Source organism: Marinibaculum pumilum, assembly GCF_042646425.1.
Taxonomy (GTDB): domain Bacteria; phylum Pseudomonadota; class Alphaproteobacteria; order Ferrovibrionales; family Ferrovibrionaceae; genus Marinibaculum; species Marinibaculum pumilum.
This window is the reverse complement of the sequence record NZ_JBHRTR010000054.1, coordinates 269,609-326,784: the sequence shown is the minus strand read 5'-3', so window position 1 is coordinate 326,784 and position 57,176 is coordinate 269,609. Positions and strand designations below refer to the sequence as shown.

The following is a 57,176-nucleotide window of genomic DNA, read 5'->3' as shown; positions in this document are numbered from 1 at the left end:
CCATAGGTCGGCTTCAGGCCGGTCACCCCGCAGGCGGCGGCCGGCATGCGGATCGAGCCGCCGGTATCGCTGCCGGTGGCGATCGGCACCAGGCCGGCGGCGACTGCCGCGCCGGAGCCGCCGCTGGAGCCGCCGGTGATCCGGTCGGTGTCCCAGGGATTGCGGGACGGGCCGAACATCGAATGCTCGTTGGTCGGGCCATAGGCGAACTCGTGGGTGTTCAGCTTGCCCAGGCTGATCATGCCGGCCGCGGCAAGCTGGCCGACCACGGTCGAGTCCTGCTCCGGGATGTTGTCGGCCAGCACCTGCGAGCCGCCGGTGGTGCGCACCCCGGCCGTGGCATATAGGTCCTTGTGGCCGATCGGGATGCCGTGCAGCGGCCCCTTGTAGCCGCCGGCCGCGATCTCCGCCTCCGCGGCGCGGGCGGCCGTCAGCGCGGCATCGGCGGTTTCGGTGACGAAGGCGTTGAGGCGATCGTTCACGGCCTTGATTCGGCCCTGGAAGGCCTGCACCACCTCGACCGGCGAGGCCTTCTTCCCCTCGATCAGCGTTGCCAGCTCTGTGACGTCCAGGCGGGTCAGGTCGGTCATCGCTGCCCCTCCCCGCGGCCGGAACTGCGCGGCGGCGTCTCGATCGGCTGAAAGACCACGGCCGGCTCGATCTCCTTCAGCGGCAGGCGCCGCAGCGCGGCGATCTGCTCCAGCAGCGGCTCCAGTGCCGCCGCATAGCCTTCGGCCCGCGCCTCTTCCAGCGGATGGCCGGCATATTGCCGTGCCACCGCGGCGATCGTGGCGGCGGTGACCGCCTCGCGTTTGCCCATCTTTCGCACCCCCTTGCCGTCTGCCGTCTGCCGTCTGCCATCCGCCGGAGCCGGCCGGTGGCCGGCCCCGGGCATGCCTGTATCAGCCGCGCACCTGCTCCTGGCCGGCCCAGCTCTGGTCCTGGGGCACGTTGAAGTTGATCACGAAGTCGATCTTCTTGAACAGCCAGGTACCGTCGCGGCGGACATATTCCTCGTCATAGTCGCCCAGGATCCAGCGCGCGACCTTCTGCCCGTCCTCCATCATCGTGCAGGGCATCAGGATCCGCCACCTGCCGGTGGCGGTGTCGCCGTCGACGTCGATGATGAAGTTCAGCGCCAGGTGCGCGGCGAAGACGATCTGGCCGGAGACGCCGCCGAAAAAGGTCTCGATCGCCTTGCGCCCGTCGTGATGGCCGAACAGGGCGTTGGTCCAGACCGCATCGTCGACGAACAGCGGGCCCAGCTTCGCCGGCGGATAGCCCAGGTCGCAATGCTCCATGTAGATGTGCTTCAGCTTCTTGATCGCCTCGATCGATTCCAGTCGGTCGATGCGGGCGGCGAGGTCGTCACTGCTCATCTCTGCGCTCCTTTGCGGCGGCCACTTCGAGGCTCGATGATCCGGCCTACGCCCGGCCTGCGGGCGGCGCAAGACACCGGCCCGGCAATGCAGGTTTTCGTGCGCTCCAGGACAAGATTGCGGAAGGTGGGTGGCTGAGGCGGTGTTGATTGCGCCGCCGCGAACCGCCGCGCTAGGGTCCGCCAGGGCAATCAGGACCAGCAGCGATCCGCCATGCGACAGACAGTTTCACCTTCCCGGGCGGCCATGGCGGCCCGGCTCCGATGATCGCCGCCAGGCCTCTGGTACCGGCACTTTGCGCGCTGGGGGAGGGGATCCAGTGGGACGACAGGGCCGGGCGCCTGCTCTGGACCGATGTCCAGGGCCGGCGGCTGCATTCCTGCGACGCCGATGGCGGCGACCACCGGGTCCTGCCGCTGCCCGCCCGTATGGCATCCTTCGCGCTGGATCCGGAAGGGCTGCTTCTCGGCGCCTTCGACACCGGCCTGTTCGCCTTCGATCCCGACAGCGGCCGCCGCGTCCCGATGCACGAGTTCGAGCCGGACCTGCCGACCACCCGGCTGAACGACGGCCGCTGCGACAGGTCGGGCCGCTTCCTGGCCGGCGGCGTGGACGAGAAGGGGCTGAAGCCTCTCTCTTCCCTGATCTCCTTTGACGGGGGCGGGCCGCCGCAAACCCTGTTGGAGGGGATCGGCTGCAGCAATTCCATTGCCTTCTCCCCCGACGGGCGGCTGATGTACTTCACCGATACCGCCGGGCAGGAGATCTTCGTCTTCGACTACGACCCGGATACCGGTGCGATCGCCGACCGCCGTGTCTTTGCCACCCTCGGTCCCGACGACGGCCGTCCCGACGGCTCCTGCGTCGACAGCGAGGGGCGGTTGTGGAATGCCGCCTTCGGGGTCGGCCGGGTGCAGTGCTGGAACCCGGACGGCAGCCGCGGGCCGGCGGTGCACCTGCCTGCGCCGAACGTGACCTGCGCCTGCTTCGGCGGCCCGGAGCTGGGCACCCTCTACATCACCACGGCCAGCGTGCTGATGGGCGATGCTGCGCGGGCCGCCGCGCCACTGTCCGGCGCCACCTTCGCCTTCGACGCGCAGGCCGCCTTCGGCGCCACCGGCCTGCCGGAGGACCGCTTCGCGCCGAATCTGCGGCCGCTGCTCGAGGGCTGACCGCGGCAGCCGGCCGCTGCCTGTGACGCCGGCTGCCTATGACGCCCGCTGTCGGTCCGCCAGCATCCGGTCCAGAAGGTCGACGACCTCGGCGGAGGCCTTCTCGACCTCGGCGGCATGGCGCATCGACATTCCCCGTTTCGACCCAGTGGCGGCCAGCCGCCAAACGGCTTCGGCCGGATTGCCGGCGGAAGATAGTGGATCGTGCCGCCCTGCGGCAGATGTGTCGCCGCCGTCCTGGACGGGTTTCCGCCGCGGATTGACGGCTTCCCGCCGCCGGCGTTATCGCGGCGCAACGAAAGGGAGCGAAGGCCATGGCAAAGGGGAAAGCCGAAGGTCGGACGGGCGCGGCAGGGAAGGCGGCGAAAGCCGCCGATGCGGCCGCGCCGCCGCGCCTGCTGTCGGGCGGCAATCCGCAGATTCCCAAGGGTGAGGGCGATGCGCCGGTGCAGGCCTATCTGGCGGCACTGCCCGGCTGGAAGCGCGAGACCGGGCACCGCCTGGACGCGCTCATCGCAGAGACGCTGCCCGAGGTGCGCAAGGCGGTGAAGTGGAATTCGCCGCTCTATGGGATCGAGGGCCGCGGCTGGTTCCTCGGCCTGCACAGTTTCACGAAATATCTCAAGCTCGCCTTCTTCCGCGGCGCCGCGCTGAAGCCGCCGCCGCCGGTCGCCTCCAAGGATCCCGACACCCGCTATTTTCACATCCACGAGGGCGAGCGGCTGGACGAGGCCGCCCTGGCGGACTGGATCCGGCAGGCGGCGGCCTTGCCCGGCTGGGATCCCGGCGCGCGGAGCGGCGGCACCGCGCAGCGGAAGGCAAAGCCGGATGCCGGCGCAGCCGCCGCGGAAGAGGTGCCGCCGGCGTCAGCGCAGATCGACGGGACGATCGCCGCGCTGGGCGACTGGCGGGGCGCGATGCTGGCGCGGCTGCGCGCCGTGATCCGGCGGGCGGACCCGGAAGTGGAGGAAGAAGTGAAATGGCGCGGCGTGCCGGTCTGGTCGCATGCCGGCATCCTCTGCACCGGAGAGACCTACAAGGACAAGGTGAAGATGACCTTCGCCCGCGGCGCCGCGCTCGACGACCCGGCCGGCCTGTTCAACGCCAGCCTGCAGGGCAATGCGCGGCGGGCGATCGACATCCGCGAGGGGGAGGCCGTCGACGAGGCCGCCCTTGCGGACCTGATCCGCGCCGCCGTGCAGCTGAACCTGTCCCGCGCCGGCCGCCGAAAGCGGTAGCCGCCACCGTCAGGCGGTGGCTGCCGGCTTCCGCGCCACCAGGAAGGGGCGCATGTCCCGGCCCTTCGACCCGTGCCGCTCGCGCGCGACGATCTCGAAGCCCGCCGCCGCGATTTCCCGTTCCAGCTGCCCGCCGTCGAGGAAGGCGACCGACGGCGCCTTGCCCGCCAGCTGCATCGCCGGGATCAGGGCGCGGAAGGCCAGGCGGGCGGGCCAGCCGGCATCGCCGAGGCAGACCGTCTTGGAGATGAAATGCCCGCCTGGTTTCAGTATCCGGTGCAGGTTGCGCAGCACGGCGGCGCGGTCGGTGACCAGGTGCAGCACGTTGAAGCCCGCGACCGCGTCGAAGGCGGCATCGGGCCCATCCATCGCCGCCGGGTCTGCGGCCTGGAAGGTCGCGTTCGCGCAGCCCTCCGCCGCCGCCCGCTCCCGTGCGATGGCGATCATCTCCGCCGAGATGTCTGTGGCGACCAGCTCCGCCACATGCGGCGCCAGCCGCAGCGCGGTGGTGCCGGTGCCGCAGCCGAACTCGAACAGCCGGTCGGTCGCGCGGAGGTAGTGGCGGCATCGCGCCAGGCTGCGCTCATAGCCCTCGGGGTCGGCGATCTTCGACCGCGCATATTTCCGCGCGGTGCGATCCCAGAACCGCGCGTCGCGCGACACTGCCGCGCCGGGTCGCAAGTCTCGAGCTTCGGTGGGCAAGGCGGGCTCCCCTTTCCGGACAGACGGCCGGAGATGCGGCGTTTCTGCCCTCACGGTCAATGGCGGGAATCCGCATCGGCCGCCTCTTGCTATCATTCATTCAAGTAACAATATAAGTTACATGAAGCGCGACAGCCGATTGTCCGATGTCCTGCATGTCCTGCTGCACATGGCGGAGGCCGGGGGGCCGGTGACGTCCGAAGTCCTGGCGAAGGCGATGGGCAGCCATCCCGTGGTCGTGCGCCGCACCCTGGCCGGGCTGCGGCGGCAGGGGCATGTGCGCTCTGAAAAGGGTCATGGCGGCGGTTGGTCGCTGGCCTGCGACCTGGCACAGGTGACCCTGCGCGACATCCATGAGGCCCTCGGCGCGCCCGACCTCGTCGCCCTCGGTCACCGGACGGAGGCACCGGGCTGCCTGGTGGAGCAGGCGGTGAACGCCGCCCTGGACCGTGCCGCGCGGGAAGCCGAGGCGCTGCTCCTCGCCCGCCTGGGGGAGGTGACCCTGGCGGCTCTGAGCGCGGATTTCCATCGCCGGCTCGCCGCATGCGGCGGCCCGGGGGAAAGCGAACGAACGACCTATGACATGGAGGTGGTGCATGGCGATTGATGCCGGTGACCTGCAGGCCCATTTCGCCGATCCGGCGGCGGTCGCGCGCTATGCCGAGGGCCCGCCGCGCTTCGTGCCCGGCTTTGCCGACCTGCACCGCATGGCCGCGATCCTGCTGGCGGAGGTCGTGCCGGACGATGCGCGCCTGCTGGTGCTGGGCGCGGGCGGCGGACTGGAGCTGAAGGCCTTTGCCGCGGCGCAGCCCGGCTGGCGCTTCGACGGCGTCGACCCGGCGCCGGAGATGCTGGCGCTGGCCGGCCGGACCATGGGGCCGCTGGCGGACCGCGCGCGGCTGCATTGCGGCACCATCGACGATGCCCCCGACGGCCCGTTCGATGCGGCGACCTGCCTGCTGGTGCTGCATTTCCTGGACGCGGCGGAGCGCCGCCGGACGGCGGAGGCGGTCCGCCGCCGCCTGAAGCCGGGCGCGCCCTTCATTGCCGCCCATTCCAGCTTCCCGCAGGCGGAACCGGCCCGCGCCCGCTGGCTCGACCGCTATGCCGCCTTCGCGATCGCCAGCGGCGCCGATCCGGGCCTGGCATGGAACGCCCGCGCGGCCGTCGACCGCAGCCTGGCCCTGCTCCCGCCGGAGGCGGACGAGGCGATCCTGCGCGAAGCGGGCTTCCGCGATGTCACCCCGTTCTATGCCGCCTTCACCTGGCGCGGCTGGGTTGGCTATGCGTGAGGCGGGTCGGTTGGTTCAGGTCCCGGCGCGCTCGCGCAGGAAGCGGCGATAGGGCAGGTCCCACCAGCTGGTCGCGGTGCGGCTGCCGTCATGCGGGACATGGCGGAGGGGTGCGGCGGGCTCCGGCCGGTCGCCGACCACGGTGACCCGCTGGATCACCCGCTCGCCGGTGAAGTCGTCCAGCACATGGTGCTGGGTGCAGCGATTGTCCCACATCGCGATGGTGCCCGCCTGCCAGCGGTAGCGGATGGTGAAGCGGGGCTGGGTGGCGTGGCGGGTCAGGTGCGCCAGCAGGACATCGCTCTCCGCACGGCTCAACTCGACGATGCGGCGGGTGAAATGCTCGTTCACGAACAGCGATTTCCGCCCGGTCACCGGATGCCGGCGGATCACCGGGTGCACGGCCATCTTCTCCGCCCGGTCATGCGGCGCGGCGTTGTGGATCGCGGACAGCCCCTCGCACAGCTCCTTCATCGGCTGCGACAGCGCGTCATAGGCGCGGTACATGCTGGCCCACATCGTGTCGCCGCCAACGGCGGGACATGTCCGCATGTGCAGGATCGAATAGATCGACGGCTCGTCCTGGAAGGTCAGGTCGCTGTGCCATTCGTCGGCGATGCCGCCGGCGCCGTCGGTCGCGCGCAGCTCGAAGAATTCCGGCCGCTCCGGATCGGTCGCCAGGTTCGGATGCCCTTCCAGCCGACCGAACAGCCGCCCGAAGGCGATATGCTCGTCCGGGCTCAGATGCTGCTCGGGAAAGAACAGCACCTGGTGCCGCATTAAGAGGTCGGTGACGGTCGCGGCCTCATCCACCCCCGCCCCGGCCAGCCGCAGGCCCCGCACCTCCGCCCCCAGGGAGCCCGAGAGCGGCCTGACATCCAGCCCGGCCTCCGCCGCCTCCGCGATGGCCATAGTCGGTTCCTCCTCCCGCCGGTTTCTTGTCCGGCATCTTCGGACGGTCGGACCCGGCGGGCAAGGCGGCCCGCTTGGCGCAACGCATCCGAAGACGGTCGACAGCTGGAGAAGCGCGTGGCCGGCGCTGGGCCGGCGATGAGGGAGCGGATGCGAACCTCTGCTGCCCTCCTTCGCCAAGGCTATGGAGGGCACGCCTTCGCCCGAGATGCGGTTCCGGGTGGCCTGCCACCCGAAGCCCGCCAAAGGGACTTTGGGGGGCGAAGGGTGGCGGAGGGAGGGGGATTCGAACCCCCGAGGGGCTTCCACCCCAACACGCTTTCCAGGCGTGCGCCTTAAACCGCTCGGCCATCCCTCCGGAGAGCGCCGGGCCTGCGGGCCGGTCGTCGCACGCCCCTGGGGGCGCGGCTGCGGGGCCGCAGGCTGCGCTGCATGAGGCGCGCATCATAAGAATCCGGCGCCTCAATGCAATGGTCGTGAATGCGGTCCTGTCAGCGACACGCGGCCGCGGCTGGAACCCACCCGGCAGGCATTCCCGCAGGGGTGAATTGCCTTTGTCGGTTGCAATGAGCGACATTGGCCTTTCACTCCCTGCCCGGCCGGCTGCCCGGGCGCGACATGCGAGGCGCCCTTGTCCTTCATCCTGCGCACCATCGGCTGGATCCTGCTGTTGCTGGCGGTCGCCGCGCTCGGCGCCGACCTGCTGAACTGGCTGCAGACCGGCGACCTGCAGTTCCAGGAATTCGGCCGCCGCTGGTACCAGCTGCATTCCGAAAGCCTCAACGCCTCGCAGGCCGGCGTGCAGCGCCATCTCTGGCCCGGCCTGTGGGATGCGATCCGCTGGCTGCTGCTTCAGCCGGCCGTGCTGGTGTTCGGCATTCCCGGCCTGGTGCTGGTTTTGCTGTTCCGCCGGCGCCGGACGCGGGTGCTGTGACATGACGGGCTTCACCGAATCGACCGCCGGCTACCGCGCCGTCGGCCGGCTGTACAACGCGCTGATGACCGGACTGGTGCTGACCCTGGTCAGCCAGCGCGGGACCGAGGCGGCGGAGGCCTATGTCTTCGGCCATTTCCGCCGCCAGCATCTGGAGAAGTTCCTGCCCGGCCTGGCCAAGCTGGGGCTGGACCGGCTGCCGCATGCGGTGGCCTGCGCGCAGTACCACTTTTTCTCCAACGCCCTGGGCGGGGTGAAGACGGAATACATGCCGGAGAGCGACGCCAAGGCCTGGGTGCGCTATCCGCCGCCGCGCTGGATCTGGCAGGGCACCGCGATCTGCGGCATCCCGCGCACGGTGAACGAGGCGATGCTGCACGGCTGGCACGGCCATAACGGGGTCAGCCTGGGCAATCCGCGCCTCGGCTTCGTCTGCACCGGCCAGACGGTCGCCGGCGATCCCGGCCTGGAAGGCTATTACTTCGAATACGACCGCGACCTGGCGCCGGAAGAGCGGGTGCGCTTCGCCGAGAACGAGCGGGCGCCGCCGCACGATCCCGCCGCAGAGCCGGTGCTGGAGAGTGCCGCCTGGCCGGCGGAGCGGCTGGCCAAGATCGAGCGCGCCTATGCGGTGGAATATCTGCGCGCCATGCTGCCGGTTATGCAGGACCAGTGGGGGGCGGCGGAAGCGGCCGCCCTGATCGGCCGCACAGCGCGCCTGATCGGCCTGCAGTTCCACGAGGCGGTGATGGCCGACCTGGGCATCGCCGGGCGCACGGCAGAGGATTTCGCGCTCATGCTGCAGCGCCTTTCGCAGGCGCAGGGCGATGCGGCGGAGATCGGCCGCGACGGTGGCGCGGTCACCGTGGTGCAGAAGGGCTGGCGCCTGGTGGAGGGCCTGCCGGTGGCGCCGGAGATGGCGCTGGATGCCTGGAACCCGCTGTGGGAGGGGGCGCTGGCCGCGCATGACCGCTTCCTGCGGCTGGAGACGGTGCTGGACGGCGGCGGCATCGTCTGGCGGATCGGTGGTGGCTGAGGGAGCGATACCGGTCGCGCAATACGGCCCGGCCGTCGAGCCGGGGACCGTGACGGGAAGGAGACGCTGCGCGGGACGGTTCTGCCGGGCTGCGGCGACGCATCGTCGCGGCCCTCGGGTCGAGCCCTACGGCATTCACACATCTCGTCAGGGAGCCAAATCAGCCCTGCGGTCCTCCCTTTTTGCCGTCATCCTCGGCCCCCGAGCCGAGGATCGTGGCAAGGCGGCGAAGCTGCGCGGCCTCCCTGTCCCGTCAGGCCCCTCGGGTCAAGCCCGAGGGCGACGGCAGCAGGGAGGCGTGTCGAAGAGAAGAGATATGTGAATCCCGTAGGGTCGGGCCCGAGGGCGACGGCAAAGATTGTGCGGCGGCGGGATCCAGTGCCGCGGAGTCTGAGGCCTACGACTCGTCGCCGATGCGCAGGGCGGCGATGAAGGCCTCCTGCGGGATCTCCACATTGCCGACCTGGCGCATCCGCTTCTTGCCCGCCTTCTGCTTCTCCAGCAGCTTGCGCTTGCGGGTGATGTCGCCGCCATAGCATTTCGACGTGACGTCCTTGCGCATCGCCGACAGGGTCTCGCGCGCGACGATCTTGCCGCCGATCGCCGCCTGGATGGCGATGCGGAACATCTGCCGCGGGATCAGCTCCTTCAGCCGCTCGCAGAGCTGCCGGCCGCGCCCCTCCGCGCGGCTGCGATGCACGATCAGGGCGAGCGCGTCGACCGGCTCGTCGTTCACCAGGATCGTCAGCTTGACCAGATCTTCCTCGACATAGCCGTCCATCTGGTAGTCGAAGCTGGCATAGCCGCGGCTGACCGATTTCAACCGGTCGTAGAAGTCGAACACCACCTCGTTCAGCGGCAGGCGGTAGACCGCCATCGCGCGCGACCCGGCATAGGTCAGGTCGAGCTGTTCGCCGCGGCGTTCCTGGCAGAGCTGCAGGATCGAGCCCAGATGCTCGTCGGGCACCAGGATCGTCGCCTTGATCCAGGGCTCCTCGATGCTCTCGATCTTCATCACCTCCGGCATGTCGACCGGGTTGTGCAGCTCCCGCTGCGTGCCGTCGCGCATGTTCAGGTGATAGACCACGCTGGGGGCGGTCGTGATCAGGTCGAGGTTGAACTCCCGCTCCAGCCGTTCCTGCACGATCTCCAGGTGCAGCAGGCCCAGGAAGCCGCAGCGGAAGCCCAGGCCCAGGGCGGCCGAACTCTCCGCCTCGAAATGGAAGGAGGCGTCGTTCAGGCGCAGCTTGCCCAGGCTGTCGCGCAGGTCGTCGTAGTCGGCCGCGTCGGTCGGGTAGAGGCCGCACCAGACCACCGGGATCGACGGCTTGAAGCCCGACAGCGGCTCCGGTGTCGGGTTGCGCTCCTCGGTGATGGTGTCGCCGACATTGGTATCGGCGATGTCCTTGATCGCGGCGGTGAAGAAGCCGATCTCGCCAGGACCCAGCTCGTCCACCACCGCCTTCGCCGGGGTGGAGATGCCGACCCGGTCCACCAGGTGCACCGTCTTGTTGGCCATGAAGCGGATCTTCATGCCCTTGCGGATGCGCCCGTCGATCACCCGCATCAAGACCACCACGCCCAGATAGGCGTCGTACCAGCTGTCCACCAGCAGCGCCTTCAGCGGCGCGTCGGCATCGCCCTTCGGCGGCGGCAGGCGGTGGACCAGCGCTTCCAGCACGTCCTCGATCCCCATGCCGGTCTTGGCGGAGACCTCCAGCGCGTCGGTGGCGTCCAGGCCGATCACATCCTCGATCTGTTCCTTCACCCGCTCCGGCTCGGCCGCCGGCAGGTCGATCTTGTTCAGGACCGGCACGATCTCATGGTCGTTGTCGATCGCCTGGTAGACGTTCGCCAGGGTCTGCGCCTCCACCCCCTGGCTGGCGTCGACCACCAGCAGCGAGCCCTCGCAGGCGGCCAGGGACCGGTTCACCTCGTAGGCGAAGTCCACATGGCCGGGCGTGTCGATCATGTTCAGGATGTAGGTGCGGCCGTCGCGCGCCTTGTAGCTGAGGCGGACGGTCTGCGCCTTGATGGTGATGCCGCGCTCGCGCTCCAGGTCCATGGAGTCCAGCACCTGCGCGGTCATCAGCCGCTTGTCGAGGGCGCCGCAGCTCTCGATCAGCCGGTCCGCCAGGGTGGACTTGCCATGGTCGATATGCGCGATGATCGCGAAGTTGCGGATATGGCTGAGGTCGGTCATCGCCGGATCGGTTCCAGAATCTCTCTAAAGGTTGGGCGCGCCGTCATTCGGGCAGCAGCAGGTCCTCGATAGCGAATGGCGCATCCTCCGCCGTCGGCACCTTGAAGGTGCCGGAGGCGCGCAGCACCGGTTCGCCGTCGGCCCGCACCAGGCATTCGGCGAAGGCGATCCGCCGGCCGGTCTGCAGCACCTCGGCGGATGCCTCCACCCACTGGCCGGCGCGGCCCGGCGCCAGGAACTCCGCCGTCAGCGAGACGGTCGGCAGGAACTTGCGCCGCACATCGTCGCTGGAGGTGGAGCAGGCGAAGCCGATCGCCATGTCCGCCAGGCTCATCAGCCAGCCGCCATGGCACATCCCCGCCAGGTTGTCGTGGTCCTGGGTCAGCCGGCTCGCCATGGTGAAGCGCCCCGGCCCGTCCAGCCGGCCGTAGATCGGCCCGTTGGCGGTGGCGAAGGCGCAGAAGTCCCGCAACCGGCGGAAACCGGGCGGTACCGGCAGGACGGGATCCTGCCGGGAGGGTGTTTCGGCGGACAGGCTGGACATGGCGCGGGTACATATCACCGCGCCTGCCGAGCGGCAATGTGGCAGCGATTGCCGTCCGGCGGCACCGCTCCTATCATCCGCGCCATGCTGCACCAGGTGCCCGAAGACCGCGCCGCGCCGCCCGTCGCCGACGAGCAGCGCCGCCGCTGGCATGCCTACTACACCGAGAAGCGCATCACGCACCAATGGTTCCAGGTGCATCTGCTGCGCGACCTGCCGGTGACCGACATCCTGGAGGTCGGGCCCTATTGGGGCCTGGTCACCGCGATGCTGGCCAATGCCGGCTACCGGGTGACCACCCTGGACGTCTCTCCCATGCCGCCGCCGCTGGGCGCGGTGGGCCATGTGCAGGCCGATATCCGCGCCCTGAAGCCGGAGCAGTGCGCCGGCCACGACGCGATCATCGCCTGCGAGGTGCTGGAGCATATCCACTGGCCGCAGGTCGACGGCGTGCTGGCCGCCATGGCCGCCTCCGGCACCCCCTGGCTGATCCTGTCGGTTCCTTTCGAGGGCACGCAGTTCGGCATGAACCTGTACTGGAACCGGCATGTCTTCCGCCGCCGCTCCTTCCTGCGCAAGCTGCGCTTCCTGAAGCGCTTCCGGATCCGCGACCACGAGGATTTCGACGCCCACAAGTGGGAGGTCGGCTATCGCGAGACGCCGCTGTCGGCGCTGCGGGAGAAGGTCGAGGCGGCGGGCTGGCGGATCGAGCGGCAGGATTTCACCGCCGACTGCCGGTCCGTCTTCCTCGTATGCCGGAACGCGCGCCCGGCCGCTTCGGCTGCGGGACCCTAGGCTGCTGCGGCCGGGCCCGCTGCGATGGCGGCGGCGGGTCGCCGGGCAGCACGTCCTCGGCGCGGATCTCCTTCCACTCCCCGGGCGCCAGGTCGCCGAGTGCCAGGGCGCCGATCTCCACCCGCACCAGCCGCAGGGTCGGCACGCCGACCGCGGCGGTCATCCGACGGACCTGCCGGTTGCGCCCCTCATGCAGGGTCAGCAGCAGCCAGGAGGTCGGCACCGTCTTGCGGTAGCGGATCGGCGGCTCGCGCGGCGGCAGGTCCGGGGTCTCGTCCAGCAGCTTCACACCCAGGGGCCGGCTGGGCCCGTCCTTCAGCACCGGGCCGTTCGCCAGGGCGGTCAGGGTGGCGGCGTCGGGCACGCCCTCAACCTGCGCCAGGTAGCGGCGCGGATGGGCGAAGGCGGGCGACAGCAGGCGTTCGATGAACGGCCCGTCGTCGGTCAGCAGCAGCAGCCCCTCGCTGTCCTTGTCCAGCCGGCCGGCGGCATAGACCCCGTCCGGCAGGCCGAAATCCGCCAGGGTGCGCTGCTGGGCTGTGCCGGTGAACTGGCTCAGCACCCCGTACGGCTTGTGAAAGGCGATATAGCGTGGCACGAGGGCGAGTGTGCCATGCCATGCCGACGGAGTCGCGGGCCACACCGCCGCAGGGCGGGGGCGCGGCCCGCGGCCCTTCCCCGGACCCCCGCCCGATGACACAGACCGACCGGCATGACGACCTGACGCCGGTACCGCGACGCCAGGGGCTCAGCTACTATCAGGCCACGGCCCGCGCGGCGCCCGGGGCGCCGTCGCTGCGCGGCGCGGCGCGGGCCGATATCTGCATCGTCGGCGGCGGCCTGACCGGGATCTCCACCGCCCTGCATCTGGCCGAGCGCGGCACCGACTGCGTCGTGCTGGAAGGCAGCGCGCTGGGCGAGGGCGCTTCGGGCCGCAACGGCGGCCAGGTCGGCACCGGGCTGAACTGGTCGCAGGAAAGGCTGGAGGCGAAGCTGGGGGCCGGTTGGGCCGCCGCCCTCTGGCGGCTGACCGAGGACGCCAAGGCGATGATCCGCGACCGGGTGGCACGCCACGGCATCGCCTGCGACCTGCGCCACGGGGTCGCCCACCTGGCGCATCGCCGGCGCCTGGTCGACGAGTACCGCCGCACCGCCGGCCAGCTGCAGGACCGCTACGGCTATGCCGACATCCGCTTCGTCGATGCGGCCGAAGCCGCGGCGATCAGCGGCAGCGCGGCCTATTTCGGCGGCACCCTGGACATGGGGGCGATGCACCTGCATCCGCTGAACCTGCTGCTGGGCCTGGCCGAGGCTGCCGTGGCGGCCGGTGCGCGCCTGCACGCGCAGACCCCGGCCGTGGCGGTGGAGCGGGTCGCCGGCGGCGGCTTCGCGGTGACGGTGCCGGACGGTCAGGTGCGTGCGGACCGCCTGGTGGTCGCCTGCAACGGCTATCGCGGCCGCTTCCTGCCGGAGATCGGCGGCCGCATCCTGCCGATCGACAATTTCATCCTGACCACGGCGCCGCTGCCGCCGGACCTGGTGCCGCCGGTCCTGCCGGCGGGGCATGCCGTCGCCGACAGCCGCTATGCGGTGAATTATTTCCGCCGCACGGCCGACAACCGGCTGCTGTTCGGTGGCGGGGAGAATGCCGGCGGGCCGCAGCCGCAGGACCTGAAGCGATTCGTGGGCCAGCGCATGTGGCCGGTCTTCCCGCAGCTGCGGGACCTGGCCATCGACCATGCCTGGGCCGGTACCCTGGCGATAACCGCCTCGCGGCTGCCGGAATTCGGCAGGACGGCGGACGGCATATACTATGCCCACGGCTATTCCGGCCATGGCCTGGCCCTGTCGCTGCTTGCCGGCCGGCTGCTGGCGGAGGCCGCCGGCGGTGACGGCGCGGCCGGCGGCGGCGCAGGGGATTGGACCGACTGGGACCGGCTGGCGCGGCTGGAGCATCTGCCCTTCCCGGGCGGGGAGCGGTTCCGCCGGCCGCTGCTGGCGCTGGCGCTGGCCTGGTTCCGCCTGCTCGACCGGCTCTGAGCCGTCGGTCGGTACGATCGGGAGTGTGGCGCGTGCGCCTGTCGACGAAGCTGTTCCTGGCCTTCCTGCCCGCGGTGATCGCGGTGATGGCCGGCCTGTTCCTGGTCGCCATCGACGCCTTCGAGGACGGGCTGCTGCGCGGTCACCACGCCCACCTGGAACGGGTGCTGACCGCCCTGCAGCAGGTGGAGGCCCCGGCGACCCTGCCGCCTGCCGCGACGAAGCGCGATCCGGCGCAGGCCGAACCGGCGACCGGCGCACAGGAAAAGGGCGGCGGCCAGGCGGCGGACGGCGGCGGGACGGGCTGGCTGAGCCGCGGCATCGGCGACCATCTGGACCCCGACCCGGGCACCCGCGAGGGCGCGCTCGCGCTCGCCTGGCAGCAGATCGTGCTGCGCGAGGAGCGTCATCTGACGGTGCTGCGCAGCGACGGCACCCTGATCATGAGCACGATGCGCGGCGGTCGCGACTACGAGGCGCTGTGGCGCGACCTGCTGGACGGGCGGAACCCGGCCTCGCCGCCGCTGGCCGGGGTCGCCCCCCTGCCGGGCCGGTCGGTTCCCTACGTGGCCGGCGGCTATCCGGCCTATGGCTGGATGCTGGTGGTGAGCGCGCCCCGCGATACCGTCGCGCTGGCGCTGAAGCGGCTGGAATGGTGGATCCTGGGGATCGGCGCGGCCCTGTCCATGCTGCTGCTGGGCCTGGCCTGGCTGCTGGCCCGCCGGCTGATCCTGCGCCCGGTCGCGGTGCTGGAGCGGGCCGCCGGCGACATCGCGGCGCAGCGCCAGGTGCAGCGGATCCCGGTGCGCGGCCGCGACGAGCTGGCCGCCCTGGCGCGGGCGCTGGAGGAGATGGCCGCCGACCTGGCCGCCGCCTTCGGTGCGGTGCGGCGTGAGCGCGACATGAACGCGGTTCTGATGAGCAGCGCGCCCGCCGCGGTGGCGGTGCTGGACGCCGACCGCCGGATCCTGCAGTGCAACGGCCGCTTCGCGCAGGCCTTCGGCGCCGCCGCGGTGTCGCGGCCGATCGCCGAGATGGTCGCGGCGCCGGCGGAGCGGCAGGAGGCGGAAGCCCATTTCGCCGATACCCGCCCGCCGGTGCGGGAGTTCCAGCTGCCGGGCGGTGCCGACAGCGCCGTCTTCGCCTGGACCATCGCCCCCCTGCCGCCGGGCAGCGAGCCATCCGCACCGGGCATGGCGGCGCCGGCCTTCATCGCCACCGGCCTGGACGTCACCGCGCGCCACCGGGCGGAGGCGGCGCGGCGCGCCCTGCAGGCGGAGCTGGAGCATCGCGAGCGGCTGGAGACCCTGGGCACCTTTGCCGGCGGCATCGCCCATGACCTCAACAACATCCTGACCCCGGTCGTCGGCTATGTCCGCATGGCGGAGGAACGGCTGCAGGCGGCTGCGCCGGCGGAGGGGGCGGCGGAAGACGATGCGGCCCTGGCCGACTATCTGGAGCGGATCCGCCGCGCCGCCGACCGCGCCCGCTACGTGATCCGGCAGATCCTGACCTTCGGCCGCAAGGTCGGCCCGGAGGCGGAGCTGATGGACCTGGCGGAGGCGGTGGGCGACAGCCTGGACCTGGAGCTGCCGGAGAGCGAGACCGGCATCGCCCTGGTACGCGACCTGCCGGACGATGCGGCGGCCCGGCCGATGGTCAATGCCGACCCGGTGCAGCTGCACCAGGTGCTGTCGAACCTGATCAGCAATGCCCGCCACGCCATGCCGGAAGGCGGCGAGATCAGGGTCTCCGTCGGCGTCGAGCAGGAGATTGCGGGAAAGGACGGGCCCTGGGCGCTGCTGCAGGTCAGCGACAGCGGTACCGGCATGCCGGCGGAGGTGGCGGCGCGGATCTTCGAACCCTTCTACACGACGAAGCGGACCGGCCGCGGCACCGGGCTCGGCCTGTCGGTGGTGCACGGTATCGTCGGCGCCCATGGCGGCCGCATCGACGTGACCAGCCGGCCGGGCGCGGGCACGACATTCGCCATCCGCCTGCCGCTGGCGGGGACGGTCGCGGCACCGGGCGCCGCGGCGCCGGTCCCGACAGCGCGGCCCGCTGACGAGGACGGGCATGAGGTCGCGCTGCCGCCGGGGCTGCGGGTGCTGGTGGTGGACGACGAGACGGAGCCGCGGGAGCTGGCGCTGGCGGTGCTGGTGCAGGCCGGCTGCCGGGCGCGTGGCGCCACCGGCGGGGCGGAAGCGCTGGCGCTGCTGCAGGGCGAGCCGGCGGCGGCGCAGACGCAGCTGCTGCTGACCGACCTGACGATGCCGGGCATGGGCGGGCGCGAGCTGGCGGCGGAGGTCGGCCGCCGCCGGCCGGGCCTGCCGGTGGTGGCGATGACGGGCGGGCCGCAGGAGCCGGAGGCCGCCGACCGTTTCGCTGCCTGGCTGGCCAAGCCCTTCGCGCCGGAGGATCTGCGGGCGGCGCTGGGCCGCGCCCTGGCCGGCAAACGAATGCAAGGTTGACGGGGATTGCCAGAGCAAGATTGCCAGGGGCAACCGGATCGGGGACAACAGGTCGGTGGTTGCCGGCAACGGGATGGGGACAGGGTGAGCGGAAAAGCGACGATCCTGGTGGTCGAGGACGATGCTGAGGTGTCCGCGATCGTTCGCGACATGCTCAGCGACGAGGGCTATGCGGTGGAGTGCATGGACCGGGCCGCACCGCTGATGCCGCGGCTGGAGCAGGGCGGGGTCGACCTGCTGATCCTGGACCTGATGCTGCCCGACGCGGACGGGCTGGACATCACCATGGCGCTGCGCGACCGCAAGGGCATGGGCCTGGTGATCCTCAGCGGCAAGTCGGAGACCGACGAACGCATCATCGGCCTGGAACTCGGCGCCGACGATTATGTGCCGAAGCCGTTCGAGCCGCGCGAGCTGCTGGCCAGGGTGCGCAGCGTGATGCGGCGCCTGGGCCGCGCCGCGCAGGGCGATACCGAGGCCGCGCTGCTGTTCGACGGCCTGCGGCTGGATCCCACCGCGCGATCCGTGGCGGGCCGCGACGGCGCGCCGATCGCGCTGTCGAACAGCGAGTACAGCCTGCTGCTGGCCTTCGTCCGCAATCCCAACCAGGTGCTCAGCCGCGAGAAGCTGCTGGAACTGACCCACCAGGCCTATATGCCGGCCTTCGACCGCAGCATCGACGTGCGGGTCGGCCGGCTGCGCAAGAAGATCGAGCGCGATGCCCACGAGCCCGGCCTGATCCAGACCGTCCGCCATATCGGCTATATCTTCGCCACCCGTGTGGAGGAAGAGGGCGAGATCTGAGCGGTGCTGCCGCGGGCTTCCCGCAGGTAGCGTCGCGGCGGCGCGCCGAAGCGGGCTGCGAAGGCGGCGACGAAATTGCTGGCATGGTCGTAGCCGACGCGATAGGCCACCACCTTGAGCGGCAGGCGGGTCGTTTCCAGCACGATGCGCGCCCGGTCGAGGCGCTCGTTCCGCAGGAGTTCGAACGGCGTCGCGCCGAACAGCAGGCGGAAGCCGGCGGTCAGCCGCCGCTCCGGCATGCCGGCAAAGACCGCCAGCGCGCCGAGGGTGGGCGGGTCGCGCATGTCTTCCAGCAGGCGGGTGCGGGCTGCGAACAGCGTGTCACGGTCGCGGGCCGAAAGCCGCTGGGAGGCGGGCGGCAATCTGTGCCGCGCCGCCGCCGCGGCCTGCACGGCCAGGAGCTGCAGCACCGCCCCTTCCAGCATCAGGCGCCGCAGCGGGCCGTTCAGCTCCCGGCTGAACAGGCCGGCCACCAGCCGGCGCATCGTGCGGTCGCTGGCGGTGGTCAGGATGCGGCTGCGCTCCGGATCCGGTTCAAGCAGGGGGCGCATGGCGGCCGGCATGGTGCCCTCCAGCAGCCGTTCCACCCGTTCCAGCGACAGCCCGTAGCCGGCTGACCGGAACCGGGTCCCGGCGGCCAGGCGGTAGGCCGCGCGCCGCCCCGAGGGCCGGAACAGCAGGGCATTGTCAGCCGATGTCCGCGTGCCGCTGCCGTCCAGGAAGTCGATTTCGGCACAGCCCGACAGGGTCAGCTGGCTGCCGATCCACCGGTCCGTGCGGTCGTCCTGCGCTTCCACGGCAATATCGCGGCGTGCCTGCACGTCGGTGAGGAACAGGCGCAGCCCGGGCCCGATCTCCAGCCGCTCGATCCGGCACCGCCATTGCGCATCGTCCGTCTCGATGCGCTCACCCACAGGGATCGGGCGCGCATCTGCGGCCTCGCGCAGCAGCCACTCGACATCCGGCATCGCCTGCTCCCGCCCCAGCCGGCTGCGGCCTCGCACCGGCAATCCGGGCGGGTTGCGCGGGACGGGGATCTCCGATGCAGCCGGACCGCATAATCATGCGTAGACACGCATAACTCAACATCGTTGCGGAGTTTTGCAACCCATACAAGACTTCGGCGGCGGCCCGTTCCACAGGCCGCCGGACGATGCGGGGAGAAGCGCGATGACGGATGACGGAACGGATTATGCGGCGGCAGCGACCGCCACCTTTCAGCAATTGAAGCCGCTGTTCCAGGCGTCAACCAATTTCTGGCAGCTGGGCCACACCTTCGACACCGTCATCGACTATCTGGCCAACGTGTCGGCCGACGACGCGCCGGTCTTCGGCGGCATCGCCCGGGAACGCTACCGGATCACCTCCGATCCGATGATGAAGTCGGCATGCCTTTACGACGATTATGGCTGGTGGGGCCTGGCGTCACTCCGGGCATCCGGCTTCGCCCCCTTCCGGCCGGAAGACAGGGAGCAGTTCGAGCGCGCCGCCCATGACTGCTGGAACATCATCGACATCTGGGGCGCCGCGGTCTGGGAGAAGGCGGACCGGAAGGTCTGGGCGCAACTGGAGCCGCGGCATCCCGGGGGCGTCTGGAACTGCAGCTTCGCCGCGTCGGAGGTAGACGGCGACTGCGCGACGCCCTGCAACCCGCTGGCCCGGACGGATGCCATTCGCGGCTTCCAGAACACGGTCACCAATACGCTCGCCCTGGACCTGTCCACCCGCATGTGGCTGTCCGCACGGAGCGACGAAAGCAAAGCGAGGTACCGCGCGAGCGCGGACCGCCAGTTCGGTTTCCTCAAGGCATGGTTCGCCGACGAGGGATCGCCGCAGACAAAGGTGGAGCCGCTGCTGTTCTACTATGCCGCCCCGCCGGACGGCGGCGCGCCCGACCGTTGTGTCGTGCGGGAGAGGGTCAGCGCCTATGCCGACGGGTCGACCGAGGACGTCCTGGGCTTCCAGAGCAAGCTGGCCTGGGCCGGCGACCAGGGGCTGCTGCTGGGCGGGCTGGTCAGCATGATGAAGGCGCGCGGTCCGCAGCATCACGACTATCCGCTGATGCTGACGGTCGCCCGGCAGCTGCTCACCGGGATCCAGGATTATCTTGTCGCTGGTGGCCTGCTGCAGGCCTGGGCCGGCGGAGATGCGCCGGCCGGAGACAAGGCCGACTACCTGACCGGGATCGCCTCCTGCATGCGCTACCTGCTCTACGCCTGGCAGCAGGGCGAGGCGCTGCGACCGGCCATGGACAATGACGACTTCAAGGCGTTCGTCAGGCGCAATGCCGATGCAGCGGCGGAGCGCAGCCGGATCGACCGGGGCGACATGACCGATCGTACCAACGATCTGGCCACCCTCGTCCTGGCCAAGGTCGTCGGCGTCTAGGGAGAGGCCTGGGGGGCAACGGCTCGCAAGGCTTCCTTGCGTGGCGCGGCCGGGGTCAGGACGGAAGCGGGCGCCCTGTCCGGGCCGGCGCGGCGCAGCCGCAGCGCGACCCCGTCCCGACGGCCCTGGGCATCGACCACCGCAATGTCCAGGAAGCCGGGCCCGTCGGGGCTGAGCATGGCCTGCCGCGACAGCGTCGGCGACGGAAGCGGCCGGCCGTCCACCAGCCAGCGCAGCGGCCGGGTGCCGCCCTCCGCCTGCAGCGGCAGGCCGCCGGCCAGGTCGCGCAGGTCCAGCTCCGCCGTATCGGGCGGGAAGGTGATGCGCGGCGCGCCGTCGTCGAAGCGAAGTGCCGCCAATTGCGCCGCACCGCCGTCCAGGCGCTGCAGCGGCGGCGGCAGGTCGGCATGGCCGGCGACCAGGGTGCCGGGCGGCACCGGCCCGGGCGGCGCTGCGCCGGCCGGCAGCAGGTCGAAGATGCGGAACAGGATCGGCGCCGCCGCCGACAGGCCGGTGATTCCGGCCAGCGGCGTGCCGTCAGCACGGCCCAGCCAGACGCCGACCGTATGGTCGCGGTCGAAGCCGACCGCCCAGGCATCGCGGAAGCCGTAGGAGGTGCCGGTCTTGAAGGCGATGCCGCGGCTGGCATAGCCGGCGGCGACCCGGTCCGCCGGGCGGCCGGCATCGGCCAGGATGCGGCCGACATGCCAGCGCGCCGGGGCGCCGAACAGCGGGGCCTCGTCCGCCGCGGGTCTCCCTTCGCCGGGCACCGTCCGCAGCGGCCGCACACGGCCGTCATCGGCCAGCGCCGCATAAAGGCCGGTCAGGTCGCGCAGATTGATGCCGACCCCGCCCAGGGCGACCGCCAGGCCCGGGGCGGCATCGTCGGGCAGGGCCAGGGCGGTGCCCGCCCTGCGCAGCCGGCTGACGAAGGCCGGCGGACCGAGCCGTTCCATCAGCCGTACCGCCGGCACGTTCAGGGACAGCTGCAACGCCTCCCGCAGGGTGATGTCGCCGTGATATTCGCTGGCGAAATTACGCGGCCGGTAGCCGCCGAAGCTGGCCGGCGCGTCGCGCACATAGGTCTCCGGATGCGCCAGGCCGGCATCGAAGGCCATGGCATAGATCACCGGCTTCAGGGTGGAGCCGGGCGAACGCGTGGCCGTCACCATGTCGACATGGCCGGCGCGGTCCTCGTCCAGGAAATCCGCATTGCCGGCATAGGCCAGCACCCGCCGGCTGCGATTGTCGACCACCAGCGCGGCAATGCCGGCGGCCGCGCCGAAGGCCGGTGCGCGCGCCGCAAGGATCGCTTCCACCTGTGCCTGCAGGTCGGCATCCAGGGTGGTGGCGAGCGGCGCCCGCTGCCAGCCGCCGGAGCCGGCTTGTCCGGCATCCCGGGAAGCCAGGTCGCGGGCCAGATGCGGCGCATGCACAGCGATCGCCCGCTGTGCGCCCGGCAGTGGTTCCAGCGCGGCGCGCGCGGCCACGTCCGCCGCCAGCACACCGGCCGCGGTGCCGCGCGCCAGGATCGCCGCGCGGGCAGCGGCCGCCGCCTCCGGCGCGCGATCGGGGCGCAGCCGCGCCGGCGCTTGCGGCAGGGCCACCAGCAGCCCCGTCTCGCCTGGTGTCAGGGCCCGGGGCTCCTTGCCGAACCAGGTCAGCGCCGCGGCGCGCACCCCCTCCACCCGGCCGCCATAGGGCGCCAGGGTCAGGTACATCGCCAGGATCTCGTCCTTGCCGAAGCGCCGCTCCAGCTGCCAGGCGCGGAACATCTCCTCCAGCTTCGCGGCCAGGGTGCGGGGCTTCGGGTCCAGCAGGCGGGCCAGCTGCATGGTGATGGTGGAGGCGCCAGAGCGCACCCGGCCGCTGGCGAGGGCGGTCAGCGCCGCACGGGCCACGGCCAGCGGATCGACCCCGTCATGCCGGCGGAAGCGCTTGTCCTCCACCGCCAGCAGCAGCGCCCGATAGCCGGGATCGATCTCCGCCAGGTCCTGCGGCCGCACCGGCAGGCGCAGGATGCCGTCCTCGCTGGGGAACAGCCGCAGCACCCGGCCGTCGGCGGCGGTGACCACCGCGCCGGTGGCGTCGAGCCGCGACAGGTCCAGCGGCGACAGGTCGTCTGCCGCGCGCAGGCCGGCCGTCGCGATGCCCAGCCCCGCCACCGCCAGCAGGGCCAGCACGGCGACCTGCCGGCCCAGCCGGCCGGCCTTTCCCATGCCATGCGCGGTTCTGGCGGAAGCATGTCGTTCTCGGGCTCGACCCGTCCACAGGCGTTGCCCGTGAACTCCATTCCGCAAGCTGTTCAGAAGCCCGGATGCTTGCGGAATGGATCCCGGGTCAAGCCCGGGATGACCCGTTCGCTTGTGGTGACGCCGCCACATCTGCCGGCTGCCGTTCCGCGCCGGCTCAGGGACGCGCCACCGTGAGTTCGCCGATCGCGCCGCGGGCGAACAGGTAGGGCTGGTACATGTCCTCCACGAAGGGCGCCGGATGCACGTAGCGGCCCGGGGTCACCGCGCGGACCAGGTAGGCGAAGGCGAAGCGGGCGCCCTCGCCCTCCAGGTCGATGGCGGCGAGGTAGCGGTCGCTGCGCACCCCCTCGAACAGCGGCTCTGTCAGCACCGGCAGGAAGGGCAGGGCGGACAGGGCGGTCGTGCCCCCCGTTGCCTGGCTCTCGATCTCCAGCCCGGCGGGCAGCAGGTCGACCACCAGCGCCTGGTGGCTGCCGCCGTCGCGGGCCGCACCTTCGACCAGTGCGACGAAGCGGTCGTTCTGCCGCACCCGGTCCAGCGTCACCTCGCGGCCCTCGAGGGTGAAATAGCGGCGGCTGATGCGGAAACCCTGCTCCGCCGGCGGCAGGCTGGCCGCCGGCACGCCGCGCACCGTCTCGTAGGCCCAGACGGCTGCGGCGCCGGCATTGCGGACCGTCACCGCCGGGTCGCCGCCCTGGAGATGCTCGGTCACCGCTGTCCGGACCGGCTCCAGCAGCCGGCCGGCGACCTCCAGGCGCATGGCTTCCGCCCGGCCGCCGGCATCCGCCACGGCATGGGCGGCGCGCAGCAGCCAGGCCTGCTCCTGGGTGCTCAGATGGTCGCGGGACGCCGCCGCGCCCGAGACCGCGTTCAGCAGCGGGGTCAGGCGGTCGGCGGACACCTCCGCCTCCGCCAGCACCGCCAGGGTGGCGGCCGCGTCGCGCAGGCTGGAGCCATAGTCCCGCCAGTCCGCCGCCCGCGGCTCGGTGCCCGCCTCGGCCGCCGCGAGCACCAGGGCGGGCGCATCCTCCAGCGGCTGCCCGGCGGCACGGCGCGCGGCGCCCAGGAAGGCCAGGCCCAGCGGCGTGGTCACCTGACCGGACAGGCTCTCCGCCCAGTAGCGCAGGCCGCTGGCGTCCATCGCCGGCATCCGCGACAGCACGTAGAGCGCATAGGCCCGGCCGTCCGGGGTCAACCCTTCCGGCGGGTAGCGCAGCGCGTTCTTCATCCAGTCGGCGCCCTGTGCCGTCACCGGTTCGGGCACGGCATGGCCGGCGGCGCGGGCGCGGCTCAGGAAGTCCATCGCATAGATCGTCAGCCAGGGTTCGGCCGGCCCGGACTGGTTCCACAGCCCAAAGCTGCCGTCCGGCTTCTGCCGGGCGATGCTACTGCGGATCGCCGCCTGCACGGCGGCATCGGCGGCCACCGGTTCGGCCGCCACGCCGGTCCAGTTCGCCGCGAGGCTGCGGGCGAACAGCTCCGGATAGGCGGTGGACACCGACTGCTCCAGGCAGCGATAGGGATAGTCGCGCAGGGCGGCCAGCAGGCCGGGCACGTCGACATCGGGCACCGGGCTGATGCTGAGGTCGATGCGCGCGGTGCCGGCGATCATGCCGGCTTCTGCCGCCGTGGTGCTGGTGAAGCTTTCGCCCGCGGCGAGCTGCAGCGACCGGCGTTCGCTCTGCCAGGGCTGTGCCGGGCGCACCGCGATCTCCCAGTCCTGCGCGATGTCGATGCCGCCGGGAGAGGTCAGGCGCAGCGCCAGCCGGCCGGTGCCGACACTGGTGCCGGACAGGGTCACACGGTGGCGCACCCGGCCGCCGGCTGCGATCCGCTGCTCCAGTTGGCCGCCGTCCAGCACCGCGACGGCGCCCTCCGCCGTGACCGTGGCGGTATAGGTGCCGTCGCCGCCCTCGACATTGTCCAGGGACAGGAGCGCCTCCGCCTCGTCGCCGGGGGCCAGGAACTGCGGCAGGATCAGGCTGGAGACAACCGGGTTGCGCACCGTCAGGGCGGCGCTGCCGGCGCCGACCGCGGCGCGGCTCCAGGCCACCGCCATCAGGCGCAGCCGGCCGTTGAAGCCGTCGGGCAGGGCCAGGGTGACCTGCGCCCGGCCCTCCGGCCCCGGTGTCACCGGCCCCTCGTACAGATGCACGACCTTCACCGTCTGCACCGAGACGCCGTCCAGGTTGCCGCCGCCATCGCCGCCGGAGCGCGGATTGCCGCGCATGCCGGTGGCGGGCGCGATCAGGCGGCCATAGAGGTCGTGGACATCCATCGCCAGGCGCCGCTGGCCGAAGAAATGGTCGGCCGGGTCGGGGCTGGTGAAGTCGGTGAGCTGCAGCACGCCTTCGTCCACCGCGGCGACGGCCAGCCGCATCTCCTGCGGCAGGGCGGTGCCGGCGGCGGCGGTGACCTGCAGCGGCACGGTCACCTCGGTGCCCGGGCGGGCGACCTCCGGCGGGTCCAGGCTGACGCCCAGGCGGCGCGATGCCGTGCCGATCGGGAACCAGGCGGCGCCCATCGCCCGGGACGGGCCGCGTGCAGTCCGGTCGTCGCCGCCGGCTTCCGGCCGGTAGGCGGTCGCCAGCAGGTAGGCGCCGACCCCCCAGTCGGCCTGGACCGGGATCGAGACATGGGCCCCCGATGCCGGCAGCGGCAGGGTGCGGCGATAGCGCAGGCCGTCATTGACGACCATCACCTCCACCACCCCGGCAAAGGGCGCCTTCACGAACGCTTCCACCGGGCCGGTGCCGGCGTCGCGCGGCGCCAGGCTCAGTTCCAGCGCGTCCGGCGTATCGGGCAGGCTTGGTGTCACCCCCCAGCCGACCTGGAAGCGCAGGCTGGAGGCGGCACCGGCGCCGCGGTCGGCGACCTCTAGGCGGTAGCGGCCCCAGGGCAGGCGCTGGGACACCGTCGCCCGGCCGTCGCCGCCGACCGACAGGGCGCTGCTTTCCACCACGCGGTCGCGCACCGTCTCGCGAAAGCGCAGGCGGCCATCCTCCCAGTACCAGAAATAGTCGACATCCTCGGCGATCCAGCTGACCTCCAGGTCGCGGCCGGCGACCGGCTCGCCCGCGCCGTCGACCAGCGCCACCTCGAAGCCGGCGGCCTGGCCTTCGGCGACCTGGCCGTCGGCGAAGCCGGGCTTCAGGCCGATGGACGGCCGCTCCGCGCGCACCGGCAGGGTCAGGCTGCGGCTGACCGGGCGGCCGCCCTCGCCGAACAGGCTGACGGCAATCCGTGCCTGCAGCGGCTGCGCCGCGTCCGGCAGGCTGTCCAGCAGCAGCGGCAACTCGGCATGTCCCGCCGCATCGGTGCGGACCTCCGGCAGGCTGCGCCGCTCCGGGCTGTAGGGGTCCTGCACCAGTCCGAAACGGAAGCCGGGCAGGCCGGGAAACGGTGCGGGATCGGCCTGCAGGGTCAGGGTGCCCTTCACCGGCAGGTCGGCCGCCGGCGCGCCGTAGAGATATTCACCGGTCGCCTTGACCGTCACCGTCTCGCCGGCGCGGATCGCCGCCGCAGCGCTGTCCAGGGTCAGGGCGATGCGCTGGGGAACGAAGTCCTCCACCGTCACCTGCAGGCTGCCGACCGGGTCCGCCGCCGGATCGGCATGGGCGGTGACCGTCCACTGCCCGGTCTGCGATGCCTGCGCCAGCGGGAAGTCGGCCCGCAGCGCGCCCAGGCTGCCGCTGACCGCGGTCTGCCGCGCCGCCTCGCGGCCGTCCGGCTGCGTCAGTTTCAGCACCACCGGCATGCCGGGCAGCGCCAGGCCGTCGCGGTCGCGCACCAGCAGGTTGACCGGCAGGGTCTCGCCCGGGCGATAGACGCCGCGGTCGCTGTACAGATAGGCGTCGACCGGCCCGGGCGCCGGCCGGCCGGCCACCCCGCGCTCGGCCAGTTCCAGCGCCGGCCCGGTCAGGTCCAGGAAGGTGAAGTCGCCCTCGGCCGCCGCCGCGGCATAGAGCGCGGCCGGCCGGTTGCCGCCGCTGCCGCGCAGCAGGCCGGGGGCGATCAGGGCATAGCCGTCGGCATCGGTGGCCACCCGGTCCAGCACCTGGTTGTTGCGCGACACCAGGCGCAGTTCGACCCCCGGCATCGGCTCCGCGCTGCGCAGGGACCGCGCGACGACGTGCAGGCCGTCGCTGCCCTGATAGCTGGCCAGGCCGATATCGGACAGCACGATCCATTGCGCCGCCCAGTCGGTCCAGGACCATTCCAGCTGCTCCGGATCGTCGGCATTGGCGGCCAGCAGGACATAGATGCCGGGCTGCGGGGCCGGCATCATCTCTGCCAGCGGGACGGCGGTGCGCTGCTCCTCGTCCGGCGGGTCGGCCAGCTCCATCGTGCCGCGCCAGACCTGCTCGCCGCTCTCCGCCGCCAGCTCGTCGACCTGGCCGCCATAAAGCGGGTTGTGCAGACCCTCGCGCAGCCGGTTCACCAGGTTGCGGTCGGCGATCCGCATCAGCCGCAGGGCGACCTTGGAGACGTTGACCGAACGCAGGTCCACCGCCGGCGCGCGTGCGGTGGGCAGGACATAGGGGCCGGTCGGGAAGCTGACCGCGGCCGGCCGGTGGTCGACGGTGAAGGCGACATCCTCGTCCGCTGCCAGGGCCGGGCCGTCGGCCTGCGGCAGGCCCTTGCGGACCACGGCGCGATAGCTCTCGCCATGCTGCAGGCCGCCGATGCACAGGCCGGCCGGGCCGGCACTGACCGACACCGGGCCGCCGTCCTCCAGGCGGAGATAGTCCTGCGCCGGCAGCGGCAGCGGCTGCGCCAGCGGCCGGGTGAAGCGGATGCAGGCCTCCGGGATCGACTGGTCGGCCAGCACCTGCACCTGTTCCACCCGCATCAGGTACTGCGCCTCCAGCCAGTCCAGCCGGTCCTCGCGCAGCTTCGGGTCGCCGGCCGCCGCCTGCGCGGCACGCAGCGCCGCGGCGGCATGGCTCCAGTCGCGCTCGACCGCCAGCGCATCGCTCAGTGCGCCATAGGCCGCCGCCCGTGCCGCGCCGTCGCCGGACCGGTCGGCCGCCTCTACCGCCAGCCAGGCCGCCGCCGCCGCCTCGCCGCCGTTGCCGGCATTGCCGTACAGCTCCGCCAGCTTCACGAAGGCGGCACCGTCGCGGCCGCTGCCGCGCAGCCGGTCGCGCTGGACGATCTGCTTCTGGAAGGCGATGGCGCGGTTCCAGTTCGCCGCGTCCGCGGCGCTGTCGCGGCTGGCGGCCAGCGCGTCGCGGGTGACCTGCGGGGCGGCCGCGACGCCGTCCAGGATCGTGTCCTGCAGGCGGGCGGCACGGTCCGCCAGGCCGGCGGGCGGCGCAAAGGCCGCCTGCGCCATGGCCGGCGGCGGCGCCGACAGCAGCACGGCGGCAAGCAGCAGGGACAGAAGGGCGGCGGTCCGAAGGGCGATGGCGGACATGATGTTCCTCCCCGGCGCAGATCGCGGCGCGGATTTCCCGTCGCCGGTCGCGGCGCTGATTTCGATGCGCAGCCGATATTCGCGCCGGATCTTGGCATAGATTGGGCGGCGCCCCCAGATCCCCCTGCACCTCCTCCCGCACCGCCGCCGGCGGCGGCAGGCGCGGTTCAGAACTGGACGCCGAGGCGGAAGAAGGCGCGCGGGTTGCGGTCGCCCCTGGCGGTGTTGCGCAGCAGCGGCTGCGCCATTTCCAGCTGCCCGCTGACCCGCTGCGCCACCCGCACCCGCAGGCCGACGCCCAGCGACGCGCCCTGCGCCTGCGACGGGCCGCCCAGCGCATCGATGCGGAACACCGCGCCGTAATCGGCATAGGCGTAGATCTGGTAGTCCTGCAGCAGGTCGGACTCGATCCGCGGCGTGAACACCGCCTCCGCCTTGGCGGCGACCCCATGCGCGCCGGTGATGGCGGAGGGGTCGAAGGCGCGGCCGTAAAGCTCGCCGCCATAGCCGAACTGCTCCGAAGATGGCAGCTGCGCCAGGGCATATTGTCCGCTGGCGCCCAGGTTGACCCGGAAGCGGCTGTCGATGGCCTGCACCCGGACCGCATCGACCCGGCCGATCGTGAAGTCGGGCTTGGAATTGGTGCGGCCCAGGCCGGCGGCGCCGGCCTCCCGCGCGCCGCAGCAATCCAGGCCCTGCGACAGGGTGACCTCGACCAGGTTCACGCCGTTCCAGCCATCGGCGAAGTCGTAGGCGGCGCCGGCGCGCAGCACCCGGATCGAATCCTTGTTCAGCTGCTGGCCCAGGATCTCGGTCTTGCTGTAGCGGTAGGTGAAGTTGCCCTTCAGGGTCAGGTTCTCCCGCCGCGACCTGATCCAGGGATGCGACAGGGTCACGCTCAGGGAGCGGCTCTGGCCGCGCACGTTGAACGGCGCCAGGGTGTCGCCCGGCCGGGTCGCATTGGCGGTCACCCGGCCCACCGCCCTGGTACCCTGGCTGCCGACCTGGCTGGTCAGGGCGACCTCGCCATAGCGCAGCTCGTGGGTCTGCTGGGTGACGACGCCGCGGGCCTCCAGGCGCGAATAATTGCCCAGCAGGGAATTCACCCCGCCGGCCGCCTGGAACTGGACGGGACCGATGAAGCGGGTGCCGCGATTGTCGATGCTGGCGAAGCCGTCGGCGCGGTCGAACTGCAGCTGCAGCACCAGGTCCGATGCGCCGGCCACTTCGAAGGACGGGATCATGACCGCCTTCGCCGTGATGCCGGGCAGGTCGTTCATCAGCAGCAGGGCGCGTTCCAGGTCGGCGGCGTTCAACGGCCGGGAGGCCAGGATCCGCCGCGCATAGGTGTCGATCAGGCCGCCTTCCTCGGGCACGTCGCCCTCGATCTCGATCCGGTCGATATAGCCCTCGACCACCCGCAGGGTGACGATGCCCTCGCTGATCCGCTGCGGCGGCACCAGGACCTGGGTCAGGATGTAGCCGTCGTTGCGGTACTTCGCGGCGATCGCGTCGGCGATGTCGTAGATGTCGCTGAGGGTGACCTCCTGCCCCAGCCGGTCGCGGTAGAGGTCCAGCAGGGCGGTCTCGGGATAGACCGTGCCGCCGCTCATGTTGATGCCGGACAGGCGGAAGCGGATCTTGTCCGCCTGCTTCGGCGGCAGCGGCTCCTCCGTCTTGGGGATCGTCAGTTCGGGCAGGCTCAGCGGTTCGAGCGGCTGCTGGAAGCGCTGTTCGACACGGCCGGGACTGAGGCTGTCGTCCAGGCTCTGCGCCGCCGCCGGCGGCAGCGGCGGCCAGAGGCAACCGGCAGCGAGCACCGCCGCCGCGGCGACGGCCGCGGCCAGGCGGCGCATCCGGCGGCGCGGTCTCTGCTGGCCCGTCCCGGTCACCGGATATCCGCTGCGCCCGTCTCGAAGGCGGCCTTCACGCGCTCGTACCAGTCCGCGCCCCAGCGCTGCATGATGCGCATCACCGCCATCCGTCGCGGATCCTGGCTGACCTCCCCCTTCGACCAGTCGGCTGCCAGCCAGACCTTGTCGTCGCCGCGCGACCGCAGGACCAGTTCCGGGTTCCAGGAATAGGCGACCCGCAGAAGGGCGTCGCGATCGGCGAAATGGAAGCGTGAGCCGACGCTCGCCGCCGGCAGGAACAGGTTCTCCTTGTCCGCCTTTGCATAGAGCGCCTGGAAGCGCGGCCCCGCATCCTCCCGCTCCACCAGGGATTCGGCACGGACATGCCAGCAGTCCTGCCCCCTGGTGTGCAGGTTGCTGCGCTGCGCCTCGTGGAAATAGCTGGCGTCCCGGCAATAGGGAAAGGCCTGGAACCCCTTGCGGTCGCGCTTCACGTCGGCGCGGGCATAGATCTCCTGCGTCATCGTATCGCCGTCCAGGGCGATCAGCGCGACCTTCTCGGTGCGCGTCGTCCGGTCGTTGGAGGTGGCGGTTTCCGTGTAGTAGACGGTCCAGTCGCCCGGCGGCAGCGGGACGGTGAAGGGGCCGATTGCCAGCGACCCGCTGACCGCGCTGCCTACCGTCAGCTCCCGCGCTGCCGGTGCCGGGTCCGCGCGCAACTCACGTGCGACGCCTTCCACGGCGGGCAGGGCGATCGCCGAAAGCGCAACCGCCGGCAGGGCCGTCCTCAGCAGGACCAGCCGCACTGCCGCGATTCCCGTTCGCCTGCCAGTCCTTCCTGTCCGGGCAATCGGGCCCATCGCCGGTCATCCTGCCCTGAAGCCAGTTCCGCCAAATGGGGGACGGTCCTGACCCCGGGACCGCGCCGCGCGCAGGTCCCAGGCCGATCCGACCCCCCGGGGCGCGATCTTAGGGATTCTTCGGCTGCGCCGCATCAGGCGCGTGCGGGAAAGGCCCGCGGCCGGGGCCGGCGGGTCAGCAGCTGCAGCCGCTCTTGCGGATGGTCTGCGCCTCTTCCTTGATCTGGCGGAGTTCGCCGGCCTGCTCTGGCGCGGTCGCCTTCGGCGCACCGGCGGAGATCAGCAGGATGGCATCCATCTCTGCCATCTCCGCCTCCTTCTCCACCGGCGGCGGGGCGGGGCGCCGCGCCGGCGCGTTGCGGGGCGCCTGGGTGGCCAGGCCGGCCGGCACCACCTGGGGCGGGCCCTGCACGCCCTGCACGACGACCTCGCCGGATTCCACGATCACGTCGGTGGTGCCGTCATCGGCCACGATCACGGTGAAGGAGGTGCCGCGGATGCCCAGGGTGGCGGTCGGTGTGCGGATCGAATAGGCGTTCTTGCGCATCTTGCCGCTGACGAAGCGGGCGATCCCGCGGCTGGTGTTGATCACCATGCTCGCCTCGCCGGTGGTCGTGTCATAGACGAAGTCGTCCAGGGTGACCTTCGAATTGGGCCCCACCGTCAGCGACGTCTCGTCCTGGAAGCGCAGTTTGGAGGCGCTGTCCGCCGCGGTCTCGATCAACTCGTCGTGAAAGACCGGATCGGTCGCGGCCAGCCGCCGCTGGTCCGCATTGACCTGGGTGCCGGTCACCGTCCGGACGACGGCCTCGGTCTCGCCGATGGTTTCCGCTTCGGCGGCGGTCCGGCCGTCCAGGCCCGCCGCCAGGACCGCGAGCGCCGCCAGCAGCGGCGCGACCGCGGGCCGCCGGTCCCTGCCGTGCTCCGGCGGGCGTTCCGCTTCCAGGTGTGCCATGCGCTTCCGCGGTTCCATGACCGGACCTCTCTCCTTCCTGGCGCACGCACCGCACGCCGCGATCCACAATCGATCCTATCATTCGCCACGAACCCTGTCCGACGCGCATGGCAGGAGTGTGACGGCGGTCGCAGCAACCATGTCCGTCCGCCGGTGCTTCCGGCCCGGCGGGCGCGCGCCCGCGACTACCCGTTCGAACGATTGGCGATGGCCGCCCGTCCATGTGGAATGGGCGACGCTGAAGCGGGCCGTCGGGCAACGAGCGAATGGACATGGACGACATCAACAGGATCGAACCGGCACTCGATGCCGCGTCGCAGCTCGAGCAGGTCTGCCGCCTGGTACAGGGGCTCTGCCGCCTCGACGAGCTGCACCCGGCCCAGTGGTCGGCCCTGCGTTATCTGGCCCGGGCGGAAAAGACAGAGCGCACGACGAACATGCTCGCCGTGCACCAGGGCACCAATCCCGGCACCGCGTCGCGGACCATCTCCGCCCTGATGCGCAAGGGCCTGGTGACCAGCACCGTGTCCCGCGCCGACCGCCGCATTCGCACCATCTCGCTGACCGCGGCCGGCCGCGACCTGCTGATGCAGGATCCGCTGCACCGGGTTGCGATCGGCCTGCAGCGGCTGCCGCGCGACACCCGCGAACAGCTGCCGGAGCTGCTGCACGAACTGCACCGGGCCCTGTCGGAACAGGTGCGGCGCCCGGCGATCGGCTGAGGCCGGTTCGGCTGCCGGCCTGTGCCGCGCCGCGTCAGCCCTCCGGCCGGCGCAGCTTGAAGGAGACCGGGATCTCCACAATCGTGCTGACCCGCTGCCCGTCATAGGTGGGCGGCGAGAACCGCCATTGCAGGATGGCGTCATAGGCGGCTGTATCCAGTTCCGGGTAGCCGCTGGACTGTTCCACCCAGACATGGCCCTGGCCGCCCTTCGGGCCGATCTTCACGTTCAGGGTGACCTTTCCCTCCAGGCTCAGCAGTCTTGCCCGCACCGGATAGGCCGGCAGGGGGAAGCCCTCGATCCGCCGTGGCGCCGGCCCGTCGCTGGCGAAGACCTGCAGCGCGATCTGCTGCATCGGGGCCTGCGGCGACCGCGCCGCGTCCCGCTGCGGGGCATCCGGCCCGGCGCCGGTCATGTCCACCGGCCGGTTGGGCAGCAGCGATCCGGCGGCCTGCCGCTCCGGTTCCGGCGCCCGGTCGGGCAGCTGCCGCTGCGGCTGCGGCATCACCACATCGGCCACCAGCGGCGCCGGGCGCTTGCGCGGCAGCGGTACCGTGCCCTCCCAGTCGGGCGCGGTTGCCGGGCCTTCGGCCGGCGCCGCTTCGGCCATTGCCTGCTGCGCCGGCGGGTCGTCGGCTTCTGCCGTCTCTGCCGTCTCTGCCGTCTCTGCCGTCTCTGCCGTCTCTGCCGTCTCTGCCGTCTCTGCCGGTGCAGGCGGCGCCTGATCAGGCTGGGGGTCGGCCGTCTCTTCCGCCTGCATTTCGGCTTCCGCTTCAGCCTCCGCCTCCGGGGGCGCATCCGGGCCCAGCTCGGGCGCGGCTTCCGGCGCCGGCGGCGGCGGTTCCTCCAGCGGCGCGGCATCGCTGTCCGGCAGCACCGCGCTGTCCACCAATTCCGGCGGTGCCTCGCGCTCCGGCCCGATCACGGCGGGGCCTTCCCAGACCATTGCCATGACGGTCTGCGGCGCCTCCTGCGGTTCCGGCGCGGCAAGATGGAACAGCGCCAGCACCGCCGCCAGGCAGAGCAGGGCGAGGATCGTCAACAGGGCCGAAACGGCCATGCGGTCGCGCCGCGGCGACAGGGGATGGCGCCAGCGCAGCTCCGGGCGCAGGGGCGGCACCTGCTGGGCGTCGCCGCCCGCGCTTTGCCATATACCCGGGCCATGCGGCAGGTGCAGGGCATGCTGCGGCCGGGTGCGCAGGACGGTGGCGACCTGGTCGCCGGCCAACTCGGCCAGATAGGGCAGCGACAGGCTGTGCAGCAGGCGGGGTTCCCGCGCCGGCAGCGGTGCCGGGTCGTGCGGCGGCCGCACCGGCGGCCGGATCGGTCCCGGCCTCGTTCCTGGCCTGCGGGTCGGCTCGCCAGCATCGGCTTCTGGGTTAAGATGCGGCCGGCTCGTCTGCCCCCTCTCGGCCGTGTCCGCCCGGCCGCCCGTGTCGGCCCGGCCGCTTGGGGGCGCCTGGCCATGCTCGTCCTGGGCCGCCCCGGCTGTATCCGGCGACGGCCGCGGCATACGGAGGCGCGGATGACTCATGTGTTCCACCGGCAACTCAAGTCGCCACTGCCCGTCGCAGTGTCCGGCCAGGGTGCATATATCATCGATTCGACAGGCAAGCGCTATCTGGATGCCTCGGGCGGGGCCGCCGTTTCCTGCCTCGGCCATTCCGATGCAGAGGTGGTGGCGGCGGTGAAGGCACAGCTCGACAGCCTGCCCTTCGCCCATACCGGCTTCTTCACCACCGAGGCGATGGAGGAACTGGCCGACCGGCTGGTCGCCGCTGCCCCACGGCCGGCGGGCGAGGCGGCCGCGCGGACGCGGACGCTGGACAAGGTCTACTTCGTCTCCGGCGGGTCGGAGGCGGTGGAGGCCGCCCTGAAGCTGGCGCGGCAGGCCTGCCTGGACCGCGGCGAACCCGGGCGCGACCTGTTCATCGCCCGGCGCCAGTCCTACCACGGCAACACCCTGGGCGCCCTGGCCGTCGGCGGCAATGCATGGCGGCGGGAGCCGTTCCAGCCGCTGCTGATGCCGGCAGAGCATATCGCCCCCTGCTACGCCTATCGCGAACAGCTTGCGGGGGAAAGCGATGCCGATTACGGCCTGCGCGCCGCCGACGCACTGGAGGAGAAGATCCAGGAGGTCGGCGCCCATCGCGTCATCGCCTTCGTCGCGGAGACGGTGGTGGGCGCGACCCTGGGCGCGGTGCCGCCGGCGCCCGGCTATTTCCGCCGCATCCGGGATATCTGCGACCGCCACGGCATCCTGCTGATCCTGGACGAGGTGATGTCCGGCATGGGGCGGACCGGCCACCTGTTCGCCTGTGCGGAGGACGGCGTGGTGCCGGACCTGCTGTGCATTGCCAAGGGCCTGGGGGCGGGCTACCAGCCGCTTGGCGCCGTGCTCTGTTCCGCCGGCATCTACGACACCATCCAGGGCGGCACCGGCTATTTCCAGCACGGCCATACCTATTCCGGCCATGCCGCGGCCTGTGCCGGCGGCCTGGCGGTGCAGAAGGCGATCGCCGCCCGCGACCTGATGCCCCGCGTGCGGAAGATGGGCACCGCGCTGTCGGAACGCCTGCAGGCCCGCTTCGGCAACCATCCCTTCGTCGGCGACCTGCGCGGCCGCGGCCTGTTCCAGGGCATGGAACTGGTTGCCGACCGGGGTGCCAAGACGCCCTTCGATCCGTCGCTGAAGCTGAACGCCCGGATCAAGGCCCGCGCCATGGAGGCGGGACTGATCTGCTATCCGATGGGCGGCACGATCGACGGGGTGCGGGGCGACCACGTCCTGCTGGCACCGCCCTTCATCGTGGAGGAGGCGCAGCTCGACGAACTGACCGACAAGCTGGCGCAGGCGCTGGACGCGGCGCTCGCCGATATCGCGCATCCGGCGGCCTGACCGCCGGGCCCGGGAGTCGCCAATGGTGGGCGGTCAGGGTGGGCGCTTCAGGGGGGGCGGGCTGTGCATCCCGCGCCGTTGCGCTATGGTGCCGGGCGACGGGTGCGGGCGCCTCGGGCACTTGGCTGCTGCTTCGGCACGGCCGGTCGGACGCCGGCTCCCGAACGAACAGAAGCGCAGAAGGCGCCGACAGGAAATCAGAGGGCAAAAAAGGAGAGGCGGATCATGAAACGCGTGACCGCGCTGGCGGCGGCGATCGCCGCAGCAGCACTTTTCACCGGCGGCACGGCCAGTGCCGCGGACGAGACCTTCGTCACCATCGGCACCGGCGGGCAGACCGGCGTCTACTACGTGGTCGGGCAGTCGATCTGCAAGCTGGTGAACCGCGGCGGCGACAGCCACGGCATCAAGTGCACGGCGCCGTCCACCGGCGGCTCGGTGGCCAACCTGAACGCGATCCGCGCCGGCGACCAGACCATGGGCGTGGCGCAGTCCGACTGGCAGTTCCATGCCTATAAGGGCAGCTCGAAGTTCGAGGACCAGGGCGCCAACGATAAGCTGCGCGCCGTCTTCTCGGTGCATCCGGAGCCGTTCACCGTGGTCGCCCGCGCCGATTCCGGCATCAAGACCTTCGACGACCTGAAGGGCAAGCGGGTCAATGTCGGCAATCCCGGCTCCGGCCAGCGCGGCACCATGGAAGTCGTGATGGCGAAGAAGGGCTGGTCGATGGACGACTTCAAGCTCGCCTCCGAGCTGAAGTCGGCCGAGCAGTCCGCCGCGCTCTGCGACAACAATATCGACGCGATGGTCTTCACCGTCGGCCATCCCTCCGGTTCGATCCAGGAGGCCACCACCTCCTGCGATTCCGTGCTGGTGGAGGTTTCCGGCCCGGCGATCGACGAGCTGATCGCCAACAACCCGTACTATGCCAAGGCCACGATCCCGGGCGGCATGTACCGCGGCACCGACGCGGACACCGATACCTTCGGCGTGGCGGCGACCTTCGTCTCCTCCTCCGACGTGCCGGACGAGGTGGTCTATGAGGTGGTGAAGGCGGTGTTCGAAAATTTCGACCGCTTCCAGAAGCTGCACCCGGCCTTCGCCAACCTGAAGCCGGAAGCCATGATCAAGAACGGCCTCTCGGCCCCGCTGCATCCGGGCGCGGAGAAGTACTACAAGGAAAAGGGCTGGATGTAGGCGCAGCCGCGCTCATCCGGCAACCATCCGGCGGCGCCTTCGGGCGCCGCCTTTTTTTTACGAAGTCCCTGGAGACGATCGCTCCGCAGCCCGCGCACGGCTTTGCGCCAGGGCCTGCTGCAGGGCCACGGCGACGATCCGCCGGCCGGGGAACCGCGCCTGTAGTCCGTCGAGCAGGCGCCGCGCGGCCGCCGCGTCGTCGACAACCCAGACGATCCCGGGCAGCGGTCGCAGGGCGGCCGGCGCGGCGCCGGCCTCTCCATCGCTGCGCAGGGGCTGCTCGAAGATCGTTTCCCCGTCCGCCACGTCGATCAGCCGGGACACCGCCTTGGCCGGGCTTGCCGCTTCCAGGAAAGCCACCGGCAGGTCGTCGACGATCACCAGCCCGGCCTCGCCCAGCTGCCAGGGCTGCTTCGGCGCGGACGGATGCTCGAAGCCGATCCGCCGCTTCTCCACCAGGCGGCTGGCGGTGATGTAGCGCACCTTCCGCAGGCACGCGCTGGCATCGCCGCCGATCGCCTTGGCCAGGGTCGAGCGGCCGGAGTCCGGCGGCCCGGAGATCACCAGCTGGTCGGCCGTACCGCTGCCGCTGCCGCTGGCGAAGGCGGCAATCTCCGCCGCCAGGGCCGGCCAGTCGTCGTCGGCGAAGTTCTGCGGGAAGGTCGACAGCCGCACCAGCTGCGGCAGGTTCGACTTGTCGAAGGCCCGCTTGGCCGCGAGGCAGGGGCGACGGACCGTCATGAAGAACGCCAGCAGCAGCACCAGGAACAGGATGAACAGCCAGTCCGCGAGTTCCCGGCGCGCCCCGGCCTCGGCCGGGGCGGCTGTCGTGAGGTCCGCCAGCATCGAGGCCGGATCGGCCGCCCAGGCAAGCGCACCGCCGGCCAGGACGAAACCGAAGTCGACCAGGCCGTCCAGCAGGATCTCCCGCCGGTCGACGGGAAAGACCCCGGGCGCCAGCCGGATGGCGATCAGCGCATCGATCAGTTCCTTCAGGAAATAGAGGATCGCCACAGCCGCGAAGGCCAGCAGGTAGTCCGACAGCAGCCAGCCGAAGGCAAAGGTCGCGGCCAGGCCGATCAGCACATGGCCGAACTGGTTCGCCTGCCAGGCATATTCGTGGCTGTAGCTGACATAGACGTCCGACCCGAAGACGGTGTCGAGCCGCGCCAGCGCCCGCAGGATTTCCATGCCGACCGCCTCCTACCACGTTGCATATGCACCCTATGGTAGCATAGTCCGGTCTGCATTCACTGCCGGGCGGGAGCGACGGCTAATGTCTCCCTCGACCCGCGTCTTTGTGACATTGCGCCGATATGCCCTAAGCTGCGGGGCGATAACGACCGGCCGGTCGGTGGGAACGGCCGGCACCGCACGGCCGGCAAGGCCGGCGGTTCGGATCGGGCGGGCGGTACGGGAGACGAGGGGATGACGAACACGGAGCAGGCGGCGCCGGACGGCGTGCCCGGCCAGGGCGACGACCTGGAGGAACTGACCTCCTCCGACACCGGCGCGCGCAAACCGGGGCCGATCGCCACGAAGATCCTGCTGGGCGCGGCGCTGGCCTGGTCGATCTTCCAGGTCTGGATCGCCTCGCCGCTGCCCTTCATCGCCAACGAGATCACCGGCCTGTCGATCGTCCTCAACTCAACAGAGGAACGGTCCGTCCACCTGGCCTTCGCGATCTTCCTCGCCTATCTGGCCTATCCCGCGCTGAGCCGCTCGCCGCGGCACTATGTACCGGTGCAGGACTGGGCGATGGCGCTGGTGGGGGCGTTCTGCGCCGGCTACCTGTTCCTGTTCTACAACCAGCTGGCCGACCGGGTCGGCAACCCCACAGCCTTCGACATCTGGGTCTCCTCGGTCGGCATGCTGCTGCTGCTGGAGGCGACGCGGCGGGCGCTGGGGCCACCGCTGACGGTGATCGCGACGATCTTCCTGCTCTACACCTTCTTCGGCAACTACATGCCCGACATCATCGCCCACCAGGGGGAAAGCCTGCGCGGCGTGGCGATCCACCAGTGGCTGACGACGGAAGGCGTGTTCGGCATCGCGCTGGGCGTCTCCACGAAGTTCGTCTTCCTGTTCGTGCTGTTCGGCGCCCTTCTGGATAAGGCCGGCGCCGGCAACTACTTCATCAAGGTCGCCTTCTCGCTGCTGGGACATTACCGCGGCGGGCCGGCCAAGGCGGCCGTCGTCGCCTCCGCCATGACCGGGCTGATCTCCGGCTCCTCGATCGCCAATGTGGTGACCACCGGCACCTTCACCATGCCGATGATGAAGCGGGTCGGCTTCAGCCGGGAGAAGGCGGGCGCGGTCGAGGTCGCCTCCTCCGTCAACGGCCAGATCATGCCGCCGGTGATGGGCGCCGCCGCCTTCCTGATGGTCGAGTATGTCAACATCTCGTATTTCGAGGTGGTGAAGCATGCCTTCCTGCCGGCGCTGATCTCCTACATCGCGCTGGTCTACATCGTGCACCTGGAAGCGATGAAGCAGGACATGCAGGCGCTGCCGCGGTCCGGCCCGAAGCTGCCCTTCGTGCGGGCGATGGCCGGCTTCCTGGCCGGCTTCCTGCTGGTCGCGGCGCTGGCGGTGGCGGTCTACTACCTGCTGGGCTGGATGCCTGACGTGTTCGGCGGCGCTTCCGGCTGGATCATCGCGGTGGCCCTGGCCCTGGTCTATGGCGGCCTGCTGGCCTGGGGCGCGCGCTGGCCGGACCTGCCTCTGGACGATCCGAACGAGCCGGTGGTCCACCTGCCGCAGGTGAAGCCGACGGTGAATTCCGGTCTGCACTTCCTGCTGCCGGTGGTGGTGCTGGTCTGGTGCCTGATGGTGGAGCGGCTGTCGCCAGGCCTGTCCGCCTTCTGGGCCACCGTCTTCATGATCTTCATTCTGCTGACCCAGCGGCCGTTGACGGCGCTGTTCCGCAAGGCCGACATGGCGGGCACCTTCCGGCAGGGCTGGGACGAACTGATCGAGGGCATGATCGCCGGCGCCCGCAACATGATCGGCATCGGCATCGCCACCGCCGCCGCCGGCATCATCGTCGGCGCGGTGTCGCAGACCGGCGTCGGCGCCGCGCTGGCGAACGTCGTAGAGGTGCTGTCCTTCGGCAACCTGCTGCTGATCCTGCTGCTGACCGCGATCCTCAGCCTGATCCTGGGCATGGGCCTGCCGACTACGGCGAACTACATCGTCGTCTCCTCCCTGCTCGCCGGGGTGGTGGTGCAGCTGGGGGCGGAGAACGGGCTGATCGTGCCGCTGATTGCGGTGCACCTGTTCGTCTTCTATTTCGGCATCATGGCGGACGTGACGCCGCCGGTGGGGCTCGCCTCCTTCGCCGCCGCGGCGGTGTCGGGCGGCGACCCGATCAAGACCGGCATCGTCGCCTTCTTCTATTCGCTGCGCACCGCGGCCCTGCCCTTCCTGTTCATCTTCAACACCGACCTGCTGCTGATCGACGTCGGCTGGGTGGAAGGGATCATCACCTTCGTCGTGTCCACCATCGCGATGATGGTCTTCGCCGCCGCGACCCAGGGCTGGTTCATCACCCGCTGCCGCTGGTACGAGATCGCGCTGCTGCTGCTGGTGGTCTTCACCCTGTTCCGGCCCGGCTTCTGGATGGACATGGTCTATCCGCCGGAGAAGGCGGTGCCGCCGGCACAGCTGACCCAGGTGGTGGGCGAACTGGAGCCCGGTGCCGACCTGCGGCTGAAGATCGACGGCACCGACGCGATCGGCAATCCGCGCACCTACTACGTCCACCTGCCGGTGGCGGAAGGCGCGACCGGCGAGGAGCGGCTGGCCAATATCGGCCTCACCCTCTACGACGGCGGCGACGGCAAGATCGAGGTCGACAACGCGGAATACAACAGCGTCGCGGCGAAGCTGGGCCTGGCCTTCGGCGATTTCATCACCGGGGTCCAGGTGCCGGTCTGGCAGCCGCCGAAGCAGCTGCTCTGGATACCGGCGGGGCTGATCCTGGCCGTCGTCTGGTTCGCGCAGCGGCGGCGCCGGCCGGCCGCTGCCGCGGCCACCGCGGCAGCCTGACGGCCCGGCAGCCGTCCCCGCATTGAAAAAAGGCCCGCGCCGGGGGTGACGGCGCGGGCCAGTCAATGGGGGAGGAAACAACGTTCGAAGCCTGAACTGTCGGCCTCTACACTTATCGATATGGGGCATTCTGGCATGACTGCGAGTGATCGCGGTCACACCATGGCGTGATCCCGGCCGGGTGCCCTGTCATTCGCCCCGGAACCGGGCCAGTACCGCGCGGGAGGCCAGGATCACCCGCTCCGTCTCCGACCACAGGCCCAGTGCCGGCAGGCCCGCCAGCGGATGGAAGGCGGCGTCGGCGGCATCGTCGCCGGCGCTGGGGGTGCCGGCAGTCCAGCGGCCGACCAGGTCGACCAGGGTATAATGGTATTCCACCCGCCCGGCGGGATCGCTGCGGATCGCATCGACGACATCGACCAGGCCCAGGATTTCCGCCGTCACCGCCGTCTCCTCCAGCACCTCGCGGGCGGCGCAGGCAAAGACGGTTTCGCCGGTCTGCTGGCTGCCGCCGGGCAGGCTCCACTCGCCTTTCATCGGCGGGGTGCCGCGGCGCACCAGCAGGACGTCGGTGTCCCGCCAGATCACGGCGCCGACGCCGACGATCGGCCGGGCCGGGTAGCGGCGGCTTTCCGCATCCTCCGTCACGCCGTGCCGCTCCGGCTTGCCGCAAGGCGCTGCGCCGATAGACTGCGCGGCCGGCACACGGCCCGATACCGGCAGGGGGCCCAATACAAACGGAGATGCCCGTGACCGACGCGCCCGACCTTCGCAGTCCTGCCTTCTTCGATGATCCCTTCCCGGTGCTGCGGGGCCTCCTGGAGGAGAACCCGCTGCACTGGAACCCCTCGCTGGGCGGCTGGGTGGCGGTGCGCTACGGCGATATCCGGGAGCAGCTGCGCGACCGCCGCTTCTCCTCCGACCGCATGGATCCGTTCTTCGCGCATCTGGCGGCCGACGATCGGGCCGGCCTGGCGAGCCTGGAGCACAACATCCGCCTCTGGTCCGTGTTCAATGATCCGCCGGAGCATACCCGCCTGCGCGGCCTGATGAACAAGGCCTTCACCAGCCGCGCGCTGAAGGAGATGCGGCCGAAGGTGGAGCGGATCGCCGGCGAGCTGGTCGAGGGCATCGCCGCGAAGGGCCGGATGGAGACCATCGCCGACCTCGCCTATCCGCTGCCCGCCTCGGTGATCGGGCTGATGCTGGGCGTGCCCTGGGCGGATATCGAGCATCTGAAGCGCTGGTCCGACGATCTGGCGAAGTTCGTCCTGTACGGCATGATGGGGCCGGCGGAGTATCGCCGCGCCGACGCCGCGATCGCGGAGATGACCGCCTATTTCACCGACCTGATCGCCGAGCGCCGGCGCAATCCGGGCGACGACGTGGTTTCCGGCCTGGTCGGCGCGGAGGAGCGCGGCGACTTCCTCAGCGTGGACGAGCTGGTCGCCACCTGCGTGCTGCTGCTGTTCGCCGGGCATGAGACGACCACCCAGCTGATCGGCAATGGCCTGCTCGCCCTGCTGCAGAACCCGGCGGAGCTGGAGCGGCTGCGCAGCCTGCGCCACGACCCGGAAGCGGTGGCCATCGCGGTGGAGGAGATGCTGCGCTTCGACGGGCCCAGCCTGGCCCAGGTGCGGCTGGCGGGGGAGGATATCCCGCTGCCCGACGGGCAGGTGATGCGCGCCGGCGACCGGGTCTTCCAGATGCTGGCGGCGGCGAACCGGGACCCGCAGCAGTTCGCCGATCCCGACCGCTTCGATGTCGGGCGTGCGGATGCCAAGGCCCACCTGGCCTTCGGCTACGGCATCCATTTCTGCATCGGCGCACCGCTGGCGCGGATGGAAGGGCAGATCCTGTTCCCGATCCTGCTGGAGCGGCTGGCCGACCTGCAGCTGGAAACCGAAGTGCCTCGCTTCACCCGCTCCCTGGTGGTGCGGGGTCTGACAGCCCTACCGGTCAGTTTCCGCGTTCAGTAGGGCGAGGGCGGCGCAGCCTTCCGTCGTCCTCGGGCGCGTCCTACTGCATTCACCCATATTCTCGACGAGGCTTCCCCGCCGCCGTCGCCCTTGGGCTTGACCCGAGGGGCCTGACGGGACAGGGAGGCCGCGCAGCTTCGCCGCCTTGCCACGATCCTCGGCTCGGGGGCCGAGGATGACGGCAAAAAGGGAGGACCGCAGGGCTGATTTGGCTCCCTGACGAGATGTGTGAATGCCGTAGGGTCAGGCCCGAGGATGACGGTCTCGGTGGGGATGGCTGCTATGCCCTACCGGGTGTGGTGCAGGCCGAGCCGCGGCCCTACGCCGCCTTTCCGGCCAGCGCCTGCCAGATCCGGTCGGGGGTGGCGGGCATGTCGATATGCGCCGCGCCGCGATCCTTCAGGGCATGGGTCAGGGCGTTCATCACCGCCGGCGGGGCGCCGACGGAGCCGGCCTCGCCCGCGCCCTTGACCCCCAGCGGGTTGGTCTTGCAGGGCACCTCGCGAAGCACGACCTCGATCTCCGGCAGGGTATCGGCCCGCGGCAGGCAGTAATCCATGAAGGAGCCGGAGAGCAGCTGGCCGCCCTCGTCGTAGGCGGTGTGCTCGTACAGCGCCTGGCCGACGCCCTGCGCGACGCCGCCGTGGATCTGGCCCTTCACGATCATCGGGTTGATCACCTTGCCCATATCGTCGACCACGGTGTAGCGGACGACCTCCGTGATGCCGGTGGTCAGGTCGACCTCGACCTCCGCCACATGGCAGCCGTTGGGGAAGGTGATCGCCTCGATCTTGTGCTCGGCATCGGCATCCAGGGCGCGGTCGACCGCGTCCGGAATCTGGCCGGCATGCAGCGCCCTGGCCAGGTCCATGATGTTCACGGACCGGTCGGTGCCTGCGATACGGAAGCTGCCGGCCTCGAACTCGATGTCCACGGCCGCCGCCTCCAGCATCACCGCGGCGACCTCCTTGCCCTGGGTCACCACCATGTCGCTGGCGGACAGGATCGCGCCGCCTTCGGAGTACAGGGAGCGGGCGCCGCCGGTGCCGCCGCCGAAATTGATCGTGTCGCTGTCGCCCTGCAGCACGCGCACCTTTTCCGGCGGCACGCCGAGCCGGTCGACGACCAGCTGGGTATAGGCGGTCTCATGCCCCTGGCCGGTCGACTGCGTGCCGACCAGCACCTCCACCGTCTCGTCGGCGGTGAAGCGGATCACCGCCCGCTCCGTCGGGGCGCCGCCGGTGGCTTCCAGATAGTAGGCGAGGCCGAAGCCGCGCACCTTGCCCGCGGCCTTGGCGGCGGCGGCGCGACCGGGGAAGCCGGCCCAGTCCGCCGTCTCCAGCGCCACGTCCATGTTGCGGGCGAAGTCGCCGGAATCGTAGGTCAGCCCGGTCGGCGTCTTCCACGGCAGGGCCTCCGGCGGGATCATGTTCCTGCGCCGCAGCTCGAACCGGTCGACGCCGATCTGGTCCGCGGTGGCGTCGATCAGGCGTTCCATCAGGTAGTTCGCCTCCGGCCGGCCGGCGCCGCGATAGGCGTCGACGGGGACGGTATTGGTCAACACCCCTTCCACCTGCACATGCATCGCCTGGTAGCGATAGACCGACGGCAGCACCTTGGTGCCGGCCATGGTCGGGATCATCGGCGCGAAGGTGGAGAGATAGGCGCCCATGCCGGCCAGGGTATGCACCCGCAGGGCGAGGAAGTTGTGGTCGGCGTCCAGCGCGATCTCCGCCGTGGAGATGTTGTCGCGGCCCTGGGTGTCGGAAAGGAAGGCCTCCGTCCGGTCGGACACCCAGCGCACCGGCCGGCCCAGCTTGCGGGCGGCATAGGCGCAGAGCACCTGCTCGTTGTAGAGGAAGATCTTCATGCCGAAGCCGCCGCCGACATCCAGGGTGCGGATGCGGATCTTCTCCGCCGGGATCTTGAACACCGCATTGGCCAGCAGGTTCTTCAGCAGCATGGTGCCCTGGGTGGGCAGCCACAGGGTGAAGCGTTCCTCGGCCGCATCGTAGGCGGCGATGGCCGCCCGCGGCTCAAGAGAGGCGACGACCACCCGGTTGTTCACCACCCGGATGCGGCCGGTATGGGCGGCGTCGGCGAACAGCTTGTCGACGGCCGCCTTGTCGCCCTGTTCCCAGTCGAAGGCGCGGTTGCCGGCCGCATCGGGCCAGACCTGGGCCGCGCCCGCGCCGGCAGCGGCCTCCAGGTCGGCGACGGCCGGCAGGTCGTCATAGTCCACCATGATCGCCTCGGCCCCGTCGCGGGCCGCGGCCAGGCTTTCCGCCACCACGAACGCCACCGGATCGCCGACATAGCGCACCACGCCGTCGGCCAGGGCCGGATGCGGGGTCTCCGCCCGGTCGGAGCCGTCCCGGTTCTTCAGCGGAATCATGCAGGGCAGCTCGCCGATGCCGTCCGCCTTCAGGTCGTCGATGGTATAGACGGCCAGCACGCCCGGCACCTCCAGCGCCGCAGCGGTATCGACCGAAGCGATCCTGGCATGCGCCACGGGGGAGCGCAGAAGGACGCCATGGGCCTGCCCGTCGAGATGGACGTCGTCGGTATACTGGCCGGTTCCCGTGATCAGGCGCTGATCCTCTACGCGCGCGACCGATTGCGCGACACCGAATTTCGTCATGGCGCGATTCCTGTTGGTGGGCGGCGCTCCCGGCCGCGGCCGGGAGGCGGAAATACGCTGCGGGACGCAGACGGGCGACCCGTGCCGCGGGACGCGGCGCAAGCATAGAATGGGCGGCAGGCTGCCGGCCTGTCAAAGCAGCTTTTTGCAGCGCGGCAGGCACGCTGCGGCGGGGTCGGCCAGATGGTCTGACAGTGGCCGTCGGATCAGGCGGAAAGGGCGGCCCGCATCTCGGCGCTGAAGCGCGGATAGGTCTCCGCGATCTCGTCCATCACATCGCCGCGGATCATCGCCAGGCGCTGCGGATCGGGCGCCGGCGTGACCGGCACCTCCGCCGGGCAGTCGAAGTCGAACCCGGTCTGATCGCGGACTTCCTCCACGGTATGGCCGGGGTGGACGCTGCGCAGGCGGAAGCGCCGCCCGGCGCGGTCGAAGTCGAACAGGCAGAGCGGGGTCAGCAGGGCATAGGGGCCGCCGGGCCGGTGGATGCCGGGGCTGCTGGTGCCGGGTGCGCTGACGAAGTCGACCTTTTCCACGAAGACCCGCCGCGAATGCTCCTCCCGGAACAGGATCACCCGCGGGATCATGAAGTAGACGAAGGCGGAGCCGAACGAACCGGGCCAGCGGACATCGGTGCGCGGATAGTCGCCGATGCCCACCAGGTTGATATTGCCCTGGCCGTCGATCTGGCCGCCGGACAGGAAAAAGGCGTCGATCCGCCCCTCGGCGGCGCAGTCGAAGGTTTCCACCCCGCCATTGGTGAACATGTTGTGGGCCTGCGAGCCCAGGACCGAGATCAGCATCGGCCGGTCGGCCGGCGCCAGCCGGCGCGCCAGCAGGGCGCCCGCGCCGGGCACCGGGGAGGAGGCGCCGACGGTGACATGGCGGCAGCCCTCCAGAAGCTCGGCGATACTGGAAATCATGATCTCGCGGGCGGCGGTACGGCCCGTTGCGCTACTTGTCATTTGTCAGCCAGATCAATGCCTTGGTGCGGAAAGCGCTACCGGGTCATTCCGCCGCGGCGGAGTAGAGCTTTGGCGGTACGGCCTCGGCTGCGAAACGGCGGATATCCGCGGCCGAGCCGGTCTGGGCGAGCTCGATATAGGCCCGCATCGCGGCCTCGTCGATCGGGTAGCGGTCCCACAGATTCAGCGGCCACGACCCCATCGCCACCTCGGCCACCTGGTCGATGTAGAGGTTCGGGATGACACCGGCAGACAGTTCCTCGTTCTCGAACAGGTTCCCGTCCACCACCCGCTCCACCGTGGCCAGGGTGCGGCGCGCCGCATGGGTCATGGTCATCAGTTCCCGCCGCCGGCCGATCCAGACATTGCCGTCCCGGTCCGCCAGGGGCGCGTGGATCGTGGCGATGTCCGGCCGGATCGCCGGGATCAGCACGATCGGGTCGCCGCCATCCCCCTCGGCGAAGGGATTGTCGATCACCTTCCAGTCGGGCCGGTTGGCCAGGATGTCGGATTCCAGGATGCCGCGGATCGGCATGAAGGGGATGCCCTTCTCCGCCGCCTGCAGGCCGGCATAGATCGCCGGGCAGGTGGCGTCCTTCAGCCGGATGCGGCCTTCCTTCACCGCCCGGGTGAAGGCGGGTGCGCTGCCGAATTCGCCCAGGGTCACGGCGGAGGTCTCCACCGAGCGGGCGCAGCCGGCGCCGATCAGCATGTCCGCCTGCAGGCCGCTGATCGGCACGCCGACCAGGTCCAGGTCCTGCACGCCACGGGCCGCGATGGCCCGGGTCAGCGCCATCGGCACCCCGCCATAGTCCACCGGCAGGGCGATCCGGCTGCCGTCGCGGACCTCTTCGGCAAGCGCTTCGACAGAGGCGATCCTACCGCTCATGGTGTGTTCCTCCAGGCATCTGCGACCGCTCCGGCGGTCGGTCCCGCGGGCCGGTTCTACGTCGCCCGAGCGGAGAAAGCCAGTCTGGCTCAGTCCCGGCGGGATGCCAAGCCGGGCACCAGGAAGAAGGGCAGGATGCCCAGGCAGAGCGCCAGCACCGAATAGGCGAAGACGAGGTCATAGGTGCCGGTCAGGTCGTGCAGCAGGCCGCCCATCGCGGAGCCAGAGGCACCGCCAAGGCCGCCGCCGACGGTGACCGTGCCATAGATGATGCCCAGCCGGCGGCCGGCGAAGATGCGGGTGCAGATGGCCGCGATCAGCGGGCCGCGGGCGCCGAAGGACAGGCCGAACAGGGCCACGAACAGCACCAGGAAGACCTGCCCGTCGGTGCGGCCGGTGATCCACAGCATCACCACGCCGGCCAGCGACAGGCCGTAGGAGAGCAGCACCGCCGGCCGCCGCCCGATCACCCCGTCCAGCCAGCCGAAGATGTTCATGCCCAGCGGGGTCAGCAGGCCGACGAAGCCCCAGGCCGCGGCCGCCTCGATGCGGGGGATGCCGGTCTCCACCAGGTAGGTCACCGCCTGCAGTGCAACGGAGAACATGCCGTTGCCGGTCAGGAAGTAGACCATGAACAGACCCCAGAACTGGCGGGTGCGCACGGCAGATTGCAGGGTCCAGGTCCGGGCCGGGGCCTCGCCGCCGGGTCCCGACCTCCGCGGTGCCACGTTGAAGCCGATATCCTCCCGCCCCGCGGCGATTCGCCGCCAGGGCATCACCACCACCGGGATCAGCGCCAGCAGGGCCAGGCCGGCCAGCACCAGATAGGCATGTCGCCAGCCGTCGGCGATGATCAGCCGTTGGGCGAACGGGGTCAGCAGCAGGTTGCCGATGCCGATGCTGGAGAAGACGATGGCCATGGCGATGCCCAGCCGGCCGCGGAACCAGCGGCTGAGGATGGCGCTGTGGGGGATCGTGCCCATGCCGGCGGCGGCGACGCCCAGCATCAGACCGGCGGTCAGATAGAATTGCCACAGCGCGTCCGCCTGGGAGGACAGGAAGGCGCCGCCGGCCAGGAACAGAATGCAGCCCAGGAACAGCCAGAACGGGCCGAAGCGGTCGAAGACATGGCCCACAAGCGGGCCGACGGCACCGGCGGACAGGAAAAAGAAGGAATAGATGCCGGCGACCTCGGCGCGGCTCCAGCCGAAATCTTCCTGCAGCGGCAGCAGGAAGACCACGAAGGTCTCCCCCATGCCGCGGCCGATCAGGGCGAGCAGGAAGCAGACGGGCACCACGGCGAAGGCCAGCCGCAGGCGCCGGTCGCGGAGCAGCAGCCCCAGCCGGCCAGGCCGGGTGCCCGGCGGCGGGGTCCGCTGCGGGTCGCCCGGCTCAGCCCTACGCACCATCCATCTGTCCTACCCGTGCGCCCTACTCATGGATGCCCTGCCATCCCGGTGCCGGTGGGCACCCGGCCTAGCCGGCGCGTCGCTTCATCTCCCGCGCGATGACCAGCTGCAGCACCTGGCTGGTGCCCTCGTACAGGCGGAAGATCCGGACATCGCGGTAGAAGCGCTCCACCGGATAATCGGCGATATAGCCGGAGCCGCCATGCACCTGCACCGCGCGGTCGGCGATGCGGCCGACCATCTCGGAGCAGAAATACTTCGTGGCCGCCGCCTCCATGGTCAGCGACTCGCCCGCGTCGTAGCGCGCCGCCACGCTGCGGACCAGCGCCTCGGCCGCCAGCAGGTCGGTCTGGCTGTCCGCCAGCATCGCCTGCACCAGCTGGAAGTCGACGATCGGCTGGCCGAACTGCCTGCGCTCCGTCGCATAGCGCAGGGATTCGTCGATCAGCCGCCGGCCGACCCCGACGCAAAGGGCGGAGATGTGGATGCGGCCACGGTCCAGCACCTTCATCGCGGTCTTGAAGCCCTGGCCCTCCCGGCCGCCGATGATGCAGTCCGCCGGCACCCGGACATCGTCGAAGATCACGTCGGCCACCTGTGCACCCTTCTGCCCCATCTTGCGGTAGGGCTTCGCGATCTGAATCCCCGGCAGATCGGAATCGACGATGAAGGCCGAGATGCCGCCTGCCTTCGAGGCGTCCGGGTCGGTGCGGGCCATCACCGTGAAGATCCCGGCGGTGGGCGAGTTGGTGATGAAGCGCTTGGTGCCGTTCAGGACATAGCTGTCGCCGTCGCGCACCGCTCGGGTCCGCAGCGAGGCGGCGTCGGAGCCCGATTCCGGCTCGGTCAGGCAGAACGAGGCGATCAGCTCGCCGCTGGCCAGGCGCGGCAGGTAGGTTGTCTTCTGCGCCTCCGTGCCGTCGATCAGGATGCCCTGGCTGCCGATGCCGACATTGGTGCCGATCAGACTGCGGAAGGCCGGCGAGGTCCAGCCGAGTTCCATCACCAGCTCCGACTCGGCCGCCATCGTCAGGCCCAGCCCGCCATATTCCTCCGGGATCGACATGCCGAACAGGCCCAGCTCGGCGACCTCGCGCCGGACCTCTTCTGGGATGCTGTCGGTTTCGGCGACGGTTTCCTCCAGCGGCACCAGGCGATCGTGCACGTAGCGGCGCACGCCTTCCTTGAGTTCGGCGATGACGGACGGATCCATGCGGTGGCTTTCCTTCTGACGGTATGCCCTGTTGACGATCTGCCCCCGGTCGCGGGCGCGGCAGCCGCCGGCGGATCGCGGCGGCCGGCGGCGCGCGGTCAACGGCGCGATTGCAGCAGGGTTGATAATGCCCAGCCGACGAAGATGGCAATCAGCACGATCAGGATGCCGTAGGCCAGCCGCTGTTCCTGCGCGAACTGGTAGAGGGTCTGTTCCAGGCCGCGCTTCATGACGAACAGCGGCGTCGCCTGGGCCGCGACGACCCGGTCGTCCCGGATCAGGTAGACCTCCGCCCGGTAGGTCCCGACCGGGACCGTGGCGGGAAATTCGATCGGTGCGCGGAACAGGCGCTGGCCGACGAAGACGACGCCCGACTCGTACAGGTTGAACAGGCCCTCCTGCGAGCGGATGCGGATCAGGGCGTCGCGGAAGTCGGCGGTCGTGGCGACATCGACCCCGCTTTCCTGGATCACCGGCATGTCGAGATAGTCGGGACCTGCCTGCAGCTGTTTCAGCAGGGCGGGCGAGGCGAAGTCGCTGCGCTTCCGGGTGGTGGCGACCGCGTAGTACCCGGGGACGTCCGCCAGCTGGGTCTCGCTGCGGTTCATCCAGACGCCGAAGGTCTGCTCCTTGCGTCGGACCATCACCCGGTCGGACGGTCCGCGGACGATCACCACAAGATCGCCCGGCTCGGAGATGGCGCCGAACAGCAGCAGGGAGGTCCCGGAAAAGCTGGAGGTGATGGAAATCAGGTGATTGGACAGATCGGTGACCAGGGCGCCGTCATAGGCGGCGGCACGTGCCGGCCGCGCCGGCCCCGCCGCCAGGCTGCAGAGCAGGGTGAGACCGAGCAGGACCAGAGGGAGGACCGGGTGGCGGGGCGGCGCTCCGGGTCGGTGCCGAAGGGGGCGGTTGCAGGCCCGGTGCCCGCCCTTGCCTGCATCTACGCCCCGCTGCCGCATCGCCCCTGCTCCCGACGGCCTGTGCCCGCTCAGGCTCTCAGTCTAGGCCAGCCGTCCGGCGAACCGGAAGAGGCGGCAGCGCCGCAGGTCAATCCCCGAACAGGCGGCCGAAAAGGCCGCGACGCCGGTAGCGCATCTCCGGCCCCGGATAGGGCAGCTGGTCGTCATTCTCCATGCGTTCGAACAGGCGGGTGAGGGTCCGTTCCAGCGGTGTGACCTGAAGGGCGGCGCGTTCCGCCTTCCGCTCCGCCTCGTCCAGTCGGCGGTCGACCTCGCCGACATGTTCCAGCTTGTCGGCGATGCTCTCCAGCCGCTCGCTCATCGGTCGCAGGCGGTCGGCCATCGGCTGGATCTTGTCGGTGTTGTAGCGAAGCTCTTCGGTGCTGTTGCGGATCGCCGCCTTCACCTCCTCGGTCTGCCGGCGCAGTGCGTCGAGCAGAGTATCGAGCGCCTGGGCCTGCATCGGCTGCCCGGGAAACTGCTGTCCGGGAAACTGCTGTCCGGCAGGCTGTTGTCCCGCGATCGGTTGCGCCGCCTGCGCCGCTTCCGTCAGCCCCGCGCCCTGTGCATAGGCCTGCGGCTGCATCATGCCGGCCGTGGCATTGCCCGCATAGGGACCGGCCGGTGCGGGAAAGCCGGGATGTCCGCCCTGGAGACCCGCTGTATGGGGCTGGCCGGGATGCGGCTGGCCGGGATGTGGCTGGCTGGGATGCGGCGGGCCGGGATAGGCCTGACCCGTGGTCTCCGCGGGCGCGGCCAGGCCCAGTTCCTCGGCCGCGGCGCGCTGGATCACCCGGTTCAGCCATGCACCGACGGTCAGCCCGGCGCGGCGCGCTGCCATCTTTGCGGCTTGGCGCGTATCCGGGTCGATGCCCTTGACGCTCCAGGGTTGTCCCTTGTCCATCAGTTCGGTCGCGCCGCGCTTGTTGTCGGATACACCGGTCGGGTCCAATCCCTGATGGGCCTGCGATCCATGCAGCCAATGCACCGGATCCGCCTGCTGTGCCTTTCCTGCCAGCTGCCCCGCCGCCGATCCGGCGTCGGATCCGCGTTCGGATTCCGCAGCAGACCCCCGATCGGATCGCTGGGACGGCAAGGCATATCCCGGCGCGCGCCGGCCGCTTCTCGCGTTGTCGGCGGGACGCTGCGCCTCCCGCCGGCCCAGGCCGGAACCCGCCTTGTTTCCTGGCCCGGCCAAAGACCCGTCATAGCTGATCAAACGGCACCTGCCTGCTGTCGCAATTCCGTCGAGCGGCGCTCACCACGTCGAACTGCGTCGATGGTAGAACGCGGCAAGGCGGAAAAAGATCCGTGCGATCAGACCGGGTAAGACCTCTGATCCGGGATCATACGAATTCAGGAAGATCTGGAAAGCCCGGGTGGCCCCAGAGTGACGAGAATCGTCAGAGAATCCGCTTATCCAAAAGGATAAGGGCAAGGACTACCCGGGCTGCGTGATGCGCGGCTACATCGGACGACTCTGCCGTGTGCGATGGGCCGTGCTTCAGCTCGTGGCGCGACGCACGGCGATCGCGCTCATGATCACCGCGACACCGAACAGCAGCAGGTTGATGCCGACGAGAAGTCCCAGCACCCAGGCCGCGGCCTGCGGCAGGGCAATCCAGATCAGGATCGCCAGGATGACGCCGGCAAGGCCGTTGAACACCATCCAGCCCCAGCCGGCGGCATGCCGGTTGCTGAGCCCCGAAACGATTTTCGCAAGGCCTTCGACGAAGAAGAAGATCGACAGGATCAGGGTGACCGTGACGGTGCCCTGCAGCGGATAGACCAGCAGCAGGATGCCCGCCACCAGGCCGAGCAGCCCGGCCAGGGCGTCCCAGATCCAGCCGGGCCGCTGCTTGCCGAAGACGGCATTGCCGAGCCCGACCACACCGGTGATCAGCAGCAGCCAGCCGAGGAAGATCTCCACCGCCAGGCTGGCGATATGTGGCAGCGCGATGGCGACGATTCCGGCGATGATGAACAGCAATCCGACCAGCCAGAACAGCCAGCTGTACTTGCGGTAGGCCTCGCCCGCCCGCTGTCGGAATTCCTCGGGTGTCATCCGTGCGATCATCTGTCCAATCCCCCGTTATGCGGTCCTCAGGGACCTGTGCGTTGTGCCGCCCCGTCGTTGCGCGTGCGGCCCCGTTGCCGGCGTCAGGCCGGACCGCCGCCGGCGGGCGGCGGCTATCGGCTGGTCTGCGCGAGCTGCCGCAGCTCCGTGAGGAGAGCGCGGCGCGGCACGCCGTCTGCCGGCATGCCGGCAGCCTGCTGGAAGGCGGAGATCGCCGTCCGGGTTCGGCTGCCGATCACCCCGTCGGCGGGGCCGGCATCGAAGCCCAGGCGGTTCAGCAGGTCCTGCAGCTCCGCGATCTCCTGCCGCCCCGACAGCGGCGTCATCGGCTCCGCCTCCTGTTCCGCGGTCGGTGCTGCCGCCGGTGCTGCCGCCTCTGGCATGCCGGTCTGGCCGGTATCGCCGGAAACCGATGCCATTGCGTCGGCCGGTGCGGCGGTGTCGCTGGCCGCCATGCGCCCGGGCGCTTCAGTCTCCGGCGCGGTCTCCGCGGCCCCGGCGCCGCTGTCCTGCAGGGTCGTGTCTTCGGCAGTCAGCCGCGCCACGACGTCCGCTCCCAGGGCGGCGGCCAGGGCCCGTTCCCGTTCCGCGGCGACAGGATCGCCGGCGTCCGCAGCCATCCGGTAGTACCGATAGGCCTCCTGCCGGTCCTGCTGCACGCCCAGGCCGGATTCCAGCATGTTGGCGTAGTTGAACTGCGCGTCTGCGAGGCCGGCATCGGCGGCCCGCCTGTACCACTTCGCCGCCTGGTAATAGTCCTGGTCGACGCCTTCGCCGCGGGCATAGAGCGTGCCGAAATTGAACTGGGCATCCGCATTGCCCTGGTCGGCGGCGACCGCATACCAATAGGCGGCCTGTTCCAGGTCGCGCGGAACCCCCTGGCCCTGCTCGTAGGCCACGCCGAGCGCCAGCTGCGCAGGCGCATAGCCCAGGTCCGCGGCGCGCTGGAACTGCACCGCCGCGGCATCCGGGTCGCGGCGGACACCGATGCCGTCGTGCAGACGCAGGCCCAGCTCATAGGCCGCCTGCGCACTGCCGCCATCGCTGGCCTGACGCAGCTCTGCGATCGCGGCTGCGGCCTCGGCGCCGTTCCTGGCCCCGTCATCGGTGCGTGGGACGTCGGCCAGGGCCCGGGGGCTGTCGCGGGTGGCATCGCCCGTGGCTGCGGGCAGGGCCGCAGGCGCGCTGCTGTCCGGGGCAGCAGCGGCAGGGCCGGGTGTCGCCGTCGCGCCTTCGGGCTGTCCCTCCTGCGCGCGCTGCTGCTGGTCCAGCGCGACATAGTCGATGCCGTCCGGCGCGGTCGAATTGCCCAGCAGTGCCAGCACGACCGCGGCCCCGGCAACCAGCAGCACGCCGATCGCGGCCAGCAGCAGCGGCCGGCGCCGCGACCGGCGGGGCGCCATGTCTGCAGCCGCATAGTCGGGCCAGCCCTCCTCTGCCGCCGGCGGCGTGTCCTTGGCGAATGCGCCATGCCGGTCGCGCCAGGAACGGCGCGACTTGCGCCGCGGCCCGCTCTGCGGGCCGCCAAGCCGCCCGTCCGCCGTCGTCATTGCCGCGGGTCCGGCCGGGCGGCCGGTTTCCCCGCCAAGGGCCGACGACAGCGTGTCGGGTGCACGGTCTGAGCCGGTTGCGGCCGGCCGGCCGGTTTCCGACTGCGCCTCACTGGCCGGCCCGGCGGATGTCGCCGCGTCCGGCTCCGCCGCCGGCTCCGGTGCCGTGCCGGACGCGGTGGCGGCCCCCTTCTCTCCGGCGGCGGCAGGGGGCGGAGGCAGGACGAAAGCGGCCGGGCCGTTGGGTTCCCCGCCTTCAGCTGCGGAGCCGCCGTCCGGCTCTGCCGCGGTTGAACCTTCTGTCGCGGGGGGCACGGCGGCGGCGGCGGTCGGGGCATCCGCCGGCTGCCGTCCGCCCTGCGGGGCGCCATGGCTCTTGCCGGTGCTGCCGGCGCGGTTCCAGGCAGGGTTCTCCCAATCGGCCTGCGGTTCATCCGGGCTGCCCGCCTCGGCGGCACTCTCGGCTGCGGGGCGGGGCGGCTGACCGAGGCCCTTCCGCCAGGTCATACCGAAAATGCCGGTCCGCTCGCCGGCCTCCGGCGGCGTCCTGGCGCCACTGACCCGCCGGTCCACAGCCGCCAGCAGCGGATCCACCGTGTCGCCGCGGCCGGCCTTCGTCTCCGAGATCGCGGGACGCTCGCCGCCGGACAGGCGGGGCAGGCCACCGGGGCGCGCCGGCGGCGCGCCGGCATCGGCCCCGCCGGCTTCCGGCGCCGCCGCGTCCTGCGCGCCGAGCGGCAGCCGCAGCCGCCGCCCGCTCTGGCCACGCATGCCGCCGGTCTGTGCTCCGCCCGGACCGAGATCCACCGCGCGCAGCGGCGGCCGGGGGGCGGCGGTGCTGCCGGTCGCCCGCAGGGCAAGACTGTTGCCGGACGGTTCCTCCTGCGGCGGCGCGGCCGGTGGTGGCTCGGGAGCGGCGGGCTGCGCCTCCGCATCCTCGACGACCACCTCATATTCGTCGCTGCCGGCATAGTCCGCAGGATCCTCGCCCTCCTGCAGTTCGTACTCGACGATCTCGTACTCGACATCCTCGTCGTTGTCGGCGGCGGCCGCGCCTTCCTGCGGGCCGGCTTCCCGCGGGGCGGCCTTCTGCACCGGAGGCGCCGCGGCTGGCGGGGGAGCCGGCGCGGTGTCTGCCGCCGCTGCCGCCGTCTCCACCTTGGCGGGCCCTGCCGCCGGCGTCTCCGCGCGGGGTGGCTGTTGCGGGGCAGCCTGCGCCTGTCCCGATGCACCAGCTGGTGCTCCGCCCCCTGGCGATGTGGCCCTTGCCGGCGCCTCCCCCTGCGCAGCCGGCTGTTGCGGCGGTGCCTGGACCGGTTGCGCCTGAACCGGTTGCGGGGAAGTGGGCTGTTCCTGGGTGTGTTGTCCCTGGGTCGGCTGCTGGGCTGCCGGCTGCGGCTCAGTCGGCTGGGCCGGAGGTCGTTGCGACTGGGGCGCCGCCTGGGAGGAAGCCTGGGACGAGACCTGAGGCCCTGCCTGCGGCGTTCCGGATGCGCTGCCCTGGGAAGGCAGGGGCGGCATTTCGCGGGCGGGTTCGCCGATCGGCGACGGCTGACCGGTAGGGCCCATGGCGGAAGAGGGTGCCGCCGCTTCGGGTCCGGGCCGGGCCTGGCCTCCTGTGGCGCCCGATGCGGTGCCTGTCGGGCCGGGCAGGGCTTGCAGGCGGTTCTGCAGCGCGGTCACGCCGTTGCTCGCAGCGCCGGCCGCGGCGATCGCCTGCTCCGTGCGTTTCAGGATCGCTTCCTGCTGCGCCACGGTATGGCGGCGGGTGGCGACGAATTCCCGGCCCAGGTTCTGCAGCCCTTCGCGCAGGACGGCGACGTCGCGCGACAGGCTCTGGGTGCCGACCGTCATCCGCTGCTCGATCTGCTCGAGCCTCCGGCTGAGGCTGACGAGGGCGTCGACGATGCGGGCGTCCTGCGATGCGCCGGCGCCCTCTGCCCCCGATGGGGGACTGGCGGGCCGGGATGCCGCAGGGACTCCCGCCCGTTCGGCTGCCGCCCCTCCCGCTGCCGTGCGGTCCTGGCCGGCGGGCGGCGCAAGAGCCTTCTGTGCCTCACCGCCCGGCGCGGCCGCGTCACCTTCTTCGGGCGCGCCGCCTTCGGCGTCGAGGATCATCTGGGTCATCCACTCGCCCAGGCTCTGGCCGCGGGCATGGGCAAGGGACTTGGCGACCTCTCGGGCCTTCGGATCGATACCTTTGACGCTCCAGGGCGCTCCGGGCTTCATCGGCTTTCCTCTCCTGGCGCCACGCTCGGCTGACCGCTTCAGGCCACGGGTAGGGCGTGAATCCCTTATACGCCCGGCTTCGGCCCGATTCCAGGGGCGCCCAGCGGTTTCGGATCGGGGGCGCGTGGGCCGCCACGCTTCGCATCGCCGGCCAATGGGGCGATCGGGGCAGGGCCGGTAGGACGCTCGCAAGCGGCGCCGCGGCGGTGCAGGGTAGTGCCGGCCCGAAGGCCCCGCCTGGGGGAGGGAAGGCTATGGCGATCGGCAGATGAGCATTGGCCGCAGGTGGCAGCCTACCTGGCGGCCTGGGTGCGATCCGCAGCCTTCCCGTCCGCCCTCATCCGGACACCGGCGGCGGCCAGATGCCGGCCCAGCCGGCCCACCAGCCAGAGGGTGTACATCCTGAAGTCGGAGGCCAGCGACCAGAGCGGGTATTTGAACGTCGCGGGACGGTTTCGCTCCACGAAGAAGTGGCTGATCCAGGCCGGACCGTACCCGGCCGGCAGCGCGACCAGAAGCCACCAGGGCTGCAAGGTGACGATCGCCAACAGCAGGGCCAGGATCGCCAGGCTGGTGCCGGCGAAATGCCAGATGCGGGTCTCCGGCCGCGCATGTTCGCGCAGATAATAGGGCCAGAAGTCGCGATAGCTGGTCAGGTCGCCGGGGGTATGCCTTGCGGCGCCGCTTGCCTGCATGCCGGCCGGTTGTGACGCGGCCCTGTCCTGGTCCTGCATCAGCGATTCCTTCCCTGTCGTCTGTACTGAGTCTGGTGCCGGGACCGGCGGCTGTCCAGGGTGGCCGGCAAAGGGCCGGGTGGAACAGAAGTGGGCGTGGGTGAAGTTGACGTTTACGTAAACGTAAATTACCTTCTCCGGAAACGACAGGAGGGGCGCCGTGCCAGCCGGCAAGGCCCGCCGAACGGCGGCCGGGGCAGGTCGGCGCCGGCCATCAGCCGGGAACGCCGTGAAGAAGACCTTCACCATCACCGAACTGTCCGATGCCTTCGGCGTCACGCCGCGGGCGATCCGCTTCTATGAGGACAAGGGCCTTCTGGCGCCTGCGCGCCAGGGCCAGTCGCGGATCTATTCCCGCGCCGACCGCACCCGCCTCGCCCTTATCCTGCGGGGCAAGCGGCTGGGCTT

45 protein-coding genes and 1 tRNA gene (2 of these 46 running past the window's edge) are annotated in these 57,176 nt (G+C 71.0%); 18 read left to right on the top strand and 28 right to left on the bottom strand.

Annotated features, from left to right (window positions below):
- The 3 genes from ACFOGJ_RS28395 to ACFOGJ_RS28385 all read right to left on the bottom strand — a co-directional run.
- Positions 1–590: the 5' portion of an amidase gene (locus ACFOGJ_RS28395; protein WP_379906665.1), read on the bottom strand. Its footprint begins 814 nt before the window's first position; 590 of the gene's 1,404 nt are visible here — the first part of the coding sequence; the start codon lies at positions 588–590; the stop codon falls past the left edge of the window.
- Entirely contained in the window at positions 587–820 is a 234-nt protein-coding gene (locus tag ACFOGJ_RS28390; protein ID WP_379906664.1) for a hypothetical protein, read from the bottom strand. The genes ACFOGJ_RS28395 and ACFOGJ_RS28390 overlap by 4 nt, the downstream gene beginning before the upstream one ends.
- A gap of 82 nt (positions 821–902) precedes the next feature.
- The gene (locus tag ACFOGJ_RS28385) at positions 903–1,379 is read right to left on the bottom strand and encodes a nuclear transport factor 2 family protein (protein ID WP_379906663.1); all 477 of its coding nucleotides are present in this window, start codon (positions 1,377–1,379) and stop codon (positions 903–905) included.
- A 263-nt stretch (positions 1,380–1,642) separates the two neighbouring features.
- On the opposite strand from ACFOGJ_RS28385, the gene ACFOGJ_RS28380 reads away from it, so the two are divergent.
- Both ACFOGJ_RS28380 and ACFOGJ_RS28375 read left to right on the top strand, forming a co-directional pair.
- Positions 1,643–2,551, top strand: coding sequence for an SMP-30/gluconolactonase/LRE family protein (locus ACFOGJ_RS28380; protein ID WP_379906662.1), 909 nt, complete (start codon positions 1,643–1,645; stop codon positions 2,549–2,551).
- Between the two features lie 314 nt (positions 2,552–2,865).
- Entirely contained in the window at positions 2,866–3,789 is a 924-nt protein-coding gene (locus tag ACFOGJ_RS28375) for a DUF1801 domain-containing protein (protein WP_379906661.1), read from the top strand.
- A 9-nt stretch (positions 3,790–3,798) separates the two neighbouring features.
- On the opposite strand, the gene ACFOGJ_RS28370 is transcribed toward ACFOGJ_RS28375, so the two are convergent.
- A complete protein-coding gene (locus ACFOGJ_RS28370) occupies positions 3,799–4,491 on the bottom strand; it encodes a class I SAM-dependent methyltransferase (RefSeq protein ID WP_379906660.1) in 693 nt (230 codons plus the stop codon).
- A gap of 121 nt (positions 4,492–4,612) precedes the next feature.
- Between ACFOGJ_RS28370 and ACFOGJ_RS28365 the strand changes: the two genes are divergently transcribed.
- Together ACFOGJ_RS28365 and ACFOGJ_RS28360 are read left to right on the top strand one after the other, a co-directional pair.
- A complete protein-coding gene (locus ACFOGJ_RS28365) occupies positions 4,613–5,098 on the top strand; it encodes an Rrf2 family transcriptional regulator (RefSeq protein WP_379906659.1) in 486 nt (161 codons plus the stop codon).
- Entirely contained in the window at positions 5,088–5,783 is a 696-nt protein-coding gene (locus ACFOGJ_RS28360) for a class I SAM-dependent methyltransferase (protein ID WP_379906658.1), read from the top strand. The genes ACFOGJ_RS28365 and ACFOGJ_RS28360 overlap by 11 nt, the downstream gene beginning before the upstream one ends.
- 15 nt (positions 5,784–5,798) lie before the next feature.
- Here the strand turns inward: ACFOGJ_RS28360 and ACFOGJ_RS28355 are convergent, their stop codons facing one another.
- The gene (locus ACFOGJ_RS28355; protein ID WP_379906657.1) at positions 5,799–6,695 is read right to left on the bottom strand and encodes a TauD/TfdA dioxygenase family protein; all 897 of its coding nucleotides are present in this window, start codon (positions 6,693–6,695) and stop codon (positions 5,799–5,801) included.
- A gap of 268 nt (positions 6,696–6,963) precedes the next feature.
- Positions 6,964–7,053: transfer RNA gene (locus ACFOGJ_RS28350), tRNA-Ser, on the bottom strand.
- Between the two features lie 273 nt (positions 7,054–7,326).
- On the opposite strand from ACFOGJ_RS28350, the gene ACFOGJ_RS28345 reads away from it, so the two are divergent.
- Together ACFOGJ_RS28345 and ACFOGJ_RS28340 are read left to right on the top strand one after the other, a co-directional pair.
- Entirely contained in the window at positions 7,327–7,629 is a 303-nt protein-coding gene (locus ACFOGJ_RS28345) for a hypothetical protein (protein ID WP_379906656.1), read from the top strand.
- Between the two features lies 1 nt (position 7,630).
- Positions 7,631–8,665, top strand: coding sequence for a hypothetical protein (locus ACFOGJ_RS28340; protein ID WP_379906655.1), 1,035 nt, complete (start codon positions 7,631–7,633; stop codon positions 8,663–8,665).
- A 397-nt stretch (positions 8,666–9,062) separates the two neighbouring features.
- Here ACFOGJ_RS28340 and lepA read toward each other — a convergent pair whose 3' ends face one another.
- Positions 9,063–10,868, bottom strand: a complete 1,806-nt coding sequence (lepA, locus tag ACFOGJ_RS28335) for a translation elongation factor 4 (protein ID WP_379906654.1) — start codon at positions 10,866–10,868, stop codon at positions 9,063–9,065.
- Between the two features lie 43 nt (positions 10,869–10,911).
- Positions 10,912–11,412, bottom strand: a complete 501-nt coding sequence (locus ACFOGJ_RS28330; RefSeq protein ID WP_379906653.1) for a PaaI family thioesterase — start codon at positions 11,410–11,412, stop codon at positions 10,912–10,914.
- A gap of 84 nt (positions 11,413–11,496) precedes the next feature.
- Here ACFOGJ_RS28330 and ACFOGJ_RS28325 point away from each other — a divergent pair, with 84 nt between their 5' ends.
- Positions 11,497–12,207 (top strand): class I SAM-dependent methyltransferase, encoded by a 711-nt coding sequence (locus tag ACFOGJ_RS28325; RefSeq protein ID WP_379906652.1) that lies wholly within the window; start codon positions 11,497–11,499, stop codon positions 12,205–12,207.
- Here ACFOGJ_RS28325 and ACFOGJ_RS28320 read toward each other — a convergent pair.
- Complete coding sequence (locus ACFOGJ_RS28320; protein ID WP_379906651.1) at positions 12,134–12,805, bottom strand: pseudouridine synthase; 672 nt, start codon at positions 12,803–12,805, stop codon at positions 12,134–12,136. The genes ACFOGJ_RS28325 and ACFOGJ_RS28320 overlap by 74 nt on opposite strands.
- A gap of 95 nt (positions 12,806–12,900) precedes the next feature.
- Between ACFOGJ_RS28320 and ACFOGJ_RS28315 the strand changes: the two genes are divergently transcribed.
- From ACFOGJ_RS28315 to ACFOGJ_RS28305, 3 genes are all read left to right on the top strand, one after another.
- Positions 12,901–14,247: an NAD(P)/FAD-dependent oxidoreductase gene (locus ACFOGJ_RS28315; RefSeq protein WP_379906650.1), complete on the top strand. Its 1,347-nt coding sequence runs from the start codon at positions 12,901–12,903 to the stop codon at positions 14,245–14,247.
- A 32-nt stretch (positions 14,248–14,279) separates the two neighbouring features.
- Positions 14,280–16,718, top strand: coding sequence for an ATP-binding protein (locus ACFOGJ_RS28310; protein WP_379906649.1), 2,439 nt, complete (start codon positions 14,280–14,282; stop codon positions 16,716–16,718).
- Positions 16,719–16,802: 84 nt separating this feature from the next.
- Positions 16,803–17,522 carry a response regulator gene (locus tag ACFOGJ_RS28305; RefSeq protein ID WP_379906648.1) on the top strand — a complete coding sequence of 240 codons (720 nt, stop codon included), beginning with the start codon at positions 16,803–16,805 and terminating at the stop codon, positions 17,520–17,522.
- On the opposite strand, the gene ACFOGJ_RS28300 is transcribed toward ACFOGJ_RS28305, so the two are convergent.
- Positions 17,480–18,490, bottom strand: coding sequence for a helix-turn-helix transcriptional regulator (locus ACFOGJ_RS28300; RefSeq protein WP_379906647.1), 1,011 nt, complete (start codon positions 18,488–18,490; stop codon positions 17,480–17,482). The two genes, ACFOGJ_RS28305 and ACFOGJ_RS28300, sit on opposite strands and share 43 nt — an antisense overlap.
- 202 nt (positions 18,491–18,692) lie before the next feature.
- Between ACFOGJ_RS28300 and ACFOGJ_RS28295 the strand changes: the two genes are divergently transcribed.
- Entirely contained in the window at positions 18,693–19,910 is a 1,218-nt protein-coding gene (locus ACFOGJ_RS28295; RefSeq protein WP_379906646.1) for a hypothetical protein, read from the top strand.
- Here ACFOGJ_RS28295 and pbpC read toward each other — a convergent pair.
- The 5 genes from pbpC to ACFOGJ_RS28270 form a co-directional block, all read right to left on the bottom strand.
- Positions 19,907–22,129: a penicillin-binding protein 1C gene (gene pbpC, locus ACFOGJ_RS28290; protein WP_379906645.1), complete on the bottom strand. Its 2,223-nt coding sequence runs from the start codon at positions 22,127–22,129 to the stop codon at positions 19,907–19,909. The two genes, ACFOGJ_RS28295 and pbpC, sit on opposite strands and share 4 nt — an antisense overlap.
- Before the next feature lie 190 nt (positions 22,130–22,319).
- On the bottom strand, positions 22,320–27,584 hold the full coding sequence (locus tag ACFOGJ_RS28285; protein WP_379906644.1) for an alpha-2-macroglobulin family protein: 5,265 nt from the start codon (positions 27,582–27,584) through the stop codon (positions 22,320–22,322).
- Between the two features lie 167 nt (positions 27,585–27,751).
- A complete protein-coding gene (locus ACFOGJ_RS28280) occupies positions 27,752–29,440 on the bottom strand; it encodes a ShlB/FhaC/HecB family hemolysin secretion/activation protein (RefSeq protein ID WP_379906643.1) in 1,689 nt (562 codons plus the stop codon).
- 32 nt (positions 29,441–29,472) lie between these two features.
- Positions 29,473–30,243, bottom strand: a complete 771-nt coding sequence (locus ACFOGJ_RS28275; protein ID WP_379906642.1) for a hypothetical protein — start codon at positions 30,241–30,243, stop codon at positions 29,473–29,475.
- A gap of 229 nt (positions 30,244–30,472) precedes the next feature.
- Positions 30,473–31,252, bottom strand: a complete 780-nt coding sequence (locus tag ACFOGJ_RS28270; RefSeq protein WP_379906641.1) for a FecR family protein — start codon at positions 31,250–31,252, stop codon at positions 30,473–30,475.
- 272 nt (positions 31,253–31,524) lie between these two features.
- On the opposite strand from ACFOGJ_RS28270, the gene ACFOGJ_RS28265 reads away from it, so the two are divergent.
- On the top strand, positions 31,525–31,974 hold the full coding sequence (locus tag ACFOGJ_RS28265; protein ID WP_379906640.1) for a MarR family winged helix-turn-helix transcriptional regulator: 450 nt from the start codon (positions 31,525–31,527) through the stop codon (positions 31,972–31,974).
- A gap of 34 nt (positions 31,975–32,008) precedes the next feature.
- On the opposite strand, the gene ACFOGJ_RS28260 is transcribed toward ACFOGJ_RS28265, so the two are convergent.
- Positions 32,009–33,286 carry an energy transducer TonB gene (locus ACFOGJ_RS28260; RefSeq protein WP_379906639.1) on the bottom strand — a complete coding sequence of 426 codons (1,278 nt, stop codon included), beginning with the start codon at positions 33,284–33,286 and terminating at the stop codon, positions 32,009–32,011.
- A 213-nt stretch (positions 33,287–33,499) separates the two neighbouring features.
- Here ACFOGJ_RS28260 and ACFOGJ_RS28255 point away from each other — a divergent pair, with 213 nt between their 5' ends.
- Positions 33,500–34,873, top strand: a complete 1,374-nt coding sequence (locus tag ACFOGJ_RS28255) for an aspartate aminotransferase family protein (RefSeq protein ID WP_379906638.1) — start codon at positions 33,500–33,502, stop codon at positions 34,871–34,873.
- Between the two features lie 225 nt (positions 34,874–35,098).
- Entirely contained in the window at positions 35,099–36,070 is a 972-nt protein-coding gene (locus ACFOGJ_RS28250; RefSeq protein ID WP_379906637.1) for a TAXI family TRAP transporter solute-binding subunit, read from the top strand.
- A 57-nt stretch (positions 36,071–36,127) separates the two neighbouring features.
- Here ACFOGJ_RS28250 and ACFOGJ_RS28245 read toward each other — a convergent pair whose 3' ends face one another.
- Entirely contained in the window at positions 36,128–37,261 is a 1,134-nt protein-coding gene (locus tag ACFOGJ_RS28245) for an ATP-binding protein (RefSeq protein ID WP_379906636.1), read from the bottom strand.
- Between the two features lie 237 nt (positions 37,262–37,498).
- On the opposite strand from ACFOGJ_RS28245, the gene ACFOGJ_RS28240 reads away from it, so the two are divergent.
- Entirely contained in the window at positions 37,499–40,120 is a 2,622-nt protein-coding gene (locus ACFOGJ_RS28240) for a TRAP transporter permease (protein ID WP_379906635.1), read from the top strand.
- Positions 40,121–40,309: 189 nt separating this feature from the next.
- Here the strand turns inward: ACFOGJ_RS28240 and ACFOGJ_RS28235 are convergent, their stop codons facing one another.
- Complete coding sequence (locus ACFOGJ_RS28235; protein ID WP_379906634.1) at positions 40,310–40,768, bottom strand: NUDIX hydrolase; 459 nt, start codon at positions 40,766–40,768, stop codon at positions 40,310–40,312.
- A 101-nt stretch (positions 40,769–40,869) separates the two neighbouring features.
- Between ACFOGJ_RS28235 and ACFOGJ_RS28230 the strand changes: the two genes are divergently transcribed.
- Positions 40,870–42,099 carry a cytochrome P450 gene (locus tag ACFOGJ_RS28230; RefSeq protein WP_379906633.1) on the top strand — a complete coding sequence of 410 codons (1,230 nt, stop codon included), beginning with the start codon at positions 40,870–40,872 and terminating at the stop codon, positions 42,097–42,099.
- A 319-nt stretch (positions 42,100–42,418) separates the two neighbouring features.
- On the opposite strand, the gene ACFOGJ_RS28225 is transcribed toward ACFOGJ_RS28230, so the two are convergent.
- The 9 genes from ACFOGJ_RS28225 to ACFOGJ_RS28185 form a co-directional block, all read right to left on the bottom strand.
- The gene (locus tag ACFOGJ_RS28225) at positions 42,419–44,740 is read right to left on the bottom strand and encodes a xanthine dehydrogenase family protein molybdopterin-binding subunit (RefSeq protein ID WP_379906632.1); all 2,322 of its coding nucleotides are present in this window, start codon (positions 44,738–44,740) and stop codon (positions 42,419–42,421) included.
- A gap of 206 nt (positions 44,741–44,946) precedes the next feature.
- Positions 44,947–45,705: a CoA-transferase gene (locus ACFOGJ_RS28220; protein ID WP_379906631.1), complete on the bottom strand. Its 759-nt coding sequence runs from the start codon at positions 45,703–45,705 to the stop codon at positions 44,947–44,949.
- A gap of 43 nt (positions 45,706–45,748) precedes the next feature.
- Entirely contained in the window at positions 45,749–46,594 is an 846-nt protein-coding gene (locus ACFOGJ_RS28215; protein WP_379906630.1) for a CoA transferase subunit A, read from the bottom strand.
- Between the two features lie 89 nt (positions 46,595–46,683).
- Entirely contained in the window at positions 46,684–48,003 is a 1,320-nt protein-coding gene (locus ACFOGJ_RS28210; protein WP_379906629.1) for an MFS transporter, read from the bottom strand.
- 67 nt (positions 48,004–48,070) lie between these two features.
- Positions 48,071–49,216, bottom strand: a complete 1,146-nt coding sequence (locus ACFOGJ_RS28205; RefSeq protein ID WP_379906628.1) for an acyl-CoA dehydrogenase family protein — start codon at positions 49,214–49,216, stop codon at positions 48,071–48,073.
- A 98-nt stretch (positions 49,217–49,314) separates the two neighbouring features.
- Positions 49,315–50,178: a TIGR02186 family protein gene (locus ACFOGJ_RS28200; RefSeq protein WP_379906627.1), complete on the bottom strand. Its 864-nt coding sequence runs from the start codon at positions 50,176–50,178 to the stop codon at positions 49,315–49,317.
- An 88-nt stretch (positions 50,179–50,266) separates the two neighbouring features.
- Positions 50,267–51,166, bottom strand: a complete 900-nt coding sequence (locus ACFOGJ_RS28195) for a hypothetical protein (protein WP_379906626.1) — start codon at positions 51,164–51,166, stop codon at positions 50,267–50,269.
- Between the two features lie 516 nt (positions 51,167–51,682).
- Positions 51,683–52,255, bottom strand: a complete 573-nt coding sequence (locus tag ACFOGJ_RS28190) for an HdeD family acid-resistance protein (RefSeq protein ID WP_379906625.1) — start codon at positions 52,253–52,255, stop codon at positions 51,683–51,685.
- 113 nt (positions 52,256–52,368) lie between these two features.
- A complete protein-coding gene (locus tag ACFOGJ_RS28185) occupies positions 52,369–54,900 on the bottom strand; it encodes a peptidoglycan-binding protein (protein WP_379906624.1) in 2,532 nt (843 codons plus the stop codon).
- Between the two features lie 561 nt (positions 54,901–55,461).
- Here ACFOGJ_RS28185 and ACFOGJ_RS28180 point away from each other — a divergent pair.
- A complete protein-coding gene (locus tag ACFOGJ_RS28180) occupies positions 55,462–56,067 on the top strand; it encodes a hypothetical protein (protein WP_379906623.1) in 606 nt (201 codons plus the stop codon).
- Positions 56,068–56,327: 260 nt separating this feature from the next.
- On the opposite strand, the gene ACFOGJ_RS28175 is transcribed toward ACFOGJ_RS28180, so the two are convergent.
- Positions 56,328–57,017, bottom strand: a complete 690-nt coding sequence (locus ACFOGJ_RS28175) for an Mpo1-like protein (protein WP_379906622.1) — start codon at positions 57,015–57,017, stop codon at positions 56,328–56,330.
- On the opposite strand from ACFOGJ_RS28175, the gene ACFOGJ_RS28170 reads away from it, so the two are divergent.
- Positions 56,998–57,176: the 5' end (the start) of a MerR family transcriptional regulator gene (locus ACFOGJ_RS28170; RefSeq protein ID WP_379906621.1), read on the top strand. Its footprint extends 358 nt past the window's final position; 179 of the gene's 537 nt are visible here — the first part of the coding sequence; its start codon is at positions 56,998–57,000; its stop codon lies off the right edge, out of view. The genes ACFOGJ_RS28175 and ACFOGJ_RS28170 overlap by 20 nt on opposite strands.

Bases quoted from the DNA above. Each gene is read 5' to 3' on its own strand.
- ACFOGJ_RS28390 (WP_379906664.1), bottom strand. From the start codon at position 820: ATGGGCAAACGCGAGGCGGTCACCGCCGCCACGATCGCCGCGGTGGCA.
- ACFOGJ_RS28385 (WP_379906663.1), bottom strand. From the start codon at position 1,379: ATGAGCAGTGACGACCTCGCCGCCCGCATCGACCGACTGGAATCGATC.
- ACFOGJ_RS28380 (WP_379906662.1), top strand. From the start codon at position 1,643: ATGATCGCCGCCAGGCCTCTGGTACCGGCACTTTGCGCGCTGGGGGAG.
- ACFOGJ_RS28375 (WP_379906661.1), top strand. From the start codon at position 2,866: ATGGCAAAGGGGAAAGCCGAAGGTCGGACGGGCGCGGCAGGGAAGGCG.
- ACFOGJ_RS28365 (WP_379906659.1), top strand. From the start codon at position 4,613: ATGAAGCGCGACAGCCGATTGTCCGATGTCCTGCATGTCCTGCTGCAC.
- ACFOGJ_RS28360 (WP_379906658.1), top strand. From the start codon at position 5,088: ATGGCGATTGATGCCGGTGACCTGCAGGCCCATTTCGCCGATCCGGCG.
- ACFOGJ_RS28355 (WP_379906657.1), bottom strand. From the start codon at position 6,695: ATGGCCATCGCGGAGGCGGCGGAGGCCGGGCTGGATGTCAGGCCGCTC.
- ACFOGJ_RS28340 (WP_379906655.1), top strand. From the start codon at position 7,631: ATGACGGGCTTCACCGAATCGACCGCCGGCTACCGCGCCGTCGGCCGG.
- lepA (WP_379906654.1), bottom strand. From the start codon at position 10,868: ATGACCGACCTCAGCCATATCCGCAACTTCGCGATCATCGCGCATATC.
- ACFOGJ_RS28330 (WP_379906653.1), bottom strand. From the start codon at position 11,412: ATGTCCAGCCTGTCCGCCGAAACACCCTCCCGGCAGGATCCCGTCCTG.
- ACFOGJ_RS28325 (WP_379906652.1), top strand. From the start codon at position 11,497: ATGCTGCACCAGGTGCCCGAAGACCGCGCCGCGCCGCCCGTCGCCGAC.
- ACFOGJ_RS28315 (WP_379906650.1), top strand. From the start codon at position 12,901: ATGACACAGACCGACCGGCATGACGACCTGACGCCGGTACCGCGACGC.
- ACFOGJ_RS28300 (WP_379906647.1), bottom strand. From the start codon at position 18,490: ATGCCGGATGTCGAGTGGCTGCTGCGCGAGGCCGCAGATGCGCGCCCG.
- ACFOGJ_RS28295 (WP_379906646.1), top strand. From the start codon at position 18,693: ATGACGGATGACGGAACGGATTATGCGGCGGCAGCGACCGCCACCTTT.
- pbpC (WP_379906645.1), bottom strand. From the start codon at position 22,129: ATGGGAAAGGCCGGCCGGCTGGGCCGGCAGGTCGCCGTGCTGGCCCTG.
- ACFOGJ_RS28285 (WP_379906644.1), bottom strand. From the start codon at position 27,584: ATGTCCGCCATCGCCCTTCGGACCGCCGCCCTTCTGTCCCTGCTGCTT.
- ACFOGJ_RS28280 (WP_379906643.1), bottom strand. From the start codon at position 29,440: ATGCGCCGCCTGGCCGCGGCCGTCGCCGCGGCGGCGGTGCTCGCTGCC.
- ACFOGJ_RS28270 (WP_379906641.1), bottom strand. From the start codon at position 31,252: ATGGCACACCTGGAAGCGGAACGCCCGCCGGAGCACGGCAGGGACCGG.
- ACFOGJ_RS28265 (WP_379906640.1), top strand. From the start codon at position 31,525: ATGGACGACATCAACAGGATCGAACCGGCACTCGATGCCGCGTCGCAG.
- ACFOGJ_RS28255 (WP_379906638.1), top strand. From the start codon at position 33,500: ATGACTCATGTGTTCCACCGGCAACTCAAGTCGCCACTGCCCGTCGCA.
- ACFOGJ_RS28250 (WP_379906637.1), top strand. From the start codon at position 35,099: ATGAAACGCGTGACCGCGCTGGCGGCGGCGATCGCCGCAGCAGCACTT.
- ACFOGJ_RS28245 (WP_379906636.1), bottom strand. From the start codon at position 37,261: ATGGAAATCCTGCGGGCGCTGGCGCGGCTCGACACCGTCTTCGGGTCG.
- ACFOGJ_RS28240 (WP_379906635.1), top strand. From the start codon at position 37,499: ATGACGAACACGGAGCAGGCGGCGCCGGACGGCGTGCCCGGCCAGGGC.
- ACFOGJ_RS28225 (WP_379906632.1), bottom strand. From the start codon at position 44,740: ATGACGAAATTCGGTGTCGCGCAATCGGTCGCGCGCGTAGAGGATCAG.
- ACFOGJ_RS28220 (WP_379906631.1), bottom strand. From the start codon at position 45,705: ATGACAAGTAGCGCAACGGGCCGTACCGCCGCCCGCGAGATCATGATT.
- ACFOGJ_RS28215 (WP_379906630.1), bottom strand. From the start codon at position 46,594: ATGAGCGGTAGGATCGCCTCTGTCGAAGCGCTTGCCGAAGAGGTCCGC.
- ACFOGJ_RS28210 (WP_379906629.1), bottom strand. From the start codon at position 48,003: ATGGTGCGTAGGGCTGAGCCGGGCGACCCGCAGCGGACCCCGCCGCCG.
- ACFOGJ_RS28205 (WP_379906628.1), bottom strand. From the start codon at position 49,216: ATGGATCCGTCCGTCATCGCCGAACTCAAGGAAGGCGTGCGCCGCTAC.
- ACFOGJ_RS28200 (WP_379906627.1), bottom strand. From the start codon at position 50,178: ATGCGGCAGCGGGGCGTAGATGCAGGCAAGGGCGGGCACCGGGCCTGC.
- ACFOGJ_RS28190 (WP_379906625.1), bottom strand. From the start codon at position 52,255: ATGATCGCACGGATGACACCCGAGGAATTCCGACAGCGGGCGGGCGAG.
- ACFOGJ_RS28175 (WP_379906622.1), bottom strand. From the start codon at position 57,017: ATGGTGAAGGTCTTCTTCACGGCGTTCCCGGCTGATGGCCGGCGCCGA.